This window comes from Streptomyces sp. NPDC107575 (assembly GCF_055657265.1).
The window spans coordinates 509,193-563,617 of record NZ_JBVKBG010000006.1 but is presented as its reverse complement, the minus strand read 5'-3'; the positions used below and the strand labels follow the sequence as shown (position 1 = coordinate 563,617).

56 protein-coding genes and 4 tRNA genes (2 of these 60 cut by a window edge) are annotated in these 54,425 nt (G+C 70.8%); 32 read left to right on the top strand and 28 right to left on the bottom strand.

From position 1 onward, the window contains the following. On the top strand, positions 1 to 542 hold the 3' portion of the coding sequence (locus ACZ7L4_RS32070; protein ID WP_472108056.1) for a sensor domain-containing protein. Its footprint begins 148 nt before the window's first position; 542 of the gene's 690 nt are visible here — the last part of the coding sequence; the start codon falls outside the window, past its left edge; the stop codon is at positions 540 to 542. On the opposite strand, the gene ACZ7L4_RS32065 is transcribed toward ACZ7L4_RS32070, so the two are convergent. Both ACZ7L4_RS32065 and ACZ7L4_RS32060 read right to left on the bottom strand, forming a co-directional pair. Continuing rightward, on the bottom strand, positions 519 to 2,465 hold the full coding sequence (locus ACZ7L4_RS32065; RefSeq protein WP_472108176.1) for a propionyl-CoA synthetase: 1,947 nt from the start codon (positions 2,463 to 2,465) through the stop codon (positions 519 to 521). The two genes, ACZ7L4_RS32070 and ACZ7L4_RS32065, sit on opposite strands and share 24 nt — an antisense overlap. Positions 2,466 to 2,498: 33 nt before the next feature. Beyond that, positions 2,499 to 2,840, bottom strand: coding sequence for a cupin domain-containing protein (locus ACZ7L4_RS32060; RefSeq protein ID WP_450811514.1), 342 nt, complete (start codon positions 2,838 to 2,840; stop codon positions 2,499 to 2,501). Between the two features lie 125 nt (positions 2,841 to 2,965). On the opposite strand from ACZ7L4_RS32060, the gene ACZ7L4_RS32055 reads away from it, so the two are divergent. The 5 genes from ACZ7L4_RS32055 (at position 2,966) to ACZ7L4_RS32035 (ending at position 5,622) form a co-directional block, all read left to right on the top strand. Next, complete coding sequence (locus ACZ7L4_RS32055) at positions 2,966 to 3,565, top strand: HhH-GPD-type base excision DNA repair protein (RefSeq protein WP_472108175.1); 600 nt, start codon at positions 2,966 to 2,968, stop codon at positions 3,563 to 3,565. Between the two features lie 206 nt (positions 3,566 to 3,771). Beyond that, entirely contained in the window at positions 3,772 to 4,113 is a 342-nt protein-coding gene (locus ACZ7L4_RS32050) for a hypothetical protein (protein ID WP_472108055.1), read from the top strand. 65 nt (positions 4,114 to 4,178) lie between these two features. Further along, a complete protein-coding gene (locus ACZ7L4_RS32045) occupies positions 4,179 to 4,316 on the top strand; it encodes a hypothetical protein (RefSeq protein WP_472108053.1) in 138 nt (45 codons plus the stop codon). Between the two features lie 243 nt (positions 4,317 to 4,559). Beyond that, positions 4,560 to 4,856, top strand: coding sequence for a type II toxin-antitoxin system VapB family antitoxin (locus ACZ7L4_RS32040; protein ID WP_003955420.1), 297 nt, complete (start codon positions 4,560 to 4,562; stop codon positions 4,854 to 4,856). A gap of 115 nt (positions 4,857 to 4,971) precedes the next feature. Next, positions 4,972 to 5,622 (top strand): LytR C-terminal domain-containing protein, encoded by a 651-nt coding sequence (locus ACZ7L4_RS32035; RefSeq protein WP_472108051.1) that lies wholly within the window; start codon positions 4,972 to 4,974, stop codon positions 5,620 to 5,622. Between the two features lie 77 nt (positions 5,623 to 5,699). Here ACZ7L4_RS32035 and upp read toward each other — a convergent pair whose 3' ends face one another. Continuing rightward, on the bottom strand, positions 5,700 to 6,335 hold the full coding sequence (upp, locus tag ACZ7L4_RS32030) for a uracil phosphoribosyltransferase (RefSeq protein WP_385758731.1): 636 nt from the start codon (positions 6,333 to 6,335) through the stop codon (positions 5,700 to 5,702). A gap of 127 nt (positions 6,336 to 6,462) precedes the next feature. Here upp and ACZ7L4_RS32025 point away from each other — a divergent pair, with 127 nt between their 5' ends. From ACZ7L4_RS32025 to ACZ7L4_RS32010, 4 genes are all read left to right on the top strand, one after another. Beyond that, positions 6,463 to 6,678 carry a hypothetical protein gene (locus ACZ7L4_RS32025; protein WP_450811510.1) on the top strand — a complete coding sequence of 72 codons (216 nt, stop codon included), beginning with the start codon at positions 6,463 to 6,465 and terminating at the stop codon, positions 6,676 to 6,678. A 206-nt stretch (positions 6,679 to 6,884) separates the two neighbouring features. Further along, positions 6,885 to 7,439 carry a tRNA adenosine deaminase-associated protein gene (locus ACZ7L4_RS32020; protein WP_472108049.1) on the top strand — a complete coding sequence of 185 codons (555 nt, stop codon included), beginning with the start codon at positions 6,885 to 6,887 and terminating at the stop codon, positions 7,437 to 7,439. A gap of 85 nt (positions 7,440 to 7,524) precedes the next feature. Continuing rightward, positions 7,525 to 7,983, top strand: coding sequence for a tRNA adenosine(34) deaminase TadA (gene tadA / locus ACZ7L4_RS32015; protein ID WP_472108173.1), 459 nt, complete (start codon positions 7,525 to 7,527; stop codon positions 7,981 to 7,983). 10 nt (positions 7,984 to 7,993) lie between these two features. Continuing rightward, positions 7,994 to 8,078: transfer RNA gene (locus tag ACZ7L4_RS32010), tRNA-Ser, on the top strand. Positions 8,079 to 8,133: 55 nt separating this feature from the next. Here the strand turns inward: ACZ7L4_RS32010 and ACZ7L4_RS32005 are convergent. Further along, positions 8,134 to 8,415 (bottom strand): hypothetical protein, encoded by a 282-nt coding sequence (locus tag ACZ7L4_RS32005; protein WP_472108047.1) that lies wholly within the window; start codon positions 8,413 to 8,415, stop codon positions 8,134 to 8,136. A gap of 444 nt (positions 8,416 to 8,859) precedes the next feature. Here ACZ7L4_RS32005 and ACZ7L4_RS32000 point away from each other — a divergent pair, with 444 nt between their 5' ends. The 5 genes from ACZ7L4_RS32000 (at position 8,860) to ACZ7L4_RS31980 (ending at position 12,406) form a co-directional block, all read left to right on the top strand. Beyond that, positions 8,860 to 9,033: a hypothetical protein gene (locus tag ACZ7L4_RS32000; RefSeq protein ID WP_385758742.1), complete on the top strand. Its 174-nt coding sequence runs from the start codon at positions 8,860 to 8,862 to the stop codon at positions 9,031 to 9,033. Between the two features lie 15 nt (positions 9,034 to 9,048). Continuing rightward, positions 9,049 to 9,342 (top strand): Dabb family protein, encoded by a 294-nt coding sequence (locus ACZ7L4_RS31995; protein WP_472108045.1) that lies wholly within the window; start codon positions 9,049 to 9,051, stop codon positions 9,340 to 9,342. Between the two features lie 189 nt (positions 9,343 to 9,531). Then, the gene (locus ACZ7L4_RS31990) at positions 9,532 to 10,356 is read left to right on the top strand and encodes an RNA polymerase sigma factor SigF (protein WP_472108044.1); all 825 of its coding nucleotides are present in this window, start codon (positions 9,532 to 9,534) and stop codon (positions 10,354 to 10,356) included. Positions 10,357 to 10,603: 247 nt separating this feature from the next. Next, complete coding sequence (locus ACZ7L4_RS31985) at positions 10,604 to 11,542, top strand: RNA polymerase sigma factor SigF (protein WP_385758749.1); 939 nt, start codon at positions 10,604 to 10,606, stop codon at positions 11,540 to 11,542. Between the two features lie 72 nt (positions 11,543 to 11,614). Next, on the top strand, positions 11,615 to 12,406 hold the full coding sequence (locus ACZ7L4_RS31980) for a hypothetical protein (protein ID WP_472108042.1): 792 nt from the start codon (positions 11,615 to 11,617) through the stop codon (positions 12,404 to 12,406). A gap of 33 nt (positions 12,407 to 12,439) precedes the next feature. On the opposite strand, the gene ACZ7L4_RS31975 is transcribed toward ACZ7L4_RS31980, so the two are convergent. After that, positions 12,440 to 12,646 carry a hypothetical protein gene (locus tag ACZ7L4_RS31975; protein WP_450811505.1) on the bottom strand — a complete coding sequence of 69 codons (207 nt, stop codon included), beginning with the start codon at positions 12,644 to 12,646 and terminating at the stop codon, positions 12,440 to 12,442. Between the two features lie 197 nt (positions 12,647 to 12,843). Here ACZ7L4_RS31975 and ACZ7L4_RS31970 point away from each other — a divergent pair, with 197 nt between their 5' ends. The 4 genes from ACZ7L4_RS31970 (at position 12,844) to ACZ7L4_RS31955 (ending at position 17,439) form a co-directional block, all read left to right on the top strand. Beyond that, positions 12,844 to 13,362, top strand: a complete 519-nt coding sequence (locus tag ACZ7L4_RS31970) for a MarR family winged helix-turn-helix transcriptional regulator (RefSeq protein ID WP_472108040.1) — start codon at positions 12,844 to 12,846, stop codon at positions 13,360 to 13,362. Positions 13,363 to 13,460: 98 nt separating this feature from the next. Next, a complete protein-coding gene (locus ACZ7L4_RS31965) occupies positions 13,461 to 15,911 on the top strand; it encodes an MFS transporter (RefSeq protein WP_472108038.1) in 2,451 nt (816 codons plus the stop codon). Between the two features lie 208 nt (positions 15,912 to 16,119). Further along, positions 16,120 to 16,938 (top strand): YceI family protein, encoded by an 819-nt coding sequence (locus ACZ7L4_RS31960; RefSeq protein WP_385758763.1) that lies wholly within the window; start codon positions 16,120 to 16,122, stop codon positions 16,936 to 16,938. A 39-nt stretch (positions 16,939 to 16,977) separates the two neighbouring features. Further along, positions 16,978 to 17,439, top strand: coding sequence for a PPOX class F420-dependent oxidoreductase (locus ACZ7L4_RS31955; protein ID WP_385758766.1), 462 nt, complete (start codon positions 16,978 to 16,980; stop codon positions 17,437 to 17,439). A gap of 47 nt (positions 17,440 to 17,486) precedes the next feature. Here ACZ7L4_RS31955 and ACZ7L4_RS31950 read toward each other — a convergent pair whose 3' ends face one another. The 11 genes from ACZ7L4_RS31950 to ACZ7L4_RS31900 form a co-directional block, all read right to left on the bottom strand. After that, positions 17,487 to 18,281: a TetR/AcrR family transcriptional regulator gene (locus tag ACZ7L4_RS31950; RefSeq protein ID WP_472108036.1), complete on the bottom strand. Its 795-nt coding sequence runs from the start codon at positions 18,279 to 18,281 to the stop codon at positions 17,487 to 17,489. A 77-nt stretch (positions 18,282 to 18,358) separates the two neighbouring features. Further along, a complete protein-coding gene (locus ACZ7L4_RS31945; RefSeq protein WP_472108034.1) occupies positions 18,359 to 19,873 on the bottom strand; it encodes an MFS transporter in 1,515 nt (504 codons plus the stop codon). A gap of 88 nt (positions 19,874 to 19,961) precedes the next feature. Next, on the bottom strand, positions 19,962 to 21,983 hold the full coding sequence (locus ACZ7L4_RS31940; protein WP_472108172.1) for an ArnT family glycosyltransferase: 2,022 nt from the start codon (positions 21,981 to 21,983) through the stop codon (positions 19,962 to 19,964). Between the two features lie 104 nt (positions 21,984 to 22,087). Continuing rightward, a complete protein-coding gene (locus ACZ7L4_RS31935) occupies positions 22,088 to 23,425 on the bottom strand; it encodes a bifunctional glycosyltransferase family 2/GtrA family protein (RefSeq protein WP_472108033.1) in 1,338 nt (445 codons plus the stop codon). Between the two features lie 226 nt (positions 23,426 to 23,651). Next, complete coding sequence (locus ACZ7L4_RS31930) at positions 23,652 to 25,145, bottom strand: HAMP domain-containing sensor histidine kinase (protein WP_472108171.1); 1,494 nt, start codon at positions 25,143 to 25,145, stop codon at positions 23,652 to 23,654. A 59-nt stretch (positions 25,146 to 25,204) separates the two neighbouring features. Next, positions 25,205 to 25,960 (bottom strand): response regulator transcription factor, encoded by a 756-nt coding sequence (locus ACZ7L4_RS31925; RefSeq protein WP_472108031.1) that lies wholly within the window; start codon positions 25,958 to 25,960, stop codon positions 25,205 to 25,207. Between the two features lie 102 nt (positions 25,961 to 26,062). Then, on the bottom strand, positions 26,063 to 26,950 hold the full coding sequence (locus ACZ7L4_RS31920) for an amidohydrolase family protein (protein WP_472108169.1): 888 nt from the start codon (positions 26,948 to 26,950) through the stop codon (positions 26,063 to 26,065). Positions 26,951 to 26,987: 37 nt separating this feature from the next. Continuing rightward, positions 26,988 to 27,356, bottom strand: a complete 369-nt coding sequence (locus ACZ7L4_RS31915; protein ID WP_356386306.1) for an antibiotic biosynthesis monooxygenase family protein — start codon at positions 27,354 to 27,356, stop codon at positions 26,988 to 26,990. A gap of 61 nt (positions 27,357 to 27,417) precedes the next feature. Next, positions 27,418 to 28,302 carry a DUF2797 domain-containing protein gene (locus ACZ7L4_RS31910; RefSeq protein WP_472108029.1) on the bottom strand — a complete coding sequence of 295 codons (885 nt, stop codon included), beginning with the start codon at positions 28,300 to 28,302 and terminating at the stop codon, positions 27,418 to 27,420. Positions 28,303 to 28,383: 81 nt separating this feature from the next. Beyond that, a tRNA-Arg gene (locus tag ACZ7L4_RS31905) sits at positions 28,384 to 28,456 on the bottom strand. A 207-nt stretch (positions 28,457 to 28,663) separates the two neighbouring features. Beyond that, positions 28,664 to 28,754, bottom strand: a tRNA-Ser gene (locus ACZ7L4_RS31900). A gap of 171 nt (positions 28,755 to 28,925) precedes the next feature. Here ACZ7L4_RS31900 and ACZ7L4_RS31895 point away from each other — a divergent pair. After that, positions 28,926 to 29,369: an SSI family serine proteinase inhibitor gene (locus tag ACZ7L4_RS31895; protein ID WP_472108027.1), complete on the top strand. Its 444-nt coding sequence runs from the start codon at positions 28,926 to 28,928 to the stop codon at positions 29,367 to 29,369. 194 nt (positions 29,370 to 29,563) lie between these two features. Continuing rightward, positions 29,564 to 34,081: a PAS domain-containing protein gene (locus tag ACZ7L4_RS31890; RefSeq protein ID WP_472108025.1), complete on the top strand. Its 4,518-nt coding sequence runs from the start codon at positions 29,564 to 29,566 to the stop codon at positions 34,079 to 34,081. Positions 34,082 to 34,158: 77 nt separating this feature from the next. On the opposite strand, the gene ACZ7L4_RS31885 is transcribed toward ACZ7L4_RS31890, so the two are convergent. The 8 genes from ACZ7L4_RS31885 to ACZ7L4_RS31850 form a co-directional block, all read right to left on the bottom strand. After that, complete coding sequence (locus ACZ7L4_RS31885; protein ID WP_472108024.1) at positions 34,159 to 35,811, bottom strand: long-chain fatty acid--CoA ligase; 1,653 nt, start codon at positions 35,809 to 35,811, stop codon at positions 34,159 to 34,161. Positions 35,812 to 35,932: 121 nt separating this feature from the next. Then, entirely contained in the window at positions 35,933 to 36,511 is a 579-nt protein-coding gene (locus ACZ7L4_RS31880; RefSeq protein ID WP_472108022.1) for a SigE family RNA polymerase sigma factor, read from the bottom strand. 178 nt (positions 36,512 to 36,689) lie between these two features. Beyond that, the gene (locus tag ACZ7L4_RS31875) at positions 36,690 to 37,856 is read right to left on the bottom strand and encodes a lipid-transfer protein (protein ID WP_472108021.1); all 1,167 of its coding nucleotides are present in this window, start codon (positions 37,854 to 37,856) and stop codon (positions 36,690 to 36,692) included. Next, positions 37,853 to 38,248, bottom strand: a complete 396-nt coding sequence (locus ACZ7L4_RS31870; protein ID WP_472108019.1) for a MaoC family dehydratase — start codon at positions 38,246 to 38,248, stop codon at positions 37,853 to 37,855. Before ACZ7L4_RS31870 ends, ACZ7L4_RS31875 begins: the two co-directional genes overlap by 4 nt. Then, the gene (locus ACZ7L4_RS31865) at positions 38,245 to 39,324 is read right to left on the bottom strand and encodes an acyl-CoA dehydrogenase family protein (RefSeq protein ID WP_472108018.1); all 1,080 of its coding nucleotides are present in this window, start codon (positions 39,322 to 39,324) and stop codon (positions 38,245 to 38,247) included. The genes ACZ7L4_RS31870 and ACZ7L4_RS31865 overlap by 4 nt, the downstream gene beginning before the upstream one ends. A 1-nt stretch (position 39,325) precedes the next feature. Next, positions 39,326 to 40,249, bottom strand: a complete 924-nt coding sequence (locus ACZ7L4_RS31860; RefSeq protein WP_472108168.1) for a bifunctional MaoC family dehydratase N-terminal/OB-fold nucleic acid binding domain-containing protein — start codon at positions 40,247 to 40,249, stop codon at positions 39,326 to 39,328. 26 nt (positions 40,250 to 40,275) lie between these two features. Continuing rightward, on the bottom strand, positions 40,276 to 41,472 hold the full coding sequence (locus ACZ7L4_RS31855) for an acyl-CoA dehydrogenase family protein (protein ID WP_472108016.1): 1,197 nt from the start codon (positions 41,470 to 41,472) through the stop codon (positions 40,276 to 40,278). 206 nt (positions 41,473 to 41,678) lie between these two features. Then, positions 41,679 to 41,984 carry a hypothetical protein gene (locus ACZ7L4_RS31850; RefSeq protein ID WP_472108014.1) on the bottom strand — a complete coding sequence of 102 codons (306 nt, stop codon included), beginning with the start codon at positions 41,982 to 41,984 and terminating at the stop codon, positions 41,679 to 41,681. A 372-nt stretch (positions 41,985 to 42,356) separates the two neighbouring features. Here ACZ7L4_RS31850 and ACZ7L4_RS31845 point away from each other — a divergent pair, with 372 nt between their 5' ends. Then, positions 42,357 to 43,250 carry a bifunctional DNA primase/polymerase gene (locus ACZ7L4_RS31845; protein WP_422475556.1) on the top strand — a complete coding sequence of 298 codons (894 nt, stop codon included), beginning with the start codon at positions 42,357 to 42,359 and terminating at the stop codon, positions 43,248 to 43,250. Positions 43,251 to 43,311: 61 nt separating this feature from the next. Here ACZ7L4_RS31845 and ACZ7L4_RS31840 read toward each other — a convergent pair. Continuing rightward, positions 43,312 to 43,440 (bottom strand) — tRNA-Ser (locus ACZ7L4_RS31840). Between the two features lie 400 nt (positions 43,441 to 43,840). Here ACZ7L4_RS31840 and ACZ7L4_RS31835 point away from each other — a divergent pair. Both ACZ7L4_RS31835 and ACZ7L4_RS31830 read left to right on the top strand, forming a co-directional pair. Continuing rightward, on the top strand, positions 43,841 to 44,575 hold the full coding sequence (locus ACZ7L4_RS31835; RefSeq protein ID WP_472108012.1) for an ANTAR domain-containing protein: 735 nt from the start codon (positions 43,841 to 43,843) through the stop codon (positions 44,573 to 44,575). A gap of 1 nt (position 44,576) precedes the next feature. After that, positions 44,577 to 45,335, top strand: a complete 759-nt coding sequence (locus ACZ7L4_RS31830) for a GAF and ANTAR domain-containing protein (RefSeq protein ID WP_472108011.1) — start codon at positions 44,577 to 44,579, stop codon at positions 45,333 to 45,335. Between the two features lie 517 nt (positions 45,336 to 45,852). Here the strand turns inward: ACZ7L4_RS31830 and ACZ7L4_RS31825 are convergent. The 3 genes from ACZ7L4_RS31825 to ACZ7L4_RS31815 all read right to left on the bottom strand — a co-directional run bounded on the left by ACZ7L4_RS31825 (position 45,853) and on the right by ACZ7L4_RS31815 (position 48,173). Next, complete coding sequence (locus ACZ7L4_RS31825; protein WP_472108009.1) at positions 45,853 to 46,332, bottom strand: NUDIX domain-containing protein; 480 nt, start codon at positions 46,330 to 46,332, stop codon at positions 45,853 to 45,855. A 19-nt stretch (positions 46,333 to 46,351) separates the two neighbouring features. After that, positions 46,352 to 47,575: a helix-turn-helix domain-containing protein gene (locus ACZ7L4_RS31820; RefSeq protein ID WP_472108007.1), complete on the bottom strand. Its 1,224-nt coding sequence runs from the start codon at positions 47,573 to 47,575 to the stop codon at positions 46,352 to 46,354. Between the two features lie 214 nt (positions 47,576 to 47,789). After that, positions 47,790 to 48,173, bottom strand: a complete 384-nt coding sequence (locus ACZ7L4_RS31815) for a GntR family transcriptional regulator (RefSeq protein ID WP_472108006.1) — start codon at positions 48,171 to 48,173, stop codon at positions 47,790 to 47,792. A gap of 1,027 nt (positions 48,174 to 49,200) precedes the next feature. Here ACZ7L4_RS31815 and ACZ7L4_RS31810 point away from each other — a divergent pair. The 8 genes from ACZ7L4_RS31810 to ACZ7L4_RS31775 all read left to right on the top strand — a co-directional run. Then, positions 49,201 to 49,467, top strand: coding sequence for a DUF6284 family protein (locus ACZ7L4_RS31810; protein ID WP_472108004.1), 267 nt, complete (start codon positions 49,201 to 49,203; stop codon positions 49,465 to 49,467). An 80-nt stretch (positions 49,468 to 49,547) separates the two neighbouring features. Beyond that, entirely contained in the window at positions 49,548 to 50,576 is a 1,029-nt protein-coding gene (locus ACZ7L4_RS31805) for a hypothetical protein (RefSeq protein WP_472108166.1), read from the top strand. Between the two features lie 34 nt (positions 50,577 to 50,610). Then, positions 50,611 to 50,853 carry a hypothetical protein gene (locus ACZ7L4_RS31800; RefSeq protein ID WP_472108003.1) on the top strand — a complete coding sequence of 81 codons (243 nt, stop codon included), beginning with the start codon at positions 50,611 to 50,613 and terminating at the stop codon, positions 50,851 to 50,853. Then, on the top strand, positions 50,846 to 52,519 hold the full coding sequence (locus ACZ7L4_RS31795; RefSeq protein WP_472108002.1) for a type IV secretory system conjugative DNA transfer family protein: 1,674 nt from the start codon (positions 50,846 to 50,848) through the stop codon (positions 52,517 to 52,519). Before ACZ7L4_RS31800 ends, ACZ7L4_RS31795 begins: the two co-directional genes overlap by 8 nt. A 148-nt stretch (positions 52,520 to 52,667) precedes the next feature. After that, on the top strand, positions 52,668 to 53,657 hold the full coding sequence (locus ACZ7L4_RS31790; RefSeq protein ID WP_472108001.1) for a C40 family peptidase: 990 nt from the start codon (positions 52,668 to 52,670) through the stop codon (positions 53,655 to 53,657). Positions 53,658 to 53,673: 16 nt separating this feature from the next. Further along, the gene (locus ACZ7L4_RS31785; protein ID WP_472107999.1) at positions 53,674 to 53,925 is read left to right on the top strand and encodes a hypothetical protein; all 252 of its coding nucleotides are present in this window, start codon (positions 53,674 to 53,676) and stop codon (positions 53,923 to 53,925) included. Positions 53,926 to 53,927: 2 nt separating this feature from the next. Beyond that, positions 53,928 to 54,296 (top strand): hypothetical protein, encoded by a 369-nt coding sequence (locus ACZ7L4_RS31780; RefSeq protein ID WP_472107997.1) that lies wholly within the window; start codon positions 53,928 to 53,930, stop codon positions 54,294 to 54,296. Between the two features lies 1 nt (position 54,297). Beyond that, on the top strand, positions 54,298 to 54,425 hold the 5' portion of the coding sequence (locus ACZ7L4_RS31775; protein WP_472107996.1) for a hypothetical protein. The gene runs 1,045 nt beyond the window's last position; only the first 128 of its 1,173 coding nucleotides appear in the window; it begins with the start codon at positions 54,298 to 54,300; the stop codon falls past the right edge of the window.

The window sequence follows — 54,425 nt, the reverse complement described above, 5'->3', positions numbered from 1 at the left end:
GGTTCGTCTTCGCCGTGACGATGTTCGCTCTGGGAGTGAGCACGCTCGTCATGTGGATCGGGTTGCCGGTCCTCGCGGCGGCGCTGGCCGGCGCGCGCGGTCTCGGCGCGGCCGAGCGGGGTCGGGCGCGGAGCCTGCTCGGGCTGGACGTGGCGGCGCCAGCGGCCCCCGCCCCCGGCCTGCGCGGGCGGCTCGCCGACGCCGCCGGATGGAAGGCGCTGCTCTTCCACACGGTGATGTTCCCGTGGCGGGTGCTGACCTTCGTCCTGTCCTTCACGTTCCTGGTCACCGGATGGGTCGTCGCGCTGTTCCCGACCTACTCCTGGGTCTTCCACCGCTACCTGGACTGGCCCGGCTACCGGATCTACGACTTCACGACCGACGCCGGCGTGCACCACGCGTACTACGTGGAGTCGCCCGCCCAGATCGCCGCGGTCTCGGCCATCGGGTTCGTGCTCGTCTTCCTGACGCCGCAGCTGGTGCGCGCGCTGACGAACCTCGACCGCGTCGCGATCCGCTCACTGCTCGGCGCGCGCCGCTGACCCCCGCGTGAGGACCGGGCGCAGCGCGTCCAGGACCGCTACGTCGTCCACCGTCGACGGCACTGGTTCGTCCAGGCCGTCGGCGATGCCGCGCATCGTCCTGCGCAGGATCTTCCCGGAGCGGGTCTTGGGGAGGGCCGCCACCACGGCGACCTCCTTCAGGGACGCGACGGCGCCGATCCGGTCCCGTACGAGCTGGACGAGTTCGGCCTCGACCACCTCGGGGTCCGACGCGACGCCCGCCTTCAGGACCACGAAGCCGCGCGGCACCTGGCCCTTGAGGGAGTCCGCGACGCCGATCACCGCGCACTCGGCGACATCGGGGTGCGAGGCGAGGACCTCCTCCATGCCGCCCGTGGACAGGCGGTGGCCCGCGACGTTGATGACGTCGTCGGTGCGGCCCATCACGAAGACGTAGCCGTCCTCGTCCACGTGCCCGCCGTCGCCGGTCAGGTAGTAGCCGTCGAAGGCCGAGAGGTACGAGGAGACGAAGCGCTCGTCGTCGTTCCAGAGCGTGGGGAGCGAACCGGGCGGCATCGGGAGGCGGACCACGATGGCGCCGTCCTCGCCGGGCGGCACCGGCTTCCCGTCGCCGTTCACGACGCGCACGTCCCATCCCGGCAGCGGGAACGTCGGGGATCCCGCCTTCACCGGCGCGGCCTCGATGCCCACCGGGTTCGCGACGATCGGCCAGCCCGTCTCGGTCTGCCACCAGTGGTCGATCACCGGGATGCCGAGCAGCTCGCTCGCCCAGTGGTACGTCTCCGGGTCGAGCCGCTCCCCGGCGAGGAACAGGTACTTCAGGCCGCTGAGGTCGTACGCGCGCGTGAACGCGCCCTCCGGGTCGACCTTCTTGATCGCCCGGAACGCCGTCGGCGCCGTGAACAGCGTCTTCACGCCGTGCTCCGCCGCCACCCGCCAGAACTGGCCCGCGTCCGGGGTGCCGACCGGCTTCCCCTCGTAGAGGACGGTCGTGGCGCCGGCGAGCAGCGGGGCGTACACGATGTACGAGTGGCCGACGACCCAGCCCACGTCGGACGCGGTGAACATGGTCTCGCCGGGGCCCACGTCGTACACGGCCTCCATGGACCAGCGCAGCGCCACCGCGTAGCCGCCGCAGTCGCGGACGACTCCCTTGGGCTTTCCGGTCGTTCCGGACGTGTAGAGGATGTACAGCGGGTCCGTCGCCGCCATCGGGACGCAGGGCGCGGGGTGCGCGTCCCGCATCGCCTCGGCCCAGTCCACGTCCCGGCCCGGCGTCAGTTCGGCCGGCCCCTCGGGGCGTTGCAGGACCACGCAGGCGTCCGGCTTGTGCGTCGACAGGTCCACCGCCTGGTCGAGGAGCGGCTTGTACGGGACGACCCGCGCGCCCTCGATGCCACAGGACGCCGACACGACGACCTTGGGTGCCGCGTCGTCGATCCGCACCGCCAGCTCGTTCGCCGCGAAACCGCCGAAGACGACCGAGTGGACGGCGCCGATCCGCGCGCAGGCGAGCATCGCGACGACGGCCTCCGGGACCATCGGCATATAGAGGACGACCCGGTCGCCGCGGGTGACGCCGAGCCCTGTCAGCACACCGGCGAACCGGGCGACCTGGTCGGTCAACTCCTCGTAGGTGTACGTGCGTTGGGTGCCGGTCACCGGCGAGTCGTACACGAGTGCGGGCTGCGCTCCGCGGCCCGCCGCCACATGACGGTCGAGCGCGTTGTGGCAGACGTTCAGCTCGCCGTCGGGGAACCAGCGGTGGAAGGGGGCCCGCGAGGAGTCCAGGGCCCTCGTCGGGGGCGTCTCCCAGTCGATCGCGCCGGCCGCCGTGAGCCAGAAGCCCTCGGGGTCCTCGGTGCTCGCTCGGAAGACTTCCTCGTACGACGGCATGCCCGCACTCCTTTGCGCAGAACCGGAACCGCGGAGCCCCGTCAGCGGAACTCCCGTGGCGACGGAATCACGATCAGGTCAGGCGGTGACCGCCGTCAACAGCACGGCGGCGTCCGTGAGCGCGACGAGGCCGTGCTTCTCCTGGGGGATGGCGTGCAGCTGGCCCTGCGAGAGCGTGACGTCCCCGGAGACCGCGGTGAGGCGGACGCGGCCGCGCAGCACCTGGAGGGTGGCCGCGGGCGGGGCGTTGTGCTCCTCCAGGTTGCTGCCCTCGGTCAGGGCGATCACGCTCTGCCGCAGCAGCGGGTCCTCCTTGATCAGGAGTTCCGCGCTGCGGCCGTGCTCGGCCTTGCGGGCCGCGGTCAGATGGTCGTCGGCGAGGGCCGCGAGATCGTACGGGGCGGGCGTCGTGGAAGTCATGACGTCAGGGTTACCTCGGACGGCGCCCCTATGCGACGCAGTCGCGCCCGATCGTGGCCGCGCCCGCCGGCGACCCCGGCGTGGCGACCCGGGCGGCGCGGCGCGATCATCGACGTATGAGCCGTATGGACGTGACCCTCCACCTCGCCCAGGAGCCCGCCGCCGACGAACTTCTCGGCCGCAGCCCGCTCGCCGCGCTCGTCGGGATGCTGCTCGACCAGCAGGTGCCCATGGAGTGGGCGTTCGCGGGCCCGCGCACGATCGCCGACCGGCTGGGCACCGACGACCTCGACGCGTACGAGATCGCCGCCCGGGACCCCGAGGCCTTCGCCGCGCTGCTCTCCGAGAAGCCGGCCGTGCACCGCTATCCCGGCTCCATGGCCAAGCGGGTGCAGCAGCTGTGCCAGTACCTCGTCGACCACTACGAGGGGGACGCGGCCGCCGTGTGGGAGGGCGTCGACACCGGCAAGGAGGTGCTGAAGCGCCTGAACGACCTGCCCGGCTTCGGGAAGCAGAAGGCCCAGATCTTCCTGGCCCTGCTCGGCAAGCAGTTCGGCGTGCGGCCGACGGGCTGGCGCGAGGCGGCGGGCGCGTACGGCGAGCCGAAGGCGTTCCGCTCGGTGGCCGACATCACGGGGCCCGAGTCCCTCACGAAGGTGCGGGCGCACAAGCAGGAGATGAAGGCGGCCGCCAAGGCGGAGAAGGCGGCGAAGGCTGCCAAGTAGCGGGGCCGGGTGGGCGGCTTCCACGGAGCCGTGGTGGGCGTCGCGGGGCTCTGCCCCGGCCCCGCGCCTCAATCGCCGACGGGGCTTGACTGCCTTCGCCAGCAGGGCTGATTGCCGTCAGCCGCATGCGAGTCCCGGTAGCCCATGAGGGCGGATCTGGGGCTTCGGGGATCACGTCGTCGGCGGTGGTGGGCAGATGACCGGGCATGAGCGTCGCCGAGTCCGCCGCTGCCCCGGGCCACCGTGTCCCGGGGCTTGTGCGCGCGCTCGTGGTGCTGCTCGCCCTGCTGATCGCGCCGCTCGCCGCCGCCCCCGCCGGGACCACCGCGCCGCCGCCCGTCGCCGCCTCCTCCTGCGAGCCGGGCGAAGGGACCAGGGACGCCTCCGAACAGGCCCTCCGGCTGCCTACGGGCCACCCCGTCCGGCTCCTCACCGCACCGCCCCCGTGCGTCCCGCCGCGCCCCCTCTCGGCCGCGCGCCCCGACACCACGACGCACCCCGCGCCGCCGTCCCGGCGCGCCCTGCGCACCGTCGTCCTGCGCTGCTGACGGGTCCGCCCCTCCCGGACCTGTTCGCACACACGTACGACTTCACAGAGGACGGCAGCACACACATGCCCAAGGACCCCTACGCGCTCCTGCGCGCCCTGATGCGCGCGGAGGCCGCACGCGGCGAGCGCGCCGCCACGGAGAAAACGCCCCCGCCCACCTCGCGGGACCGGCGGACGCCGGGCAAGAGGCGCGACCACTGAGGCCCGTTCCCCGCGCCCCGCACGGGACGCGGGGAACCGCGCGTCAACGGAGCGCGCGCGACTACCCCGGAAGAGCCACGGACACGCCTGCTTTCCGTCAACTCACCCGCGGCGCCACTCATTTCAGGCCCCTGTGGGTGACGCGACTGGACCCGGTTGGAACCGGTTCCGCACGGTATTTCCTGGCTGTGTACCGAGTCCCCATGGCTGCGCCCGGAGAGCCTTGCCCGGTAGGCTTTCCGTGTGATCTTCAAGCGCATCGGAAACGGCCGGCCGTACCCCGACCACGGCCGGGAAAGCACCCGGCAGTGGGCGGACGTCGCGCCGCGCCCGGTCCGCCTCGATCAGCTGGTGACGACCAAGGGCCAGCTCGATCTGGAGACCCTGCTCGCCGAGGACTCGACGTTCTACGGCGACCTCTTCGCGCACGTCGTGAAGTGGCAGGGCGATCTCTACCTGGAGGACGGCCTGCACCGCGCCGTGCGCGCCGCGCTCCAGCAGCGCCAGGTGCTGCACGCGCGCGTGCTCGAGCTCGGCTGACCGCCCCTCACGACTGACGCCGCCTCAGGACCGTATTGGCCCTTTTGGGTTGGACTGGGCGACTGACCGTGATCATTTAATAGGCATCGTCGCCGCACAGGATTACGCTGCGCCCATGAGCATGCTCACTCCACCCGGCATGGGCGGCAAGTACCGCATCACAGGGGACAAATACCCCCGCATGCGGCGCGGGCGCCCGCGCAACAGGATCGTGCTCGCGGTCGTCGCGTCCGTCGCCGCGATCGGGCTGATCGGCTGGGGCTCGTTCCAGCTGGTCGACGTCTTCACGGGGGGTGACAAGGCCAGCGCAGCGGGGGCGAAGTCCGGCGCGTGCGAGAAGAAGCCGAGCGCGTCGCCCTCCCCGGGCAAGGCGGCCCAGAAGCTGCCGAAGCCCTCCCAGATCACCGTGAACGTACTGAACGCCACGGCCCGCGGCGGCCTGGCCAAGAAGACCGCGGACGAGCTGAAGAAGCGCGGCTTCAAGATCGGTGACGTCGGGAACGCCACGAAGGCGTACGACAAGAAGGTCAAGGGCCCCGGCATACTGCTCGGCGCCTCGGCGGCCACCGAGGCCGCGCTGCCCGTGCTCGGCACGCAGCTGACCGGCGCCGAGCTGAAGGCGGACAAGCGCGAGAAGCCGGCCGAGGTCGACCTGATCATCGGCTCCGGCTTCAAGAAGCTCACGAAGAAGCCGGCCGCGGACAAGGCGCTGTCGGCGCTGAACCACCCGAAGCCGAAGCCGTCCGCCTCCGGCGCGGGCTGCTGATCGGGGCCCGGTGACCGGGCCCCGTAATACGAAAAGCCGCGGACGACACGTCCGCGGCTTTTCCGTTCAGCTGTCGGTTACTCCGCGACCCCGTACATCCGGTCGCCGGCGTCGCCGAGGCCCGGGACGATGTACCCGTTCTCGTTGAGCCGCTCGTCGACCGAGGCCGTCACGACGGTCACCGGCGTGCCCGCCAGCTCGCGCTCCATGATCTCGACGCCTTCGGGGGCGGCCAGCAGCACGACGGCCGTGACGTCGTCGGCGCCGCGCTTGATCAGCTCCTGGATCGCCGCGACGAGCGTGCCGCCCGTGGCCAGCATCGGGTCCAGGACGTACACCTGGCGCCCGGAGAGGTCGTCCGGCATCCGCGTCGCGTACGTCGCGGGCTGCAGCGTCTCCTCGTTGCGCACCATGCCGAGGAAGCCCACCTCGGCGGTCGGCAGGAGGCGCACCATGCCGTCGAGCATGCCGAGGCCCGCGCGCAGGATCGGCACCACCAGCGGGCGCGGGTGCGACAGCTTGACGCCGGTCGTCCGCGAGACGGGGGTGTCGATGTCGACCTGCTCGGTGCGCACGTCCCGGGTCGCCTCGTAGGCGAGCAGGGTGACCAGCTCGTCGGCCAGGCGCCGGAAGGTCGGGGAGTCGGTGCGCTGGTCGCGCAGCGTGGTGAGCTTGTGCGCCACCAAAGGGTGGTCGACGACGTGGATCCGCATGTCCTCAACAGTAACCGGGCCGCAGGGCCGCGGCTCCCCCGCGCGGTGGCATCAATGGCGGGTGCGGAGGGAAGGTGGAGGGGACTCGCCGACTGGCGCCGACTGGGCGGACTGGGGTGGTGTGGCGATGGCGGACGAGAAGCGCCGGGAGCGGCCCGAGCGGGAGCCGGAGGCTGCCGGAGCGGTGTCCGACGAGGAGAGCGACGCCGAGCGCAGGCGCAGGCGGGCCCTGTTCCTGCGGGAGCTGACCGAGGCGCGGGAGCTGCGCGCCAGGGTCCAGCCGCGCCGCGCCCGGGCCGCGCGGATGCGACAGCAGATGCGGATGCGCACGTTTCGCTGGTGACGGAGGCCGTGGATCCGCCCCGGATCGTCGCCTCGCGGGGCCTCGTGGGAGACGCGCCACGAACACAGCGCGCGGAAGACCTCTCTTGGAGCCGGACTTTCTGCCACGATTCCGAGTGGGCGGGGCTTGAACTGCACTCCCCGCCTCCAAGAACCCCGCCGGGGGGATTCCCGACCGGCACACCTGAGACCAGTGGGAGAGTCACGGTGTACTTCGCCGCACTGCTCGCGCGCACCGAAGACGGGTGGGAAGCGAGCGACACAGAGCTCGACGACGTGGAGACCCTGTCGGACCTGTCCGACCTGGCCCGCGAGGCGGCGGCCGAGGCCGGCGCCGAGGACGAGACGATCCTCGTCTTCATCGAACAAGAGGACGCCTGGTTCGGCGTCGTCCGGATCGACGGCGAGGAGGACCCTCGCATCTACGTCTCCGACGCGGCCGCTGCCGCCCGCAGCAGCTACGGCGAGATCCTGCTCACCGACGAACTGCTCGGCAAGGCTCCGGACGGTTCGGACGCCGTCGACGACCTGGACGCGCTGGATCTGGACGGGACGGAGGACGGCGAACCGGACGGCGAGGAGTCGTCCGACGACGAGGACGCGGGAGCCGAGGTGGTGCCGCCCGGCCCGCTCGGTGACAGCGGGGTCCTCGCCGACCTGGGCGTCGCCGAGAAGGATCTGCTCACCCTCGACGGGGCGGACGCGCTGAGCGAGATCGCCGACGCCCTGGGGGCATCGGAGGTCCTGGAGACGGTGCGCTGACCGCCGCGGGGATAGATTCCTCGCCGTGACACCCTCCGACGCCGCTCCCGTCCCCGATCCCGTACGAGACCCCTGGAAGCCGCCGATGCGGCAGGCCCTGGCCGAGGCCGGGCTCGCCGCGGCGGGCGGTGACGTGCCCGTCGGCGCCGTCGTGCTGGCGCCGGACGGGGCCACCGTGCTCGCGCGGGCGCACAACGAGCGGGAGCTGACGGGGGATCCGACGGCGCACGCGGAAGTGCTGGCGCTGCGGCGGGCGGCACAGCGGCGAGGGGAGTGGCGGCTTTCGGGCTGCACGCTCGTCGTCACCCTGGAGCCGTGCACCATGTGCGCGGGCGCGCTCGTGCAGTCCCGCGTCGACCGGGTCGTGTACGGGGCCCACGACGAGAAGGCGGGCGCGGCCGGTTCGTTGTGGGACGTGATCCGCGACCGGCGGCTCAACCACAGGCCCGAAGTGATCTCCGAAGTGCTCGCCGACGAGTGTGCGACACAGCTCACCCGTTTCTTCAGGGATACGGATTTCGGACCACGGCCCACCATGGGCTAGAGTTCCTCTCGGTAGCGTGTCCGAGCGGCCGAAGGAGCTCGCCTCGAAAGCGAGTGAGGGGAAACTCTCCGAGGGTTCAAATCCCTCCGCTACCGCCGTCCGAAGGGGCGGATCCGAATCGGATCCGCCCCTTCGCTTTGCCCGGCCCGCTCAACCGCCCTGCTGGTACTGGTCGCCTCCGAACCGGACCTCGGACAGCGCCTTCTTCACGGGGACCTTGGCCAGATACCCGGAGCCGAAGCAGATGTTCTGCAGCACGTACCAGAACTTCTCGGCACTGGTCATCTCGCAGAGCCCGTACTCGCTCAGGGCCTTCTTCGAAGGAATCTTCGCGAAGTAGGCGGCTCCGAACGAGATGCACCCGAGGATGTACCAGAAGCTCTCCGCACCCGTGGTGACTCCCCTTCCGAGGGCCTGGGTCTGGTTGGCCATGGGGATGTACCTCCCTGCACTCGTCGTGTGGGCGACCCCATGGTCCCCCCTTGGCACGGTGGGTGAAGGGACGGACACGGAAAAGCCCCGACACCTGTCGATAGGCGTCGGGGCTCTTCACGTGACGGTTGGGTCGGGGGGAGTGGTATCGGGGGGACAAACCACTCCCCCCGATGAGGACGGTCTCCCGTAGTCCGCGCCGCTTCGGGGGAAGTCGCGGCGTGGACCCCGCAGTCGGGGGCCGTCCCTGCCCTTCGGATTCCTGCCAGACCCTCCGGGCTCATCACCAATCCTGCCGCTTTGCGGGGGTGCGTGACGTCGGCAAAGGGCCCGTTACCGCAGGCCGTTGGTCCTTAAAGGTCGCGTCGGTGATCGTCCGCGTTAGACTCGCCGCCGGCCGCCAGGGGTCGAGCGGGGATTCAGACACGGGTACGGGGAGGCAACGTGGTGCAGTCGAAGAAGGTCGCGCTCTTCGTCGGGGTGGTCTTCGTGCTCTACGTGATCATCACTGACCCCTCCAAGGCCGCCGACTACGTCCAGATAGGGTTCGAAGGCGTATCGTCCGCCGCCCAGTCGATAGGCGACTTCATGACCTGGGTCGTCAACGGTGGGAAGTAGCCCCAGGGAGCATCCGTGATCCGCCATCTGGTCCTCTTCAAGCTCAACGACGGCGTGAGCCGTGACGAACCGCGCGTGACCGAGGGCGTCGAGGCCTTCCGCGCGCTGGGCGAGAAGATCCCCGAGCTGACGTTCTGGGAGTGCGACTGGAACATCACCGACCGGCCGATCGCCTACGACTTCGCGATCAACTCGGCCGTCGAGGACACCGACGCCCTGAAGCGGTACATCGAGCACCCCGCGCACCAGGAGGGCGTCGCGCTGTGGCGCGAGTTCGCCACGTGGGTGATCGCGGACTACGAGTTCTGAGCGAACTCTCCGCAGCGTCACACGTTCGAGGAGCCCCTCACCGGAACGGTGAGGGGCTCCTCGGCGTGCTCGACCCCCTCTCGTGCCCCCAACTGGGCCTTCAACACGGAGTTATGCGGTGCTTGCACACAGTGCACATGTCTTGTGATGCTATGACCGCTTTTGACCGATGAGTTGACGGAAACAGAGGTGGAGTTGACCGTGCCGGCCAGTACTGCGCCTCAAGAAGCACCGCCCGCGCCCGCGAAGAGCCGCGGCGCCGACGCCCGCGCCCTGACCCAGGTCCTCTTCGCCCAGATCAAGGACCTCCCGCCGGGCAGCCCCGAGCACTCCCGGGTGCGCGGCGCCCTGATCGAGGCGAACCTGCCGCTGGTCCGCTACGCCGCCGCCCGCTTCCGCAGCCGCAACGAGCCGATGGAGGACGTGGTCCAGGTCGGCACGATCGGACTCATCAACGCCATCGACCGGTTCGACCCGGACCGCGGCGTCCAGTTCCCGACCTTCGCGATGCCCACGGTCGTCGGCGAGATCAAGCGGTACTTCCGCGACAACGTCCGCACCGTGCACGTACCGCGTCGTCTCCACGAGCTGTGGGTGCAGGTCAACAGCGCCACCGAGGACCTCACGACCGCCTTCGGGCGCTCCCCCACGACCGCCGAGATCGCCGAGCGGCTGCGGATCGCCGAGGACGAGGTGCTCGCCTGCATCGAGGCGGGCCGCTCGTACCACGCGACGTCCCTGGAGGCGGCGCAGGAGGGCGACGGGATGCCGGGCCTGCTCGACCGGCTCGGCTACGAGGACCCGGAGCTGGACGGCGTCGAGCACCGCGATCTCGTACGGCATCTGCTCGTACAGCTGCCCGAGCGGGAGCAGCGGATCCTGCTGCTTCGTTACTACAGCAATCTGACGCAGTCCCAGATCAGCGCGGAGCTGGGCGTCTCACAGATGCACGTGTCAAGGCTCCTCGCCCGCAGCTTCGCTCGACTTCGGTCCGCAAACAGGATCGATGCCTAGCTCGAACGGGTAGACAAGGCTCGCGGGGCAATTCCCGCGAGAATCCGCACCACCTCGCGCCACACCCCCTGCTTCCTGCACCGATCCATCCCTTACATGTCGACATGTCACTACAGCGTGTTGCCGACATGTGACATTCTGCTGGAACGGCGTTTGGCGCAGCCCCTCGTCCGGTATTCAGGTGGAGGCTGCGCTCTTACCTGACGGGAGCGTCCGCCGCGACCGTCCGCGACCTCAAGGGGGTGGCATGTCCGCAGACCAGGGCAGCTCGAAGGTGCTCACGCTCACGCCCGGCGCGCCCGCCGCGACCGATGACCTGAGCGAGCAGACGCCTGCCGCGCTGATCGACGCTCCTGTTCCCGTTTCGGTGCCGACCCAGGCCGCCGAGAGCCCCGAGGTGCCCGTGGCGCCCCGGGCGAGCGGGGCCATCGACACCCGCACCCTGTCCCGCTCCCTGTTCCTGCGTCTTGCCACGCTCGACGAGCACAGCCCCGAGCGGGCGTACGTCCGCGACACCCTGATCGAGCTGAACCTGCCGCTGGTGCGGTACGCGGCGGCCCGCTTCCGCAGTCGCAACGAGCCGATGGAGGACATCGTCCAGGTCGGCACGATCGGTCTGATCAAGGCGATCGACCGTTTCGACTGCGAACGCGGCGTGGAGTTCCCGACGTTCGCGATGCCGACGGTGGTCGGCGAGATCAAGCGCTTCTTCCGGGACACCTCGTGGTCGGTGCGGGTGCCGCGCCGCCTCCAGGAGCTGCGCCTCGCCCTCACCAAGGCCAGCGACGAGCTCGCGCAGAAGCTGGACCGCTCGCCGACCGTCCCGGAGCTCGCCGCGGTGCTCGGCGTCTCCGAGGAGGACGTGGTCGACGGCCTCGCGGTGGGCAACGCGTACACCGCGTCCTCCCTGGACTCGCCCGCGCCCGAGGACGACGGCGGCGAGGGCTCCCTCGCGGACCGCCTGGGCTACGAGGACACGGCCCTGGAGGGCGTCGAGTACCGCGAGTCGCTCAAGCCGCTGCTCGCCAAGCTGCCGCCGCGCGAGCGCCAGATCATCATGCTCCGGTTCTTCGCGAACATGACGCAGTCGCAGATCGGCGAGGAGGTCGGCATCTCGCAGATGCACGTGTCCCGGCTGCTCACGCGGACGCTCTCGCAGCTGCGCGAGGGCCTGATCGCCGACTGACGGGCATCGGCTGATCCTTTCAACCGGGTCCGCGGGGTTCCGATTTGACGGAGCGTCAGACACACTGGCGCGATGCTGCGGACTTGGTTGCTCGGTCACAGGAAGCTCGCCGTCGGTGCCGCTTCGGTCGCCGCGGTGTGCGTGAGCGCGGGCGCCGTCGTCGCCCTCGACGGTGGCGACGGGCCCGATGCGTACGTGGCCGTGGGCGCGGCGGGAGCGGCGCCCACGAAGCCGGGCGAGCGGGTCGCGCCCACCGGCAAGGTGGAGCTCGTCCCCCTTGACTCCCCCGGGGCGGACGCCCCCGGCGCCCCGGACTCAGCGGGGAAGGGCTCGGCGGGCAAGGCCGGCGGCAGCGGGAGCGGTGCGGACGCGGGCGGGCTCCCCGCGGCGGACGACCTCCCCGCCGAGGCGCCCGGCGGAAGCGGCACACCGTCCGCCACCGAGAAGCCCTCCGGAAGCTCAGGCGGCTCCGGAAGCTCCGGCGAATCGGGCAGCGCCCGGGACTCCGGGAACACCGACAGCGGCCAGGGTGCCGCCCCCTCCCCGTCCCCCTCGGGACCCGCCGCGCTCAAGGTCGGCGAGCCGGAGTTCAAGAAGGCCGACAAGCGCTGGTGTCAGGACGTGACGCTGACCCTGCACAACTCCGGTGGCAGCGCGGTGCGTTCGGGCACCGCGACCTTCGAGACGCACGTGATGGGCGCGCTGGGCATCGACTGGGCGACGATCGACGTCAAGAAGAAGCTCCCCGTGCCCATCGGGGCCGGGGAGAAGAAGCGGAAGACGTGGACCGTGTGCGTCGACTCCTGGCGCGTCCCGCTCGGGATGCGCCTGGAGACGAAGGACGTCGACGTCGACTGGAAGTGAGTCGACTGGGAGTGAACGGGCCTCAGGAACGGACTACTTGAGGGCCAGCCAGGCCACGCCCGCCACCACGACGACCGCGAGCACGATGCCGATGATCAGGCCGACGCTCGGTCCGGACTTGGCGGCGGCCGCCTGCTGACGCGCCGGAGGCTGTTCGTCGACGAAGGCGCGGAACATCTGGGTGTTGCCCGCGGGGTCGTTGGTGCCCTGGGGGCCGGGGCCTTGGGGGTTGTTAGCCATGGAGCAGGACCCTAGCGAATCGCCGTGAACAGCGCCACAGTCCCAGCGCACGGCGCCTGAGCTGCGACTTTACTGATTTGCACTCGATCTTTGCCGCGATTTTATCCGCGATCACCCTCTTTCGTTTGCCTGTGGCAACCAACTGCTTCTATGGTTGCCCTAAGCAACAAATAAAGATCTTTTGGTCAGGAGGTGCCGTGGCCGCACAACGTCACTACGACGAGCTGGCGCGACAGATGAGCGCCTTCGGAGCCGTCAAGAGGGACATGGCGCGGATCATGCCGCACGACTGCCCGACCGGTTCGGCCGCCGTACTCACCCTGCTCAAGCGCTACGGAGACATGCGGATGAGCCGCATGGCCGAGCTGCTCGCCGTGGATGTGTCCGTGGCCAGCCGGCACGTGGCACACGTGGTGGACCGCGACTGGATCGAGCGTCGTCCCGACCCCGCCGACAAACGTTCGCGCATCCTCAGCCTCACCGAAAAGGGCTTGAAGCAGCTGGAGGTGCTCAACGAACTGAGCACCCAACTGCTCGCCGATCGGCTGAGCGACTGGTCCGACGACGAGGTCGATCAGTTGATCGCCCTCATGACGCGACTGCGCGACAGCTTCGGCGACTGCCGCACGACGGGGTCCCGAACGACGGTTCCGCAGGCCGCCGCTGAGCCGACCACCGAGTCGACCGCTCAGCTCACCACCCGTACACCCGCGTAAGACGTAAGAAAAGGAATCCCATGGCAACAACCACACCGTCCGGTGTGCGGGGCAGCCATCCCAAGCATTCAGGGGCCGCCCCCGAAGCGGGTGCCCCCATGTCGCACCGGCAGGTCATGGAGGCGCTGTCCGGGCTGCTGCTCGGCATGTTCGCCGCCATCGTCTCGTCGACGATCGTCACCAACGCCCTGCCGAAGATCATCGGCGATCTGGGCGGCGGCCAGTCCGCGTACACCTGGGTCGTCACGGCCTCGCTGCTCGCCATGACCGCCACCACGCCCCTGTGGGGCAAGATGGCGGACCTGTTCAGCAAGAAGGCCCTGGTCCAGATAGCCCTGATCGTCTACGTGGTGGGCTCGGTCGTCGCCGGCCTCGCGCAGAACCCGGGCATGCTGATCACCGCCCGTGCCATCCAGGGCATCGGCGCCGGTGGTCTGTCCGCCCTGGCGCAGATCATCATGGCCGCCATGATCTCCCCGCGTGAGCGCGGGCGTTACTCCGGCTACCTCGGCGCCACGTTCGCCGTCGCGACCGTCGGCGGTCCGCTGCTCGGCGGCGTCATCACCGACACCGACTGGCTCGGCTGGCGCTACTGCCTCTTCGTCGGTGTGCCCTTCGCGCTGATCGCCCTGATCGTGCTGCAGAAGACGCTGAAGCTGCCGGTGCTCAAGCGGAAGGTCAAGGTCGACTGGGCCGGCGCCTTCTTCATCACCGCCGCGGTCTGCCTGCTCCTCATCTGGGTCACCTTCGCCGACGACAAGTACGACTGGCTGTCGTGGCAGACGTACACGATGGTCGGCGGCGCGATCGTGCTCGCCCTGATCTTCACGCTCGTCGAGTCCAAGGCCAGCGAGCCGATCATCCCGCTGCGCCTCTTCAAGAACCGCACCATCACGCTGGCCTCGGTCGCCTCGCTGTTCGTCGGTGTCGCGATGTTCGCGGGCACCGTGTACTTCTCGCAGTACTTCCAGCTGGCGCGCGGCAAGACGCCCACGATGTCGGGCGTCATGACGATCCCGATGATCGGTGGACTCTTCATCTCCTCCACCGTCTCCGGCCAGATCATCACCCGGACCGGCAAGTGGAAGGCCTGGCTCGTCGCCGGCGGTCTCTTCCTGACCGCGGGCCTGGGCCTGCTCGGCACCATCGAGTACGACACCCCGTACTGGCGCGTCGCGATCTGGATGGCGCTGCTCGGTCTCGGCGTCGGCATGATGATGCAGAACCTCGTGCTGAGCACGCAGAACCAGGTCGCCCCCCAGGACCTCGGTTCCGCCTCCTCGATGGTGACCTTCTTCCGGTCCCTCGGCGGCACGATCGGCGTCTCGGCGCTCGGCTCCGTGATGACCACCCGCATCAGCCACCACGCCACCGACACCATCGGCCAGCTCAGCCCGCAGGAGCAGCAGGCGGCCGGCAAGGCGATGGGCGGAAGCTCGCTGCCGGACATGTCCGTGCTGCCCGGCCCCATCCGCAACTGGCTGGAGGCCGCGTACGGGGCCGGCATCGCCGACATCTTCCTGTACGCCGCACCGATCGCGTTCCTCGCGTTCCTCTTCACGATCTTCATCAAGGAGGTTCCCCTGCGTACCACCGGAGCCCTCGAGCAGGCCGCCCAGGGCGACTCGGCGCCCGCCGCCGCCCCGGCCGCCCAGGCCGCGGCCGCTTCCCCGGCCCCCACGCCGGAGCAGGTCCCGAGCCTGGTCGGTGCGGGTGCGCCCGCCGCCGACACCCAGACCCAGCGGCTGGCGACCGTCGCCTCCGCCGGTGGCGACGCGCCCGTCGGCGGCGGCACCCCGGTCCGCGGTTTCGTTCGCGGCGCCGAGTCCGCCCCGGTGCCGCGTGCCGCGGTCACCCTGATCTCCCTCGGCGGCCGTCAGCTGGGCCGCGCCGTGGCCCAGGGCGACGGTTCGTACGCGGTCGACGCCCCCGGCGCCGGCTCCTACGTCCTGATCGCCTCGGCCGACGGCTACCAGCCGCAGGCCTCCACCGTCCTGGTGGGCGAGGAAGCGGTCACGTACGACATCCTGCTCAGCGGGACCAGCGGCCTCACCGGTGTGGTGCGGGCCAGCGAGACCAAGGAACCGGTCTCCGGGGCGATGGTCATCGTCACCGACGTGCGCGGCGACGTGCTCGCCACGGGTCAGTCGGGCCCGGCCGGCGAGTTCACCTTCGCCGAGCTGGTTCCCGGCCCGGTCACCATCGCCGTGAACGCGCCGGGGCACCGCCCCACCGCGCTGCCCGTCGAGGTCACCGGCTCCGGTGTCACCCGCGTCGAGATCGACCTGCACTCCGGCTCCCAGGTGCAGGGCACCGTCCGGGCCGCGGGCCGCGCGCTGAACGACGCGCGGGTCACGCTGGTGGACGCCGCGGGCAACGTGGTCGCCACCGCCACCACCGGTGAGGACGGCGCGTACGCCTTCACCGACCTGGACGGCGGCGAGTACACCGTGATCGCGACCGGCTACCCGCCGGTGGCCACCGGCCTCAGCGTGAACGGCAGCGGCGTCGACGGCCACGACATCGAACTCGCCCACCCCGGCGAGTAACAGGCCCCGGGCCACCTGAAGGTGTGGTTCGCGCTTTGAGCGGACGCGGACCACACAGGCCCGGTTGTGAGAATGGGCCCCGGACCCGGCGGCGTCGCCAACGGCAGGGGACGGCCGAGACGCAGTGCCGACCGGGGCCCGTCCACGCAGGGGGAGCAATGACCAGCCGCCCTGCGTACGTATGAACTTGAGCTAGGAGAGCAAAAGCATGGGACTGAGCGCGCGGATCCGCACGCGGGACGGGTGGGCCCTGCCGCACGCCGTCGTCACGGTGACCGACATGACCGGTTCGCAGGTGCTGCGGGCCGAGGCCGATGACGAGGGCGCCGTGCACGACCCGGCCACCCTTGCGCCCGGTCCCTACACGGTGATCGTGACCGCCGTCGGCTACGCCCCCGCCGCCTCCACCGCGATGGTGACGGCGAGCGGCCGGGCCGACGTGGGCAGCATCGTGCTGCACCGGCAGGGCGGGGCCGAGCTGCCGCCGCCCGGGCCCTGGATGGTCGACCCGATGCACTCGACGATCGCGGCGACGGCGCAGCACCTGGGCATCACCTCGGTGCACGGCCGGTTCACCGACTTCTCGGCGCGCATCGACATAGCGCAGGACGTGGAGAAGTCGCGGGTCGAGGCCGTCATCAACGCGGCGTCCATCGACACCGGCAACGGCATGCGCGACGGCCACCTGAAGTCCCCGGACTTCCTGGACGTCGAGACGTACCCGGAGATCACCTACCGGTCGACCTCCATCGACCCCGCGGGCACCGACCGCTGGACCGTCCACGGCGAGCTGAGCCTGCACGGTGTGGCGCGCCAGGTCGACCTGGACCTCAGCTACCTGGGCACCGGCGCCGACCCGTGGGGCGGCACCCGCGCGGCGTTCAAGGCGACGGCCGAGCTGAAGCGCGAGGACTTCGCGATGAACTACAACCAGGTCGTGCAGGCCGGCATCGCGGCGATCGGCGCGACGCTGAAGGTCGAGCTCGACATCCAGGCCGTACAGGGCGACGCGCTGCCGCAGATGTGACGCCTGCGGGTGTCGGTGGCCGGGGTTAGGGTGCGAAGCATGGCTCCGAACATCGCGACCAACACCCGTGTCTCACTCGACGAGTTGCTCGATTTCGTGCGACCCCGGCATCGCGCCCTCCTCATCACCGCCCGCGCCGACGGGTCCCCGCAGGCCTCACCTCTGACCTGCGGGGTCGACGGCGACGGGCGGATTGTTGTTTCCACGTACCCGGAGCGGGCGAAGACGCGGAACGCGAAGCGGGATCCGCGGGTCAGCCTCGTCGTGCTCAGTGATGAGTGGAACGGGCCGTGGGTGCAGGTCGACGGGTCGGCGGAGGTCATCGACTCGCCGGACTCCGTCGAGGCGCTCGTCGAGTACTTCCGGTGCATTTCGGGGGAGCATCCGGACTGGGACGAGTATCGCGAGGCGATGGTGAAGCAGGGCAAGTCGATCATCCGGGTCACTCCGGAGAAGTGGGGGCCGGTCGCCACGGGTGGGTTCCCGGCGCGACTCGCTTGACCCGTACCGGCGTTGCGGTCTCGGGGCTCTGCCCCGGACCCCGCGCCTCAATCGCCGGCGGGGCTTGAATTGGCCACCAGGGATTCGATGCCGGCGATCTGGAGGTCCAGGGCGACCTGGAAGTCCATGTCGCGCATCGCGTTCACGTCGCCGCCCTCCTCCACCGCCTCCATCATCCGCTCGGCGTGCCGGAAGTCGTCCGCCATCTCCTCCGGGACGGAGAACGCGGCCATCGCCTTGTGGAAGTACTCGTCCTGGGTGAGCCCGACCTCGGCGCAGCGCTGCCGGAAGTGGCCCTCGACCGTGCCGTACCCGTAGACGAACTGGAAGACGGAGGCGACGGCCCCGCGCTGCTGGGCCAGCGAGAGGCCGGTGCGGGCGATCACCCGCTGCACCGCGCGCGAGAACAGCAGCGACTTCGGGCCGACGTTGAGGAAGTTGCCGACGAGCGGCGAGATCCACGGATGGCGCACCAGCAACGTGCGGTACGTGGCGGCCAGTTCGCGCAGCTGCGTCTGCCAGTCCGGCAGGTCCTCCGCGTCCGTGTCCGGGATCTCCAGCTCGCCGAAGGCCTGGTCGAGGGCGAGTTCGAGGAGGTCGTCCTTGGTGTCGACGTACCAGTAGACGGACATCGCGGTGACGCCCAGCTCGCCCGCCAGGCGCCGCATCGAGAACTTGGCGAGCCCCTCCGCGTCCAGGAGCCGCACCGTCGCCTCGGTGATCCGCTCCCGGTCGAGGCCGCTGGGCTGCTCGGCCCGCCGGCCGCGCGACGCTCTGGGCCTGGGCTCCGCGGCGCCATCCGTGTCCTCGAGCCAGACGCTCATCCGCGCTGCCTTCGCCATGGCGTTCCTTCCCAGGGTTTCCTCGTACGCGGGCGGGGCGGGCCTGCGCACAGGACCGCTCCCCGCCCGCACCGATGCTAAGCGGAAGTCACCGCCGCGGATTCTGCTCGCTCGGCCCTGCGCAGCAGGAGCGCCGCGAGGAGGCCGCCCGCGAGGACGGCGACCGCGCCGACCAGTTGGCTGGTCTCCAGGCCGGAGGCGAAGGCGTCGCTGATCCGGGCCTTCTCGCCCGCCGAGTCCGCCGCCGCGAGCGCCGCGGGGAAGGACGCCGCCGACACCGCGACGAGCGCGCCGAACCGGGCGTTGAGGACCGCGCCGAGGACCGCGACCCCGAGCCCGTTGCCGAACTCCGCGAGCGTGCCGTTGACCCCGGCGCCCACGCCCGCCTTCTCCGGCGGGATCGCGCTCATGATCGCGTTGGCCATGGCCGGCATGGCGAACGCGATGCCCGCGCCCATGACCACCAGGCCGAGCAGCATGCCGCCGTAGCCGTCCCCGCCGAGCAGGGCGATCGCCGCGAGCCCCGCAGCCATGCACGTCATGCCCGTCGCGATGACGAGCGGCGTGCCCATCTTCGGCAGGAGCCGCGCGCCGACGCCGGTCAGATTGAGCGCGACGACGGTGAGCGCGAGCGGCGCGGTGTGCAGGCCCGCCTCCAACGGCCCGTACCCGAGCACGAACTGGAGGTGCTGGGTGAGCAGGAACAGCGAGCCGCCCATGCCGAACGCGACGAGGATCGCGCCGGTCACCGCGCCCGTGAACTTCTGGTTGCGGAAGAAGTGCATGTCGAGCATCGGATACGGGATCCGCAGCTCCCACGTCACGAACGCGGCCAGGAAGAGGACACCGACCGCGGCCGAGGCCAGCGTGGGTGTGGACGTCCAGCCGTCGTCGGGGCCCGAGATGATCGCGTAGACGACGCCGGTCATGCCGATCGTCGAGAGCAGCGCGCCGAGCAGGTCGGGGCGGTCGCCCTGCGGGTTCTTCGACTCGGGGACCAGGGCGACGACCGCGATCAGGCCGATGACCGCGACCGGGATGTTGATGAGGAAGATCGAGCCCCACCAGAAGTGGTCGAGCATCACGCCGCCGAGCAGCGGGCCGACGGCGAAGCCCAGCGAGTTGACGGTGGCCCACAGGCCGATCGCCTTCACGCGCTCGGCGTCGTCGAAGATCTGCACGACGACCGCGAGCGTCGAGGTCATGAGCAGTGCGCCGCCGATGCCCATGCCGGCCCGCGCGGCGATCAACTGTCCTGTGCTCCCGGCGAGTCCGGCGACGAGCGAGCCCACGCCGAAGATCGCGAGGCCGGCCGCGAGCATCTTCTTGCGGCCGTAGCGGTCGGAGCTGCTGCCCGCAGTGAGCAGCAGGCCCGACTGGACGAGCGAGTAGGCGCTGATCACCCACTGGATGTCGGACGTCGAGGCGCCCAGTTCCCGGGTGAGGGAGGGGATCGCGACGTTCAGCACGGTGTTGTCGAGCAGCACGGTCAGCTGGGCGAGGCAGATGACGCCGAGGATGATCCAGCGCTGGGGGTGGCCGCCGGACGCGGACCGGGGTGCCTCGATGGCCGGGTCGGCCGTGGGCGCCATGGGTACTCCTCTACGGTGTACGGGATGAATGCGTCCCGTACACCGTAGAGGGTTGGCTGTACGCTGTACAACCGCTTTGTTGCCCGGACTACGAGGGGTCCGACAGGTCGTAGAACGTGCTGCTTCCGACGGTCACCTTCGTGAAGTTGGCCTCGACCCACTTGGCGATCTTCGACGCGGATCCGGAGTCGGAGCCGCCCATGCCGCCGCCGCTGGATCCGCTGCCGATGAAGTAGTGGATCTTCCCGTCCTCGACGTACTGCTTGAACTGGGCGAGCGTCGGGGACGGGTCCGTGCCGTTGAAGCCGCCGATCGCCATCACCGGTTCGCCGGTGGCCAGCTGGTAGCTCGCCTGGTTCTGCGAGCCGACCGTGGCGGCGGCCCAGGTGTAGTCGTCGGCGTTCTGCTGGAGGAGCTTCTTGGCCTTGCTGCTGACCTGGGCGCCGTTGAGGAGGCCGCCCATGCCGCCGCCACCGCCTCCGGCTCCGGCCTTGCCGCCGGCCTTGCTTCCGGCCTTCTGGTTCTGGCCGGGCATGCCGCCGCCGGGGAAGCCGCCCTTGGCGTTGCCGCCGCCCGTCGGGGGCTGCGGCATGTTCCCGCCCTGACCGGTCCGGCCGCCCTGGCCGCCCTGGCCGGTCTTGCCCTTCTGGCCCGGCATTCCGCCGCCGCCCGGGAAGCCGCCCTTGCCGCCGCCACCGCCCCCGCCAGGGCCGCCCATCATGCTCGACCCGGAGGGACCCGCCGTCACGATCGACCCGGTGTGCCCGGTGTTCAACGTAGAGATGGTGTACGCGGTGGGCGCCGCCAGCGAGGCCACCAGCCCCAACCCGGCCGCGGCGAGCGCCAGTCGACGGTTGAGCCGGCCCGCGAGCGCGAGGCCGAGCCCCGCCACGAGGCCGCCGATCAGCACGGCCCACCGCAGCCACGGCAGGTAGTCCGAGGTCCGGCCGAGCAGCACGTACGCCCACACCGCCGACGCCACGACCGCCGCGCCCAGCGTCACCGACCAGGCCACCCGCGTCCGCCGCTCCCACAGCGCGACCGCGCCCATGCCGATCACGGCCGCGAGATACGGGGCCAGGGCCACCGTGTAGTACTGGTGGAAGATGCCCGCCATGAAGCTGAAGACCAGGCCGGTCATCAGCAGCGAGCCGCCCCACGCGAGGAACGCGGCGCGCGTCAGGTCGGTCCGCCGGGCCTTCCACGTCAGGATCACGCCCGCGACGAAAAGGATCAGCGCGGCGGGGATCAGCCACGAGACCTGGCTGCCGATCTCGGAGTTGAACATCCGGGTGAGACCGGTCTCGCCCCACTGCCCGGTGCCGCCGCCCATGCCGCCGCCACCGCCGCCGACCGAACCGGTCTCGTCGCCGTTGATGCGGCCGAGGCCGTTGTAGCCGAAAGTCAGTTCAAGGAACGAGTTGTTCTGGGAGCCGCCGATGTACGGCCGCGAGGACGCGGGCCACAGCTCGACGATCGCCACCCACCAGCCGCCGGACACGATCATCGCAAGGGCGGACAGGGCGAGTTGCCCGAACCGCTTGCGCACCCGTACCGGCGCGAACACCGCGTAGAGGACCGCCAGCGGCGGCAGGACCAGGAACGCCTGCAGCGTCTTGGTGAGGAACGCGAGGCCGACGGCGACGCCCGTCCAGATCAGCCACTTGGTGCGGCCGTGCTCCATGGCGCGGAGCACGCAGTAGACCGTGACGGTCATCAGGAGCGCGAGCAGCGCGTCCGGGTTGTTGAAGCGGAACATCAGCGCGGCGACCGGGGTCGTCGCGAGCACCACCATGGCGATCAGGCCCGCCGCGGCGCTGAACCGGCGGCGTACCGCCCCGTACAGCACCCCCGCTGTGGCCACCGCCATCAGGACCTGCGGGGCGAGGATCGCCCACGAGTTGAGGCCGAAGAGGCGCACCGACAGGCCCATCGGCCACAGTGCGGCCGGCGGCTTGTCGACGGTGATCGCGTTCGCCGCGTCGGACGAGCCGAAGAAGAACGCCTTCCAGCTCTCGCTGCCCGCCTGGGCCGCCGCCGAGTAGAAGGAGTTGGCGTAGCCGGACGCGGAGAGGTTCCAGAAGTAGGCGGCCGCGATCACGAGGAGCATGCCGAGGAAGGCCGGGCGGGCCCAGCGCGGATCCGCGGGCCGCTCGGGCGTCGCCACCGAGGCGGTCTCGGTGGCGACGTCGTACGTAGGTCGGACGTCTGTGGTCATCGCTGGGTCCCGGTGTCGGTTTCGTGGCGCTGGTCGGGCCGCTGGTCGGATCGCTGGTCGTTGAACACCCACGCCCTGAAGAGCAGGAAGCGCAGGATCGTCGCGGCGAGGTTGGCCGCGATCAGGACGATCAGCTCGGTGGAGTGCGAGGGGTTGCCGGAGGCCGTGTCGAGGGCGGCGAGCGAGCCGCTGGTCAGGGCCCAGCCGATGCCGAAGACGACGATGCCCTGGGCCTGGTGGCGCACGGCCTTGTCCCGGCCGCGCACCCCGAAGGTGAGGCGCCGGTTGGCCGCCGTGTTGGCGATGGCCGAGACGAACAGGGCGGCCGCGTTGGCGAGCTGCGCCCCCGAGAACGTACGGAAGCCGGAGTACAGCAGCAGGAACAGCAGCGTCGACAGGGCGCCGACGACGCAGAAGCCGAGCAGCTGACGGGCCAGGCCCCTGGGCACGTCGGTGAGTTCACGGTCGCGCGGGTCGTCGCCGAAGGGGCGTACGAGCCGGTCGAGGGGGAGCGAGCCGGTGGCGAGCGCCCTGCCGACGCGCCAGACGCCCTTGAGGTCGTCGGTCGCGGTCTTGACGATGTGCACGGTCGAGTTCGGGTCGTCGACCCAGTCGACGGGCACCTCGTGGATGCGCAGCCCGGCGCGCTCCGCGAGCACCAGCATCTCGGTGTCGAAGAACCATCCGGTGTCCTCGACCAGCGGCAGCAGTACCTGCGCGACATCGCGCCGGATCGCCTTGAACCCGCACTGGGCGTCGGAGAAGCGGGCCTGCAGGGAGCCGCGCAGGATCAGGTTGTAGGTGCGGCTGATGAACTCGCGCTTCGTGCCGCGCACGACCCGGCTCGCGCGGGCGAGCCGGGAGCCGATCGCGAGGTCGGAGTGACCGGAGATCAGGGGCGCGACGAGGGGGAGGAGCGCGTTCAGATCGGTGGACAGATCCACGTCCATGTACGCGAGGACCGGCGCGTCGGACGCCGACCACACGGTGCGCAGGGCGCGCCCGCGGCCCTTCTGTTCGAGGCGGAAGTACGTGGCCTCCGGCAGTTCGGTGGCCAGTTCGTGGGCCACCTTGGGCGTGCTGTCGTTCGAGGCGTTGTCCGCGACGGTGATGCGGAAGGGGTAGGGGAAGGTGCGGACCAGGTGGTGGTGCAGCCTGCGCACGCACTCACCGAGGTCCTTCTCCTCGTTGTAGACGGGGATGACAACGTCCAGGACCGGCACATCGCCGCGGCCGGCAGGGAGGTGCTCCCGCGCCGGCAGCGTCCCGAACCTCGCGGAGACGGTGCTCGCGGAAGGGGTGGGTTCGATGCCCGGAGAAGAGTCGGTTCGCATACCACCGACATTCGCCAACTGCCCTGTTAGGGCTGTGTGGTGAGGCTTTGGGCGGGCTGTGAGAAATTCACGCCTCCTCGCCGGAGATCGAGGCGCAGGGCGACAACACTCAAGCCCCGCCGGAGATCGAGGCGCAGGGCGACAACACTCAAGCACCGCCGGAGATCGAGGCGCAGGGCGACAACACTCAAGCACCGCCGGAGATCGAGGCGCAGGGCGACAACATTCAAGCCCCGCCGGAGATCGAGGCGCGGGGTCCGGGGCGGAGCCCCGCGACGTCGGCACGGCCGACCGTCACGCCCGCATGGGCCGGCAGATGCACCGTAAAAGCCGTACGGCCAACCGCACTCTCGACCGACACAGACCCCTCATGCGCCGCCGCAACAGCCTGCACGATGGCAAGCCCAAGCCCCGTGGACCCCGCCTTCCGGGACCGCGAGGAGTCACCGCGCGCAAACCGTTCGAAGACGTGCGGCAGCAACTCCGCCGGGATGCCCGGCCCGTCGTCCTGGACGTCGAGGCAGACCCAGGGCCCGTGCCGGTGCACGCGAGCGGTGACCGTCGTACCCGGTGGCGTGTGCGTACGCGCGTTCGCGAGCAGGTTGACCAGGACCTGGTGCAGACGCGCGGAGTCGGCGAGCACGGTGGCCGGCTCGTCGGGCAGCTCCAGGCGCCAGTCGTGCCCCTGCCCCGCGGCACGGGCGTCGCTGAGCGCGTCGACGACCAGCGGCGACAGATCCGTCGGCTCGTACGACAGCGGTCTCCCCGCGTCGAGCCGGGCGAGCAGCAGCAGGTCCTCGACGAGCCCGGTCATCCGGTCCGCCTCGGACTCGATGCGGCCGAGCGCGTGCCGGGTGTCGGGCCCCGGCTCCTCGCGGCCGCGCCTGGTCAGCTCGGCGTAGCCGCGGATGGAGGCCAGCGGCGTACGCAGCTCATGGCTGGCGTCGGCGACGAACTGGCGCACCCGCGTCTCGCTCTGCTGGCGCGATTCGAGGGCGCCGTGCACATGGTCGAGCATCCGGTTGAGCGCGGCGCCGACCTGGCCGACCTCGGTCCTGGGGTCGGCCTCGGACTCCGGGACACGTTCGTAGAGGGTCACCTCGCCGCTGTGCAGCGGGAGTTCGGAGACCCGGGTCGCGGTCGCGGCGACGCGGCGGAGGGGCCGCAGATTGACGCCGACCATGATCGCCCCGGCGGCGCCGGCCGCCACGAGGGCCGCGCCGGCGACCAGCAGCTCGGTGACGATGAGCTTGTTGACGGTGGAGTCGACCTGGGCGGTGGGGCGGCCCACGTAGAAGTCGCCGTTGGATCCGGAGACGTACTGGACGCGGTAGCTGCCGAGGCCCGGCAGGTCGACGGTGTGCATGGACTTGTCGTCGCTCTGGGGGACGTCCTCCAGGGCGTCGAGCACGGACTGCGACAGGCCGTCGGTCCGCAGCTGCCTGCCGCCCTCGGGGTTCGTCGCCTCGACGCTGACCTTGCCGTCGGTGGCCTGGCCGCCGTCGACCTCGGCGCCGAGGGTCCCCGCGGGGGAGCCCAGGGTCACGAACGCCAGGTCGCCGAAGTCCTTCTGTCCCATGGGGCCCGCCCCGGGGAAATCGCCCTTCGGCCCGCTCGCCCGCATCGCTATGCCGCTCACCTGCTTGTCGAGCTCGTCGTACAGGTACGAGTGCAGCGAGACGGCGGACACGACACCGATCACGGACGCCACCACGGCCATCAGCGCGACGGCCGTGACGACGAGCCGGGTGCGGAGCGTCTGGGGCCGGCCCCTGCGCTTCACGACGCCGTGGTGGCGGCCATGGCCGGCTTGATCAGGTAACCGGCGCCGCGCCGGGTGTGGATCATCGGCTCGCGCCCGGCGTCGATCTTGCGCCGCAGGTAGGAGATGTAGAGCTCGACGACGTTCGCCTGCCCGCCGAAGTCGTAGCTCCACACGCGGTCCAGGATCTGCGCCTTGCTGAGCACGCGGCGCGGATTGCGCATGAGGAAGCGCAGCAGCTCGAACTCGGTGGCGGTGAGGTGGATGTTGTCCCCGCCCCGCGACACCTCGTGGCTGTCCTCGTCCAGCATCAGATCGCCGACGACGAGCACGGACTCGCTGCGCCGGTCGGCGGCGCCGGTCCTGCGGATCAGCCCACGAAGCCGCGCGACGACCTCCTCGAGGCTGAACGGCTTGGTGACGTAGTCGTCGCCGCCCGCCGTGAGCCCCGCGATCCGGTCCTCGACGGCGTCCTTCGCGGTCAGGAAGAGCACGGGGATCTCGGGCAGCTCGCGGCGCATCCGGCCGAGGACGCTGAGCCCGTCCATGTCCGGCAGCATCATGTCGAGCACGACGGCGTCGGGCCGGAACTCGCGTGCGGTCTGCACGGCTCCGGACCCGTCGCTCGCGGTGCGGATCTGCCAGCCCTCGTAGCGCAGGGCCATGGACAACAGCTCGGTGATGGACTGCTCGTCGTCCACGACAAGCACCCGGACGGGGCTTCCGTCCGGCCTCAGCAGTTCGGTACGCCCCTGGGGCGAGGTCGCGGTCATGGCACAAGCTTGCGATGCGCCTCTGAGAGCACCCTTTCCCGAACCTGTGAAAACTCTGAGAAACGCATAAGGGATCGGGGGCGGCCGAGGAGGGCCCGGGGGTCAGCCGAGCCCGAACAGCCCGGCTGCGTTCTCCCTGCACACGGCCCGTACCCAGTCGTCCCCGAGCCCGAGCCGCTCGATGGCCTCCAGCTGGTGGACGTACGGATACGGGATGTTCGGGAAGTCGCTGCCGAGGAGCACCCGGTCCCCGAGATCGGCGAGCCGCCCCAACTCGTCCCGGGGGAAGGGGGACTGCCGCTCGACGAAGTCGGTGAACGCCATGGTCGTGTCCAGCCGGACCTCCGCGTACCGCTCGGCGAGTTCGAGGAAGTCCGTGTACTCGGGCATCCCCATGTGCGCGACCACCAGCGGCAGCCTCGGATGCCGGGCGAGCAGCCGGGCGATCGGCTCGGGCCCGGTGTGCTTTCCGGGCGCGGGTCCCGAGCCGCAGTGCGTCACGATCGGCGTCCCGGCCTCGGCGAGCAGCCCCCACACGGGGTCGAGCAGCGGGTCGTTCGGGTCGTAGGCCCCCACCTGCACATGCGCCTTGAACACACGCGCCCCCGCATCCAGCGCCTCGCGCACGTACGTCTCGACGCCCGGCTCGGGGAAGAAGGTGGCGGTGTGCAGACAGTCGGGCGTGCGGGCGGCGAAGTCGGCCGCCCACTCGTTCAGCCAGCGCGCCATGCCCGCCTTGTGCGGGTACAGCATCGAGGTGAAGGCCTGGACCTTGAACTCCCGCAGCCTGGCCAGCCGCTCGCTCTCCTCCTCGCGGTACGTGATCGGCCACTCGGTCCCGACGAGCGGCCCGGCGGAGTCGAAGTACGCCCACACCTTGCGGAGCACGCGCTCGGGCATGAAGTGGGTGTGCACGTCGACGAGCCCGGGGAGCCGGTACCGGTCGAGGAAGTCGGCGACCTGTTCGGCCTCCGAGGTCGCCTCGCCCACGTCACTCACATCGCCCACGTCACTCACGTCACTCACGTCACTCACGCTCGAACTCCTGGCTGCGCTCGACCTTCGCGACGTGCACCGTGTACCGCTCGTACCACTCGGCGCGGCCCTGCTTCTGCACGGCGCGGTGCTCGCCGACGGAGCGCCACTGCTCGATGGCGGCGGAATCCCGGAAGTACGAGACGGTGATCCCGAGCCCACCGGGGTTGCGCGCGGACTCGTGCCCCAGGTACCCCGGGATCTCCTTGACGAGCTCGTCCATGCGGTCGGCCGCCTCCCCGTACCCGCGGTCCCCCGGGGTCCGCACGGAGCTGAACACCACGACGTAGTAGGGCGGTTCGAAGGCGGGCAACGGCCGGGGCGCCGCCGCCCCGTCAGCCACATCGGCGTGATCACTCATGTCCGTACGATCTCTCGTTCCCGTGCGCGAGGAAAGGGAATTGCCCGAACGGCAGGGTCTCTCAGAACAGCCCGCCCTGCACCGCCGGCACCTCCCGCACCTCGGGCCCCGCCCCACCGGGCCCCTCCGGCGCGCGCTCCAACGGCCACCCGGCCAGCACCCGTGCGTCCACGACCAGCCGCCGCCCGTCGTCCCCCTCCACCAGATGCAGATCGGGCCCGGCCGCGGCAACGACCTCCCCCGCCACGACGGCCCCTTCGCCGAGCCCGCTCACGACCGCATCGACACGATCGATCCCCGCGAGCCCAAAAACCTCCCCGTGATCCACCACCCGGCACGGCAGCCGCTCCAACGAATCCGGCCAGCCGTCGAGCCCCGCCGCGACACCGTGCGCCCGCACCAGCTCGGCGCCCCGCTCCTCGACCCCCGGCAGCCCGCCCCGCACGGCACGCTTTCGCTCGTACGGAATCCGGTCCGGCACCCCGAGCGCCACCCGCAGCAGCTCCTCGGCCCGCCGCGCCGCCATCAAGGGGCCCCGCCCCAACCACGTAAAGGCGACGGCTCCCTGCTCCAGCAGCCGATCGCTCCCCCTCCGGGTCCCCGTGATCCCCACCTTCACGAGCCCGTCCCCGAACCACGCCAAATACACGTGGTACGGCCTCGGGTCGTCGGCGATGGTGTCCGCGGCCACGGACCGCGCCCGGTCGATCCCGGCACACTCCGCGCACTGCGCCCGCGTCCCCCGCACCGGCACGGCGTCCCGCCCCGGACAGACGGTCCACCGCCCTCCCCGCCACACCCCGAGGCACCGCCGCTCCCCGCCGACCCGGAACGCGACGCTCTCCCCGAACCGCACCCCGCTCTCCCGCTCGCCCCCGCCGTCCCCGACCCACCCGAAGACCGGCCCGCCCCCACGCCACCGCATTCCGGTGCACCACCACGTCATACGAGCCAGGATGACGCACGGCACTGACAACACCCGCAAAACGCAAGAGGCCCCGGATTGCTCCGGGGCCTCTTGTCGGTGTGCACTCGGCAGGATTCGAACCTGCAACCTTCTGATCCGTAGTCAGATGCTCTATCCGTTAAGCTACGAGTGCTTGTCTTTTCTTTTTTTGTTGTCTCCGTTCCCGGCCTTTCGGCCCGTCCCGGCGACAAGAAGAACATTACATGACTGCCGCCGCCATGTGAAATCCGATTGCCCCACCCCCTCTGACCTGCACAAACGCACTCCTGGGTGGCGGGCGGTGACACCCGGGAAGCACCGAAGCCCCGGTCCTGGTGGACCGGGGCTTCGGATCTTGCTGCGGAGGCGGAGGGATTTGAACCCTCGATGGGGGGTAAACCCCAAACCGCATTAGCAGTGCGGCGCCATAGACCGGACTAGGCGACGCCTCCAGCACAGTCCCCTCTCGCGCGGACGCGATTGGGTGCGTGCAGATGATGACACAGCGGAGCGCCGCGTCACCAATCGCCCCCCACGGTACTAGGAGGGCAGGCCACAGGGCAAAGCCTGGGGTGTCGGGCCGCAACGTCGGGGTGGGTACGGGCGTTGAGCACGGCATGTTCATGCGCATCTCTTCCCGAATGCTCGGCTCCGTCGCGACCGTCGTCGGTCCGCTCGCCCTCCTCGCGGCCACCCCTGTCGCCGCGCACGCGGACGCGGGCGCCGGTCTCGGGCCCGGACTCGACCACCTGACCGTCACCGTCACCGACTCGGACAACGGCAGCGACGGGACGTACGAGCTGGACTGCTCGCCCGTCGGCGGGACGCACGCGGATCCCGCGGCGGCCTGCGGGCGGCTCGAGGAGCTGGAGGCAGAGGGCGTCGACCCGTTCGCCCCCGTGTCCGCCGACGCCCGCTGCACCATGCAGTACGGGGGCCCGGCCACCGCCCGCGTCACGGGGAACTGGCACGGGCGCGCCGTCGACTCCTCCTACGCGTTGAGCAACGGCTGCGAGATCTCGCGGTGGCAGCAGTTGGAGCCCGTGCTGCCTGCGACGGGACCGTGACCCTCGGTCCAATGGTCACAGGCTCGTGACTCGGCCCGCTCGGGATCCCCACATCCTCTACGTGGGCTCCGTCGCATCCGGCGCCTCTCGTCCAACCACTGCCCGTAGACTCCCTCCCGTGATACGCCGCGGACCACGAGGCAGGATGGTCCGCGCGGTCGGCAAGTCGCAGTAATCAGGGAGGAACCGTCGTCGTGAGCAGCAGGCCATCCCGAGGCGCTGCTCGCCTCGCAGCCATACTTGACGCGCTTCCGGACGGGCTGTTGCTCGTCAACACCAACGGAACCGTCGTCAACGCCAACTCCATCGCCCTGGAGTCCTTCGAGGCCCCGGGCACGGCACTTGTGGGGCGCGGCCTGCTCGACCTCCTGCCCGAGTTCGACTCGCGGTTGATCCCCGGCTCCATGCGCCGGCCGGACACCGTGACCGACGAACGCGGGCGGACCAAGCCGACGCGGATGACCGCGCGGCGCACCGACGCGAGCGAGTTCCCCGTCGAGGTGACCTCCGCGAACCTCTCCGACGGCGCGCGCGACGCGGTCGATCCGTACAGCACCGGCGGCGGCCAGGCGTACAGCGGCTCCGAGCTGCTCATGCTCGTCGTGCGGGACCTGTCGGGAGCCGTCGACACCGAGGCCGAACTGGCCCGTTCGCAGCGGCAGACCGAGATGATCCTGCGCGCCGCGTCCGAGGGCGTCGTCGGCACCGACACCGACGGGCGCATCGTGCTCGTCAACCCCGCCGCGGCGCAGATCCTCGGCTTCCGGGCGAGCGACCTGGGCGGCCAGGAGCTGCACCCGCTCATCCTGCACTCGCGTCCGGACGGCGAACCGTTCCCGTACGAGGAGTCCCCGCTCGCCGACACGCTCCGCTCCGGGCGCAAGCACCGGGTGCGCGGCCAGGTGCTGTGGGCCAAGGACGGCTCCAAGGTGCCCGTCGACATGACGACGGCCCCGGTGCGCGACGGGGACCAACTGGTCGGCGCCGTCATGACGTTCGCCGACCGCAGCTCCGTCGAGAAGCTGACCGTCGAGCACGCCGAGGAGATCGCCCGGCGCGACGAGGCCGCCGAGAAGGAGCGCGAGGAGCGCGCCGCGGAGCTGCAGCGGGTCACCGAGGAGGGCGCTGCCGAGCTGCAGCGCGTCACGGACGAGAGCGCCGCCGAGCTGGCGCGGGTGCGCGAGGAGCTGGGTTCCGAGCTCACCTCCGTGCGCGAGGAGCTGACCGGTGAACTCGCTGCGGTCCGCGAGCAGCACGCCGAGGAGCTGTCCGCCGAGAAGGAGCGGGGCGCCGCGCTCGCGGAGCGCGAGAAGGACCGTTACGAGGCGCTGGCCGCGCGGCACACGCAGCTGCTCGCCGTGCTCGGGCAGTCGCTGCGCGGGCCGTTGGACGAGCTGCGGCACGAGCTGAGCCAGCTCGCCGCCGACGACGCGGGCCAGCTGTGGCCCGAGGCCAACCAGGTGCTGCACCACCTGGCCGCCGGGTACTCGCGGATGACGACGCTCGTCGACAACGTGCTGGCCTACCAGACCTTGGACGAGGGCGGTTCGCTGCTCTCCCGTACGAACGTCATGTTCGACGCCGTCGTCGCCGCCGGTGTCGACGGGGCGGTCGAGCTGATCGGGCCCGGCCGCGTGCAGTTCGCCGTGCACGCGCCGCCGATCGAGGCGGAGGTGGACGCGGGGCGGCTCGCGACCGCGCTCGCGCACCTGATCGCCGACGTCGCCGGGATCGACGCGACCGGCAATGCCCGGACGCCCGCCACCTCCGGATACGTCGACTCGACCGTCGTCGTGGCCGCCGCGCAGCGGGGCGCCAACGTACGCATCGAGGTGCGCGGCCCCTACTCGGGCGGCGACCCGGTGCACGAGCCGATCGTGCACGGCATCGTGCGCGCGCACGGCGGCGTGCTGCAGACGCACGAGGTGCCGGGGATGAGCGGCAGCGCGTACGTCCTCGAAGTGCCGATCGGGACGGGGGCCGGGGCCGGAGTCGTTCCCGCCGCCGGTGTCGTTCCCGACGCCGCTCCCGGTGCCGGCGGTCTTCCCGAGCAGGAGGCCGGGCCCGCCGGGGCCGGCGACGGCGTGCCCGCCCAGGCCAGTGTCTCCGTCGAGGCCTCCGAGGCAGCGGAGTCGCAGGATGCCTCCGCCGAGGCGAACGCGAACCTTCCCGCACAGGCCACCGGTGGCGGCAGCAGGCGCCGCAGGGCGCGGCGGGCCGCGGGGCCCTCGACGGACGCGTTCCTGGAGAGCAGCGTGTCGGGTGCCGAGCAGTCGGCACCGGCCCCCTCCAGCGGTACGGGCCGCAGGCGCGGACGGCCCGCCCCGGAGGAGGCCGCCGCCCAGGGCGCCGTGGTGACCGCGGCCGAACACGAGACGAGTTCCCCCGCCTTGGGCGACACGGTGCCGCCGCAGGGCGTGCCCGCGCCGACCGGGCGCAGGGCCCGGCGCGCCGGTGGTCAGGAGCAGGCCGCCCTGCCCGCGCTGCCCTCCGGTGCCGCTCCCGACGGTCAGCAGGGCACCGAACCGGCTCAGGGCGAGCTGGAGTTGGCCGGTGCCGGTGCCGCGCAGCCCTCCGGGCGGCGGGGGCGGCGCGCGCTCGGCAGCGCGCAGCCGGCCCAGGACACGCAGAACGCACAGGCCGCACAGGGCGCTCCCGCAGGTGGGCAGCAGGCGAGGGCACCGCAGCAGGCGGGTCCGCGCGAGGTGTTCGCGCTGCCGCCCGCCGAGGCCGACCGCACGCCGCAGGCCCTGCCCGAGACCGAGGCGCAGCCCGAGGCGTCGGCCGATGTGCAGGCCGAAGCGCGGCCCGATGTGCAGCCCGAGGTGCAGCCCGCCCCCGGTGGCGTACCGCAGGACGCGCAGGCGGCCCCGCAGGAGAGCGGCGCGCTGCCGCAGCCCCTCCCGTTGCCGGACGAGGCGCACCAGCACGACACCGCCGAGGCGCACCCGGCAGCGGACCACACGCCGCCGCAGCCGCACCCGGCGCAGCCGACGCCCGCCATGGGCACGCCCACGGCCGGTGGCCCCGGCTCCGCGCTGCCGCCGGAGAACAAGCCGGGCGGCGAACCTGCGGAGAACGGGCCCAAGGAAGCGGCACCGGGCCAGGCCCAGGACCAGCCCAAGGACACGGCCGCGAACCAGGCCGAGCCCCAGCCGGCGCCGCAGCCGACACCCCAGCCGACACCGCAGCCGGGGGCCCAACCGGAGCCCCGGTCGGCCCCCCAGCCCGGCCCGCAGGCGGAGGCCCAGCCCGAGCCTCAGCCGCAGAGCGCCCCGGCCGACGAACCGGAGAGCGCGCCGGCGCCCCCGGCCGAGAGCACCCCGGCTCCCGCCGCCCAGCCGCTGCCCGCCGAGGCCCCGAAGCCGCAGGCTCAGGACCAGGCCCCGTCCGGTGACACGAGTTCGACGCAGGGGCGTGCCTTCAGCGTGCGGACGCTGGGGCAGGGCGTGCCGTTCGGGCGCCAGGTCGCCTCGCAGCAGCGCCGTCCGCAGCCCCCGGCTCCCCAGCCTCTTCCGCCGCAGGCCCCGCCGCGGCCGAGCACCGCGCCGCAACAGGCCCCTGCGCAGGGCCAGACGCAGGGTGGTTCGGGGACGTTCGGCGGCTCCGGCACGCTCGGCGGTTCCGGGCGGCGACGCAAGCTGTCCAACCGCCAGGAGAACCGTCAGGAAAGCCGCCAGGACGCCCGTAAGGAGCAGCCCGACACCGGCAGTACCGCGCAGCCCCCGGCGCAGAACACCCCCGCGCAGGCCGCCCCGGCGCCGGGCACCCCGCCCCAGGGCACCGCTCAGGGCACGCCTCCGCAGGGCACGCAGGCCCGGCCGCACCCGCAGCCGCTCCTCTCGCCGAACGCCTCCGAGGGCGGTGGCCGTGCCTATGCGATCGGCGCCCCCGAGCAGGACGGCGTCGAGGGCCCGGAGCCGCTGGACGGCCCCGGTGGCGCCGTCGAGGTCGCCAACCGGCCGCAGCCGATGCCGATGGACGACGAGTTGCCGCCCGAGCCGCTCGACAATCCGCGCCGACTCCTCGTCTGGCCCGCGCCGGACGTGGCGACGCAGCAGGCGCTGAGCGACCGCGGCTACCGCCCGGTGACCGTGCACTCCCGTGAGGAGGTCGACGCGCAGATCGCGGCGTTCCCCGCCGCGCTGTTCGTGGACCCGCTGACCGGGCCGATCACGCGGACCGCGCTGCAGTCGCTGCGTCAGGCGGCCGTCGCGGCCGAGGTGCCGGTCCTGGTGACCGCGGGCCTCGGTCAGGCCTCGCGCGACGCCGCGTACGGCGCCGACCCCGCCGTACTGCTGAAGGCGCTCGCCCCTCGGGACAGCGAGCAGCACCCGCCGCGGGTGTTGCTGATCGAGGAGCACGAGGAGATCGCGCTCGCCCTGACCGCGACCCTGGAGCGGCGCGGGATGCAGGTCGAGCGGGCCGCGAACGACGCGGACGCGGTGGCCATCGCCTCCGAGCTGCACCCGAACCTCGTCGTGATGGACCTGCTGCAGGTCCGTCGCCGCCAGGCCGGCATCATCGACTGGCTGCGCGCTAACGGGCAGTTGAACCGCACGCCGCTCGTCGTCTACACCGCAGCCGTCGACCACGCCGAACTGCCGCGGCTCGCGGCGGGGGAGTCGGTGCTGTTCCTGGCGGAGCGTTCGACGAGCTCCGAGGTGCAGGGCCGGATCGTGGACGTACTGGCGAAGATCGGCACGAACTGAGCCTCAACACACTGATCCTCAACTGACAAACGGGGGCGGCCCTTTCGGGCCGCCCCCGTTTCACGTGAAACAGGCCGTCACAGCGTGGTGATGTCCAGGTCTCCCTCGGCGTACTGCTTGCGCAGCACCTTCTTGTCGAACTTGCCGACGCTGGTCTTCGGGACCGCGGGGATGATCGTCCAGCGCTCCGGCAACTGCCACTTGGCGACCTTCTCGGCGAGGAACGAGCGCAGTGACTCGAAGTCGGCGGCGGCCCCCTCCTTCAACACGACGGTGGCGAGCGGCCGTTCGCCCCACTTGTCGTCGGGCACGGCGACGACCGCGGCCTCGGCGACGTCCGGGTGGGACATCAGCGCGTTCTCCAGGTCGACGCTGGAGATCCACTCGCCGCCGGACTTGATGACGTCCTTGGCGCGGTCGGTGAGCGTGAGGAAGCCGTCGGGGCTGATGGTGCCGACGTCGCCGGTCTTCAGCCAGCCGTCCTCGCTGAACTTGTCCTCGGGGCGCAGCGGTTCGTTGCCCGCACCCGCGTAGTACGCGCCCGCGATCCAGGGGCCGCGCACCTCCAGCTCGCCCGCGGACTCTCCGTCCCAGGGCAGTTCCTCGCCGCCGGGGCCGGTGAGCCGCCCCTCGACGCCGGCCGGGAAGCGGCCCTGCGTAAGCCGGTACGCGAACTCTTCCTCGCTGCCCGGCTCGGCGCTCGCCGGGGGACGGGCGACGGTGCCGAGCGGTGAGGTCTCCGTCATGCCCCAGGCGTGGCAGACCCGCATGCCCAGGTCGTCGAAGGCCTTCATCAGCGAGGGCGGACAGGCCGCGCCGCCGATGGTGACCTGCGTGAGCGTGGAGACGTCCCGCGGCTTGGCGGTCAGCTCGGCGAGCAGGCCCTGCCAGATGGTGGGGACGGCCGCGGCGTGCGTGGGGCGCTCGGACTCGATCATCTCGGCGAGCGGCGCGGGCTGCAGGAAGCGGTCCGGCATCAGCATGTTCACGCCGGTCATGAACGTGGCGTGCGGCAGACCCCAGGCGTTGACGTGGAACTGGGGGACGACGACGAGCGAGGTGTCGGCGTCCGTGAGGCCCATCGACTGCGTCATGTTGACCTGCATGGAGTGCAGGTAGATGGAGCGGTGCGAGTAGACGACACCCTTGGGGTCGCCCGTGGTGCCCGAGGTGTAGCACATGGCGGCGGCGCGGCGTTCGTCGAGCTCGGGCCAGTCGTACGTGGTCGGCCGGTCCGCGATCAGCTCCTCGTACTCGTGCACCCGCGCGGCGGCGCCGTCGAGCACGGAGCGGTCGCCGGGCCCGGACACCACGATGTGCTCGATCGTCGGAAGCTTCGAGAGCAGCGGGGCGATCATCGGGAGCAGCGAGCCGTTGACGATGACGACCTTGTCGGCGGCGTGGTTCACGATCCACGCCAACTGCTCGGCGGGCAGCCGCAGGTTGAGCGTGTGCAGGACCGCGCCCATGCACGGCACGGCGAAGTAGGCCTCGACGTGCTCCGCGTTGTTCCACATGAGCGTCGCGACCCGGTCGTCCTCGCGCACGCCGAGCTCGTCGCGCAGCGCGTTCGCGAGCTGGTGGGAACGCTCGGCGGATTCGCGGAAGCTGCGGCGGTGCGGCTCGCTCTCGCCGGTCCACGTGGTGATCTGGGACGAACCGTGCACCCGCGAGCCGTGTTGAAGAATGCGGGTCACGGTCAGCGGTACGTCCTGCATCGTGCTCAGCACGGCGTCCTCCCGGTGGGCGCTACGGAGCAGTAGGGTTCCGCTGATTCTCACTGCATACCGGCCGGTATGTCACTACTTCCCGGGATGATCGATCACCGAATCACCCAGGATTCACCGCTGGTCACGCCGTGTGCCGCAGTTCCGGGTCCTCGCGGAGCTTGCCGAGCGCCCGCGACACCGCGCTCTTCACCGTGCCGATGGAGACGCCGAGCACCTGGGCCGTCTGGGCCTCGCTCAGGTCCTCGTAGTAGCGCAGGACGACCATCGCCCGCTGCCGGGCGGGCAGCTTCGTGATGGCGCGCCACATCGCGTCGTGCAGTGCCTGCTGCTCGGCCGGGTCCCCGGTGGGCGTCTCCCGGTGCTCCGGCAGCTCGTCGCAGACGAACTCGTCGACCTTGCGCTTGCGCCACTGCGACGTCCGGGTGTTCAGCAGGGCCCTGCGCACATAGCCGTCGAGCGCCCGGTGGTCCTCGATCCGGTCCCACGCGACGTACGTCTTCGCGAGCGCGGTCTGCAACAGGTCCTCGGCGTCGCACGGGTTCGACGTCAACGACCGGGCGGTGCGCAGCAGCACGGGCTGGCGGGCCCGGACGTACGACGCGAAGGACGGGTACGTCGCGGGCGCCGGGCGCGGCGCGGGCTGGGTGCGCTGCGCGGCCTCGGGTGCGCTGCTGCGGACGAGCGCCAGGGTTGCGGTCATGGCTCCACGCTATGAGCGCCCCCTACTTCCGGGGATCGGCCGGAGGTCCCGAAGCGGCGTCCGCCTCAGGTTGTACGAGGGGTGCTGGCCCCACCTCCTGAAGGTGGAGTCAGGGGTGAGGTCCCCTGGGGGACGGCCCTGACTCTCGCGCGTCCGGGACCGGGCCGGACGCCCGGCGTCAGCCGTCCGCCCCCAGGATCAGGCCCGAGGTGGGGACCCCCGTGCCGGCCGTGACCAGCGTGGTCGCCGCGCCGGGTATCTGGTTCACCGCCGTGCCCCGCACCTGGCGCACGCCTTCCGCTATGCCGTTCATCCCGTGCAGATAGGCCTCGCCCAATTGTCCCCCATGGGTGTTGAGCGGCAGCCTCTCCTCCGCCACGAATCCGGCGGACTCGCCCGGCGCGCAGAACCCGAACTCCTCCAGCTGCATGAGCACGAACGGCGTGAAGTGGTCGTAGAGGATGCCCACGTCGATGTCGTCCGGCCCGAGGCCCGCCGTGCGCCACAGCTGCCGCGCCACGACGCTCATCTCGGGCAGCCCCGTCAGCTCGTCCCGGTAGAAGCTCGTCATCTGCTCCTGCGCCCGGCCCGCTCCTTGGGCCGCGGCCCGGATCACCGCGGGCGGGTTCGGCAGATCGCGGGCCCGCTCCACGCTGGTGACGACGATCGCCTGCCCGCCGTCCGTCTCCTGACAGCAGTCGAGCAGCCGCAGCGGGTCGACGATCCAGCGCGACTCCGCGTGGTCGGCGAGCGTGATCGGCTTCTCGTAGAAGTACGCCGCCGGGTTCGTCGCCGCGTACTTGCGGTCGGTGACCGCGACATGGCCGAAGGCCTCGGGGGTCAGCCCGTACGTGTGCAGATAGCGCTGCGCCGCCATCGCCACCCAGGACGCCGGGGTGAGCAGGCCGAACGGCAGGTTCCAGCCGAGCGCCGCGCCCTCCGCCGACGGCTCCCTGTGCTGCACGCCCGAGCCGAAGCGTCTGCCCGAGCGTTCGTTGAAGGCGCGGTAGCAGACCACGACGTCGGCCACGCCGCTCGCCACCGCGAGAGCCGCCTGCTGGACGGTGCCGCAGGCCGCGCCGCCCCCGTAGTGCACCCGGGAGAAGAAGGAGAGCTCCCCCATGCCCGCGGCCTGCGCCACGGTGATCTCCGGGTTGGTGTCCATGGTGAACGTGACCAGGCCGTCGACATCGGCCGGGGTGAGGCCCGCGTCGTCGAGCGCCGCGTGCACCGCCTCCACGGCGAGCTTCAGCTCGCTGCGTCCGGAGTCCTTGGAGAACTCCGTGGCCCCGATGCCGACGATCGCGGCCTGTCCGCCGAGCCGGTCCTTGCCGCGCACGCTCATGCCGCGCTCCCTTCGGGGACGGTGACCGTGACCGTGCCGGTGACGTGGCTGCCGATGCCGTTCTTCCCGACGACCTTCACCTGTGCCGTGTCCCCGTGCACCTCGGCGATCGTGCCGCTCAACACCATGGTGTCGCCCGGGTAGTTGGGCGCGCCGAGGCGTATCGCGACCTTGCGCAGGACGGCATCCGGTCCGAAGTGGTCGGTGATGTAGCGCCCCACAAGACCGTTCGTCGTCAGGATGTTCATGAAGATGTCGGGGGAGCCCTTCTGGTGCGCCAACTCCGCGTCGTGGTGCACGTCCTGGTAGTCGCGCGACGCGATGGCCCCGGAGACGATCAGCGTCCGGGTGATCGGAATCGTCAAGGGCTCCAGCTCTTCTCCGGCCTTCATACGGCCTCCCCTTCGTCGCCCGCGCCCGCTCCCGACGCGATCAGTTCGCCCAGCTCCTCCAGGAGTTCGGCGCCGCATCCCAGATAGCCGTCCAGCTGCCGGCCCCACAGGAAGTGCCGGTGCACCGGGTGGTCCAGGTCGGCGCCCATGCCGCCGTGCAGATGCTGGCCCGTGTGCACGACCCGCTTGCCCGCCTCCGATGCCCACCAGGCCGCGGTCAGCGCGTGGCTCTCGTGGTCGAGCCCGGCGTCGCGCCGCCAGGCCGCCTCGTAGGCGGTGACCCGGATCGCCTCGATGTCCATGTACGCCTCCGCGGCGCGGAGTTGGACGCCCTGCTTGGCGGCGAGCGGCTTGCCGAACTGCTCCCGCTCGTTCGTGTAGTCCACGGCCCGGGCCAGCGATCCCGCGCAGACCCCGGCCTGCAGCCCGGCGAACGCGGTCCGCGCGGCCGCGAGCACGTCCGCGCAGGCATCAGGACCGCCGATCCGCTCGGCCGCCACGCCGTCGAGCACGAGCCGCCCCGCCGACCAGGGCGCGGTCAGCTCGACCGGCTCGCACCCGGCGTCCTCCGCGCGGATCATCCACAGGCTGTGGACAGTGCTTCCGCTTTCGCCCCGCACCGCCACCAGTACGTGCGTCGCGTCCCGCAGCCACGGCACCCACGGCACGGCCCCGCTCAGCCGTGCCCGACCGTCCGGCAGGGCGTCCACCACGATCCCACCGCGCGCGGGAAACGCCCCCGTCGCCACGGCCGAACCGTCCCGGAGTCCCGGCAGCAGCCGCTCCCGCTGCTCGTCCGTGCCGTGCGCCGCCACCGCCAGGAGGCCGTACACACAGCTCGCGGCGAACGGCACCTGCGCCGTCGTCCTGCCCTGCTCCTCCAGCATCAGGGCGAGCCCGAGCAGCCCGGTCTCCTCCACGGCGCCCGGCAGGCCCGCCGCGCCCAGCTCCTTCCAGAGTTCGCCGTCCGTGCCGCCGCCGAGGCCCGCGAGCCGCTCCGGCGTGGACAGATCGCCGAAGATCCGCTCGGCGAGGTCCCGCGCCGCCTCCTGCTCCGGGGTGGGGGTGAAGTCCATGTCAGTCCCCCTCGACGACGCGGAAGACGGGCAGCTCCAACTCGTCGTCCACAGCGAGGAATTCGAGGCGTACGGGCATCCCGATGCGCACCTTGTCGCTCGGCACCCCCACGACGTTGCTCACCATGCGCACGCCCTCCGCCAGCTCGATGAGCCCCACCGCGTACGGAGGGTCGAAGGCGGGGAAGGGCGGGTGGTGCATGACCACGTAGCTGTAGACGGTGCCCTCGCCGCTCGCCTCGACGGTGTCCCACTCCTGCCCGCCGCAGGTGTTGCACCCCGGCAGCCAGGGGAAGCGCAGCGTCTCGCAGGCGCGGCAGCGCTGGACGAGCAGCCGGTGGTCGGCGACGCCCTCCCAGAACCCCGCGTTGTCCCGGTTGACGACGGGCCGCGGCCGCCGGCTCTTGTCCTTCTTCGCCGCCGCGCCGCTCGAACTCCGCTTGGCCGGTGTGTACTTCAGGATGCGGAACCGGTGCGTCCCCGCGAGCTCCTCGCCCACCCGGACGTTCATCCGCGTCGTGATGAAGTGCCCCGTGCCCAGCTTCGTCGTCTTCAGCGGCGAGATCGACTCGATCACCGAGTCGTAGGTGATCGCGTCACCGGGCCGCAGCGGCCGCAGATACTCCTGCTCGCAGTCGGTGGCGACGACCGAGGTGTACCCCGCGCCGTCGAGCAGCGCGAACAGCTCGTCATGGGCGGGCGAGCGCCCCTCGTAGCTGGTCAGGCCCGCCATCGTCCAGGCCTGCAGCATGGTCGGCGGCGCGATCGCGTCCGGCCCTGCGTAGGCGGGGTTCGTGTCGCCCATGGCCTCGCACCAGTGCCGGATCATCGGCGCGTTCACCGGGTCGAGGCCCGCGGCCTCGGTGGCCGCCACCCGCCCCTCGAAGGTCTTCAGCTTCTCGTACGCCAGGGGCTCGTGCCCCATGAACTCCTGCCCCGCAACTCCCGCGCTCACCGCTTCCCCCTCCGCATCCCGAGCCGCATCGTCGCCACGATCTCGCGCTGCACCTCGCTCACCCCGCCGCCGAACGTGTTGATCTGCGCCGCGCGGTTCATCCGCTCCAACTCGCCCTCGCCCACCCCCGCTTCACCACCGAGCGAACCGGGCGAACCGGCCCGCACCCACCCGGCGTCGCCCGCGATCTGCTGACATATTCGATACGTCTCGACCGCGGATTCCGTTCCCGCGAACTTCACGCCGCTGGCGTCCCCGGGGGCCAGCCGGCCCGCCCCGACATCCCCCACCAAACGCCAGTTGAGCAGGCGCGTTGCCGCCAGCCGGGCATGCGCTTCGGCGAGTTGAGAACGGACCCAGGGCGAGTCAACGCGGCGCTCGCCCGTCACCGGATCGGGGGTACGGGCGGCCTCGGCCACCCGTTCGTAGAAGTCCTCGGCCTGCATCCCGATCGCGGCGAGGGCGACCCGCTCGTGGTTGAGCTGGTTGGTGATCAGCCCCCAGCCCGCGTTCTCCTCGCCGACGAGGTTCGAGCCGGGGACCCGGATCCCGTCGTAGTACGTGGCCGTCGTGGTCAGGCCGCCGACGGTGTCGATCGGGGTCCACGAGAAACCGGGCGCGTCGGTCGGCACGAGGATGATCGAGATGCCCTTGTGCTTGGGCGCCTCCGGGTCGGTCCGGCAGGCGAGCCAGATCCAGTCGGCGTTCTGCGCGTTCGACGTGAACACCTTCTGCCCGTCGATCACCCAGGAAGCACCTTCATCGCTCCCTTCGTCGCGCACCGCGCGCGTGCGCAGGGACGCGAGGTCCGTGCCCGCCGACGGCTCGCTGTAGCCGATCGCGAAGACCAGGTCGCCCGTGAGGATCCGGGGCAGGAAGTAGGCCTTCTGTTCCTCGGTGCCGTACTTCATGAGGGTCGGGCCGACCGTGTTCAGCGTGACCATGGAGACCGGCGCGCCGGCCCGGTACGCCTCGTCGAAGAAGACGAACTGCTCGTCGGCGCCGCGGCCCTGGCCGCCGTACTCCGTGGGCCAGCCGAGCCCGAGGAGGCCCTCGGCCCCGATGGCGCGCAGCAGCCGGCGCTGAGCGGCCGGGTCGTCCGCAGCCGGTGGACCGCTCGGCATCAACGTTCGGAATCTCTCACGCAGTTGAGCGCGCAGCTCGCGCTGGCGCTCGGTGGGGGCGAGGTGCACGGCGGCTGCCCTCCAGGACTGGCCTCGTACCGACAAGGGTTTCTGACTGTCCGTCAGATACCGATGGGTGTCAAGAGATCAGCACGCCACCGCCCCGGCGCGATGCCACCGGGCCCGCACACACGCCTGCGCGGCGGCGCCGAAGCACCGCCGCGCAGACTGTCACGCACCCCACGGAAGACCCCCGCAGCGCAGGAGCCGGTGGCTCACCAGAGCTCGGTGAAGTTCACGTTGACGTTCGACTGGTCGATCGCCGTGAACCCGGAGCCGTTCACCTGAGCCTCGTTGTTCTGGTTCGAGGCGCCGTTGCCGACGGCCTGCTGCTGCGTGGTGGACGAGTTGCCGTAGTTGTCGTCACCGACACCACTGCCGTTGACCGTCGCCACCCCCGCGTTCGATCCGTTGTCCGCGAAGGAGCCGTTGTCGGCCATGGCCACTCCGGAGAAGAGTGCTGCCGCAAGGGGCAGAGCGGCGACGGCGGCGATGGCGCGGGCAGTACGGATGGAAGCCATGTCTGTTCCTCCAGGAGCAAGAAGTACGCTCCGGGCGCCCGGACGAGATCCGGACACCCGTCAAGTACGGGATGTACCAAGGCAGTTGGCCGACCGCCCCGGCGAAGTTCACGACGTCGCGAGATCAGAATTGCCCACCGAATCCCCGGCGAACCACCCCGGAAGCCGCGATTCGCTCGCAAGCGTGAGGACATGTCGATAAACCCTCTTCACCACCAGAAAACCCCAGCTCAGGCCGGAGTGCGCCACCTCGGGACTAGCCGTGACCAAGCAGCCCAAACGACGAAGCGTTTCAGCACATTTTTGGTAAATGCTTCCCTCGGATGACCGGCCCCACTTCCCTTCTTCGAACGTACGTACGAAAATGAAGCCATGGCCACCATGGACCGGCACCCGCCCCACTGCCCACCCCACCCGTCCCTCGCGACCCTGGCCCTCGCGCACGCCCTGTCCGCCGCCGAACGCGGGCTCGCCGTCATCCCCCTGGCCAGGACCAAGCTCCCGGCGCTGCCCTCGCCGCACCGCGGCGACCCGCCGACGGCCCCGCGCTGCCACGGCGAATGCGGCCTCCCGGGACACGGCGTGTACGACGCGTCGACCGATCCGCGCCGCATCCGCGCGCTCTTCGCGGCCGCGCCCAGGGCGACCGGCTACGGCATCGCGTGCGGCCTGGCCCCGCACCACCTCATCGGCGTCGACCTGGACACCAAGTCCGGCACCGACGCCTCCGCTTCCCTGCGTGAGCTGGCCTTACGGCATCTCTTCACGATCCCCGACACGGTGGTCGTGGCCACCCCGAGCGGCGGCCGGCACCTGTGGCTCTCCGGCCCGCCGGACGCCGTGGTGCCCAATTCCGCGGGCCGCCTCGCCCCCGGCATCGACATCCGGGGCGCGGGCGGCTACCTCGTGGGGCCCGGTTCGCGCACCGAGCACGGCGTCTACAGCACGGTCCCCGGCACCGGGCACCTGCCGCCCGCCCCCTGCCCACCGGCGCTCCTGCGGCTGCTCACGCCCCCGCCGCGCGCGCACCACCCCATGACGGGCCGCCCCGGTCAACACGGTCTGGGCCTCGTCCAGTTCGTCCTCAGCGCCCACGAGGGCCAGCGCAACACCCGCCTCTTCTGGGCGGCCTGCCGGGCGTACGAGAACGGCGTCGGCGACACCCTCGCGGACGCCCTGGCCGACGCGGCGGTGCACACGGGCCTGACCGAGCGGGAGGCCCGCTCCACGATCGCCTCGGCGGCCCGCCTCACGGCGGGACCGTAACGCCCCCCGAACACGAGTGAGCCCCCGACCCGGGTCCCGGTTCCGGGGGCTCACTCAACTGTGCGGTGGGTGTGGGATTTGAACCCACGGAGGCTCTCGCCTCGACGGTTTTCAAGACCGCCAAGGGTGCGGGGTATATGTGCTGGTCAAGGGCTACCTTGACACCTTGACGGCAGCTACTGGCCCACGCATGGCCCATACCTGCGCGAATCAATCATGAGAGGTGCGCCCGCCAATCGGGGAGACGACTGTGCTTCGCAGGTGGCGGGTCGGTCTGGAAGGGGGTGCCGCCCTCGGCCCAAACCCCGGCTTTGGTTTGCTGAATCCCTGCCTCCGCAGTGGCGCCTTCTCCGCCCTGCGGGGATAACCTGGACAGGTACCGTGAGTCGCCCGGGCCGGGTGGAACCGGCCATAGCGGCGGCTTCGGCGGGTAGTTCCCGGATCGAGGCGAGAGACAGCATTTCCGTCAGCGGGCATGAATCGGCTCTCTGGAGCCATCACCCCCAATCGCGTGTCTCTCGGTGCGTTCCCTCCGGGCCGGGACCCCGCTTGCTGCGGTGCGTCCGGGAGGCAACGGAAACGGACTGTGAATGTCTGCTACCCGGCACGACGTTCTGGCTGCCCAGGCCGTACTCGACCTGGCCTCCCGTCCGGACGGCTTCGATGTACTGGAACTGCTGCATGATCTGACCGCATACGTGGTCTCCCTGCTGGGCGTGCGCTCGGCCGGTATCACGATCCTCAACGAGTCCGGCGAGGTCGACTACGTGACCGCCTCCGACGAATTATGTCGACGGCTGGAGGAAGACCAGATCGAACTGGACGAGGGCCCCTGCCTGGACAGCGCCCGTACCGGAACCGCGCTGGAGCCGGTCCTGCTGCGCGCAGCCCATCCCAGCCACACCCGCTGGCCCCGTTTCACCGTCCGCGCCCTGCACGCCAACATCACCTGCGTCGCCGCGGTCCCTCTGCGCACCCCCCAGCATCAAGTGGGCGCCCTCAACCTGCTGAGCACGGGACACGTGCCCAGCAGGGAAGACCTGTCCCTCGCGCAGAGCCTGGCCGATGCGGTCGGGATCAGCCTGCATCACCGCCAGGCCCTGCTGGCCAAGGACGAGATCATCAGCCAACTGGAAACGGCCCTGCAGTCCCGAATCGTGATCGAACAGGCCAAGGGCATACTCGCCTCCCACCTGGGCATCGATGTGGACGAGGCCTTCACCCATCTACGCCAGCACGCCCGCTCACGGCAGCAGAAACTCACCGAGCTGGCCATTCAGATCACCCGCGGAGCAATCCCGGCCGAACTCGACTCGGCGACCTGACATGCCCCGCCCTGAGCGGGACGGCGCCGCGGACGGCGTCCCGCAGCCCCAGGATGCCCTGGGCGAATTCCTGGCCAGTGCACGCTTGGCCACCCGCAACGGAGACGGCCCGAACACCGCTATCCCACCCGGCACCGCCCGCCTGTTCGGCCTGGACGCCCTCACCCTGAACATGCTCACCGACGACAACCATCTCGAACTGTTGTGGTGCGACCCGGCCAAGGGCCTGGGCCCGGACCTGGATGCCCTGCAGTACTCGTTGGGCGACGGCCCCACCCGCGAAGCCGCACAGCTCGGCCACACCGTGACCGAACCGGACGTGTCCGCCACCGCCCCTGCCCGCTGGCCCCTGTTCACTCCCGCCGCCGCCAGCACCCCACTGTGCGCCGTCATCGCCGTACCGCTCCACCTGGGCGCCGCCACCATCGCTGTCCTCACCGGCTACCGCACAACCCCCGGGCCCCTGACAGCCGCCCAACTCCGCGGCCTGGACCGTCTCGGACACGCCCTGGTCAACCTGCTGCACACTGCATTGATCACCCCGGCCGATGACAGCACCATGGTCAATCCGCTGCGCCTGTACCGGGCCGAAGTCCACCAGGCCACCGGCTTCCTCGCCCACCAACTCGGCATCTCCATGAGCCAGGCCCTCCTCTACCTGAGGGCCCACGCCGCCGCCCACGACCAGAGCCTGGCCACCCTCGCCCAAGCTGTGCTCGCCCGCAGCCTGCCCCCCGACACTTTCGCCCCACCGCAATAGCGCCCCGGCGCCCACTCGCCATACCGGAACTCGGGGTGGCGAGCGGGCAGGTCATAGGCGCAGCGGGCACGGTCAGGCCTCGGCGTGATTGAACTGTCCACGGGTATAGGCCATCAGAGACATGGCGTAGTACCTTCGCGACGATAGGACGCTGAACAGGTCAGCGGCCGCCGTCAGGGCGGGGCACTGACGGCGGCCGCAAGCGCGGGGACGGCGCGGCCAACTCCCCTTCAAACCGTGCCTTTTCCTCGCGCGATACCGTCCTCGACGGGCCGAGGAGCGCGGGAGCACCTCGGCTGGAAGACCGCGAGGACGGGGGCCGGGTCGCTGTGAGTCGGCGCACGGCGGCCCGGACCACACTGGACCATGGTCTTCGCTGTGTGGCCCTGGGGCCGGGGGCCGATGGAAACCCGCAAACAGCCGCATGCATCGCAGCGGGGTCTCCACTACCACCCACCCTAGCCCCCACCACAGCGACGGCACCCCTGCGCGTAGGCCATATTTCCCTCCGAGGGACTCACTCAGGCGGCAGCCCATGCTCGAGGTACGCCACGCTGCCGGCGCCCCGCGCAGCCGCAGCGGCTCGGATACGGCGTGCGAGGCGAGGAATCGTGAGGCTGTCGACTGCGTCCAGGGGATGGAAGGCGTACGACTTGATCTCGGAGTCCTGCAAGACGATCTCGGCCTGGAGCCGCTCGGGCAGAACGCCGCCGTCGAAGAGGTAGAGCACCTTGTCGCCCTCGGCGGGGCTCGGCGCCCAGTCGACGACCAGAAGGCGTCCGACGGCCGGTTCGATGCCGAGCTCCTCCCGGACCTCGCGGACACACGCCTGGAAGGGCGACTCGCCCGTCTCGACGTAGCCACCGGGGATGTCTCGGTAGTCCTTGTACGTCGGCTCAAGGAGCATGACGCGGCCCTGGGCATCAAAGAAGAGCGCGCCCGAGGCCATGCGCGGGCGCGCCATCTTCGCTTCGTGTTCGTTCTCGGTCTCGCTCATCCGACCGAGCCTAACCAGATCAGATCACTCGAAGCCTCTCGGCCAGGTCAGCCACCGAACGCGTCGGCCGGCCACGGGTCCCGCGTACCCAGCCGAGCACGATCTCACGGCTCATGTAGTGATGGCGGACCTGCTCGGGAGCCATTTCCTCGGCGTCCAGGACCACGTCGAGCGCATCATCCGTGCGGTTCCAGGCCGTGAGCGCTCGTGCCACTTCGAGGTTGTGCCGCACCCGGCGCTCGACGGGGAGCCCGCTCGTGTCGACCTGCGGCCCCAGCTCCGCCGCCACCTGGAAGTCCCCCAGCTCCCCCGCGGTCGCCACCTTGTGGATCGCGACGTTGGTGGGCCCGAAGGCCGTCCACATGTGGTTGCCGTCAGCGCCCAGCCGCGTGGCCATCGCGTCGGCCTCACGTAGGAAGGCCTGCGTCGTCGCACGGTCCTCGGCACGAGCCGCTGCCATCGAGCCCGTAAGGAAGAGAGTTCCGTAGACGGACAGGTACGCAGGACTCGCCTCGCCCAGTCCCGGCTCAAGGAAGCCGGCCGCGTCGCTCACGAGCTGCACCGCCGTCTCGTATCGCCCGGTGGACAGGAGGCAGTGCGTGACCGATCGGAAGAGCGACCCGACGACGACGTTGTTTCCGCTCTGCTGGGCGGCAGCGAGTCCGCGATCCGCGGCCATCCAGGCGAGTTCGTTCTCCCCGAGCTTGCCGAGCACCATCGCGGCACCCTGGTAGGTCAGGGCGAGCAGTGCGTTGGCCTCTTCGCTCTCCTCGCCCGGGTACGTACGCGCTGCGAGCAGGGCATCCGAGAGGATCAGGGGGAGTTGGCGCGTCGCGAAGCCGTACTGGGAGGCCTGGTAGGCGTCCCAGACCTCGCCCACGTCGGACCTCAGGGCGGCCAACGACGGGGGTGCTCCATCCGCCGGCACCCCGAGGAGCGGGGTCAACTGGCGGTAGTCCATGAGCGCTTCGCGCAGGGCCGGGACCGTACGGCGTCCGCTGTCCGCCGACCACTCCAGCAGGGTCGGCTCGCCGATGAGGTCGCCGATGGACACGTCCAACGCGTGAGCCAGGGAACGGATCACGGAGAGTCGGTCCAGCTCGATGCGGTTGTTCTCCGCTTTGCCGAGCCAGTCCGCGGTGCGGCCGACGAGTCCGGCCAGCACGTCTTGGGAGATTCCGCGGCGATGGCGGTACCACGCGACCCGCTCGCCGATCGTCAGTTGCTGCGTCATTCCTCGCATGACTTCAGCCTCGTCTCGGTTCGCAGAGAGACCCCGGAAAGATTTTCCGGGGTCTACTCGTGAGCGGCTCATAGCGTCGTGGTTGTCGGGAGCCAGACACCCGCAACGACCACGAAGGAGCACGTCCATGTCTCTGGCGGCAGGTGAGCGGCATCAGTTGATGATGACGCTCGATGCGCCCTCCACGGAAGTAGGCCAAGGCGTTGGGCCAGGCCTACGTGCCCGGCGTCTCTCGAATGGAGTTCACGACGTCTTCAAGCTGCTTGACGCGCTCGACAAGGCCGGCGAGTTCGGTCGACATGCGCGCCACGTCGGCCTGAAGGTCGATGACGCTCTGGGCGGCCTCGCGGGGCCCCGGCTTACCTGCGGCGGGGTCGCGGACGTAAGTGCCGCTCCCCGGAACGCCTTCCGTCAGCCCCTCGGTATTGAGCTGCGAGTAGGCAGTCTGCACCGTCATGACGGCGACGCCGAGCTTCTGCGCGTGCCCCTTGGCTCCAGGGAGCTTGGCCCCAGGGCTGTACGTCCCTGCGGCGATCTCGGCCCGGAAGTGGGCCGCGATCTCCCGCGACGTGGGCTTCCTCTTCGGCTCTGACTCCATCCCGAAAGCGTACTTGACCTAGGTCGCTTGCGGCCCGAGGTGGAGTGCGCTTGACGACCAAAAGCAACCTAGGTAGCTTTCAGTCGTCGGACAAGCAACCTAGGTTGCTTGTCGGGTCGCTTAGGCGCGCGACATGGCCGTGCGCAAGCGCCTCGCCGGGCCCGCTTACACGCGGCCTGAGCGGCAGCACCGCCCTACAGCCAGTAGGGGAGCGGCAGAACAGCCCGTCGGCTGTCAGATCCGGTGCGAACAACTTGGACAGCGGTCCACGAGCGCGGAACCGAACTTCGCAGGCTCGTGAGTGCATTGGCACTGAGACACCGAATCCCGAGCGGGGGCGACTCCCTGCGATGACCGGTCGGTGGATAGGACGGCGGCGGCACGTTTTCCCACTGTCGCCACGGACGGACTAGGCGATCCCTCACGTTGGGCGTGAGAGCCGAAACGGACGATGTCACGGGATACACGGCCGCAGGGTCGAAGACGATCTGCGGCCGGACAACGCACGAGGGCGGGCCCGCCATGGGCCCGCCCTTCGTCATGCGGGCAGGGCACCGGCGTTACCTCGGTGGCCTGCCCGTTTGATGAGGAATCGGAGCGGTCTCCCCGGGTGGCACCCCGAGGAGACCGCGTACAGGCACCTATGTGGGAGGCACCTGTGATCACGAGTCTGACAGATGCGGAGCGGGCCGAGCTGGACCGGAAGGTTCACGAGGCGAACCAGCGCAGCCAGGCCGACGCCCGTGCGCGGGGCGGCCGTTGATGGCCGGCGCCGAGCACGAGCGCACGAAGCCGCCGCTGCCGGTGCGTCCGCCGCGGCCTCATCCGCATGCGGCCGTGACCGGCCGCTGATCCAACAGCCCTGATGGTCGTAGGCCGGGTTCGACTCCCGGCCAGGGCGCTCCGGTCGCCGTCGGCGGCCGCGCCGCCCACGTGGGCGGCCTTCGTCTCGTACGGCGCGAGCCCCCGGAGCGGCAACTCCGGGGGCTCTGTTGGGGCCGTACCTGTTCCTAGGGAGACACGACCCATGAAGCTCATCGTTGCTGTTCAGACGGCCGTTACCGATGATCTGGCCGACGCGGAACCCTCCTGGCAGGACCTGCACGCCATCGAGCTGGAGCGTCCGCTGATCGACGCCGAGGTCGACCTGCTCGACGTACAGATCAGCCTGTTGGACCGACCGGTGTCGGAGCTGGGGCAGCGTCGACTGCGCCGGGCCACGAACAAGGTCCTGGCCGAGCGTCGCAAGGCGTCCAACCGGGGCGTCGCGGTGCGTGCGGGTGACGTCGCGTGATCGGGACCTCTTCTGCGACGGTGTCGCCGCGCAAGCTGACCCGTGGTCAGGCAGGCGTGCTGACAGCGGCATTCGTGCCGATGGCCGCGACCGGCGGATTCGGCGCGATCGGCACGTTCTCCAACATCAGCCACATGTACGGCAAGGGCACCGCGGCCGGTGCGGTCGCGGCCGGTGAGGGTGCCACCGCGGTGCTCGCGCTGGTCCTGCTCGGGCTGACGATGCTGGGCCAGGCGTCCCCATGGCCGGTGCGCGCTGGTCTGTGGGCACTGCCGGCCGCGGCGTCGGCGATGTCGGCGATGGCCGCGCCGGATGCGGCCCGGATGGTCATCTACGCGCTGACGCCGATGGGCATGTCGGTGTCCGCCGAGGGCGCCGCGTTCCTGGCCCGCCGCATCGTCGTCCACCGTGACGGCCGTGACCCGGAAGCCGAACGCAAGTCGGCCGAGCTCGTGCAGGCCCTGGCGTACCACCGCGCGCGGGCCGCGAACCACCCCGACGAGAAGGTGCAGGCGGCTTCGGAGCGGGAGTCATGGAAGCTCGCGGAGAAGGTCGGCGTCGGTGACGTCACGCTCGGCGCGCGGCTGGTGAACGTACAGCGTGAGCGCGTGACCGAGGGTGCGGACGCGGCGCTGGCCGCCATGTTCGGCACGCCCGTCACACCGACCGTCACACCCCTGGAATCTGCCCCCGTGACGGCGGCGGCCCTGCCGCCCTCGGACAGTGCGGACGTCACGGAAGACACGCAGGTCAACGCCCTGCCGCCTGGTGACGACGGGGAGCGTGACGAGGGGCGTGACGCCCCCGTGACGACGGCCGACAAGCCGCCCGCCGAGGACGCCGAAGAGGCGTGGGGCGAGGAGGTTCATCTCCCCGCCGTCACGCTCGCTGACGTGGCGATGGTCGCGGGTGTGACGGTTCCCGAGCCCGGCGCGACGCTCACCGACGAGCAGCTCGTCGTGGTGCTGCGGTTCTTGCGGCACTCGTACAACCCGCCGCTGTCCTACCGGCAGGCCGCTGCCGAGTTCCGCGGCCAGGGCTTCAAGGGCGCCGAGGACCGCGTCCGGGAGGCCTGGACGGCGCTGATGGCGACGGAGAGCACCCCGTGACGCCACACAGTTCTAGATCAACGGGAGTTACTCGATGAACCCCAGCTCGACGCGGACTCCCCGAGAGGTGGAGTACCACTACGTGCTGACCATGAAGCTCGACAACGGCTCGCTCGTCTCGGCCGACGGAACCGTCCTCGTGCCGCCGGACGGAGACCGCGCGGGCATCCTCAACTACGCCCGCCAGGTGATCCGCAAGGACACCGGCATGGACGGCATCGTCACGTTCTTCACCTGCGGCCCCAGCAAGCTCCGGGAGGGATGCGCCCATGGGTGACTCCCCTGTCGGCCTCACCAAGGACCGGGAAGCCGAGCAGGTCAGCACGGCCCCGAAGAAGCAGAAACGGCCGATGCGGTCGCTGTCCGAGGAGGAAAAGTGGGTCGTGGGCGGCCTGGCCGTCATGGTGCCGGCCGCAGGCCTGCGCTACCGCGACGAGATCGAAGCCTGGGTCGCCGACAACAAGGTCTGGCTCATCGGCCTGACCGTGCTCTTCCTCGGCTCCTGCGTCGTCGCCATGGTCCGTGCGGCCCGCCGCAAGCGACCGCGCGACGAGAAGCAGCTCACCGCGCAGCCGACCGCCGTGTTCGGCTCGGAAGGGCTCGCCTCGCCCTCCCCTGCTCCTGTTCCGGCGCTGGGCGAGCCGGTGCCCGCTGATGAGGCGCCCGCGCTCGCCGCGGCGCTGAAGCTGGACTACTCGGGCGGCAAGCCCCGCACGGTCCGTCGTGGACCGGTCGAGCTGGGCGAGGAGTGGGTGATCGAGCTGCCGCCCGCCGGGGTGTACGGCGACGTGGCCACCAAGGCTCCCCGGATCGCTTCGTGGCTCGGCGTCCCGGACGACCAGTTCACGATGCGCCCCGGGGCCAGCTCGCGCGAGGTCGTCCTGCTCGTCCTGGACGAGCCGCTCTACAGCCGCGTTCCGGCGCTGCCGGATCCGGCCGAGGCTCTCGCGCGCGGCATGCTGCCGCTCGGCTACGAGATGAACGGCCAGGTAGTGGAGATCCCCTCGCCGGTCGGGAAGACGCAGATGCTGGTGGCGGGCTCGACGGGCGGCGGCAAGACCGAAGAGCTGAAGTGGCTCGCCTACGTCGCCCTGGTCCTCGGCTGGGATCTGATCATCGTGGACGCCAAGGGCGACGGGGACTTCGCGTACCTCGAAAAGGCCTGCCTGATATACGAGGAGGTTCCGGACCACCGGCGGATGATGGAGATCAACGCCTACGTGGAAAAGGAGCACCTGCGGCGGGCTGCCGCGAACTCGGAGTCCGTTCGCTCGGGCGCCGGGAAGGCGAAGCACCGCCCGCTGCTCTTCATTCTCGACGAGGTCAGCACCTACACGGACGAGGCCGACTCCAAGAAGGAGGGCGCCGAGTTCGAGACGAGCATGAAGACGCTGTCCCGCAAGGTCCGCTCGTCACAGATTCTGATCGTGCTGGCGACACAGAACCCGAAGGCCGAGGTCATCAACACGTCCATTCGCGGAAATCACCGCGTACGGATCGCCTTCGGCTGCGCGGACCGTGACCAGTCCGAAGTGATCCTCGGCGGCGGTACAGCCAAGGCCGGATACGACGCGTCCAAACTCCCTGGAATCGCGGGCGCCGCTGTTCTTCAGGTCATGGACAAGAACAGCGAGTTCCGTGGCTTCATGGTCAGTGACGAGGAGATCAACGCGGCCGTTGATGCGCGAGCCGATGAGCCGCGCGAGGACGAGCCGGAAAACGTCGCTCTCGTCCGCGAGGCCTACGGCGACGACGGCTTCCTTTCCACCACGGAATTCGCGTCCCGGCTGCGCGCCCTGGGCGTGAACATTCCCGAGGGCGACGACGCGGCCACCGGAAAGGCGGTCTCTGCCTGGCTGGCTGAGGCCTTCGGCCGGCCGATCCCGGCGACCCAGGAAGGCCGCGTGCGCGGCCGCCATCTGCGGGACATCGTCGCCCGCTAGCCACCGTGCAACCCACCGTGCGGGCACCGTGCGGCTCCTGTGCAACCACCGTGTGCCGCACGGTGCTTCACGGTGCCCGCACGGTGCTCTGCACGGACCCCTGCACGGTTCATGACCTGCATGAACACAGGAGAAGGGGGAGTGAGAGATGAAAGGGTCCGGGATCGGGATCCTGGTGGCCGGATCGTCCCTGATCGCCATCACCGCGATGAGCCTTCAGGGCAACCCCGCCGTACGCGGCAAGCAGACCGCCGTGGGCGACCGGGTCAAGCCCGGATCGGTGCCCGCCCAGTACGAGCGGATCATCAACGCGTGGGGCAACGAGTGCGACGCCATTTCGCCGCGCATTCTCGCCGCGCAGATCAAACAGGAATCCAACTTCAACCCCAAGGCCACCTCGCCGGTCGGCGCCAAGGGAATCGCCCAGTTCATGCCGGGCACCTGGCAGTCCTCCGGAATCGACGGCAATGAGGACGGAAAGCGCGACATCTGGGATCCCGAGGACGCGATCCCGTCGGCCGCCCGCTACATGTGCTCCGTCTCCGAGAACCTGAAGGGCGTTTCCGGAGACAAGACGCGCCTTGCGCTTGCCGGATACAACGCCGGTACCGGCGCCGTTCAGAAATACCGGGGAATCCCGCCGTACAAGGAGACCGAGAAATACGTCGCGACCATCATGAAGTCGGCCGCGAGCATGGGCCAGCCCGTCGCTAACCAGTCCCGCATCGCCGTCGACGCCGTGAACTACGCCTCCCGCCAGATCGGCAAGGACTACGTCTGGGGCGGAAACGGCGACCAGGACGGCGGCTTCGACTGCTCGGGCCTGACCAAGGCCGCTTTCGCGCAGGCCGGAGTAACGATTCCCCGCGTCGCCAACGACCAGTACTCCTACCTGGAACAGCAGGGCGCCCTCGTCGAGAAGGACGAACTCCAGCTCGGCGACCTCGTGTTCTTCAGCCAGAAGAAGAAGTCCGGCAAGGCCGGGCCTCGCGATATCGACCACGTCGGCATCTACATCGGCCGCGGGCACTTCCTCGACGCCCCGCGCACCGGAGCAAAGATCCGCATCGAGCCGATGTGGTGGGACACGTTCATGGGCGCCGGACGGGTCCACCCCGACAACGCCCAACAGGCCTGAGAGGGGAGGGCAATTGATGTGCTACGTGACCGACGAAGGCGCGGTCAATCTCGTTGAAGCAGCCCGGAATTCCGACACCCTCGCCGCGCTGTCCGCGCTGGTGATCCTGCTCCTGATCGTCGCCGGGCTCTCGTCCTGGTCGGCGCTACGCGCGGCCCGCGAGATGCGCAGGCTCCGCGCCGAATCCCCCGCACACCCGCACTACGAGGCCGGGCCGATGCCCGGCTCGCACGACTCCAGCAACCCGAACCCCAGTTGGGAGAACTGACCATGAGCAAGTACTCCGAGACCTTCCTGTGGGCCGCCGAGGGCTGCATCAAGAAGGCCGACGGCACCCAGGATTGCTCGAAGGGCGCCAAGACCGTCCTGAAGACCATCAAGGACACCGGCCCCGACCTCCAGCCGGTGGCCGGCCTGCTGCCGCTGTACCAGATCGTCGCCGGGGTGCTGCTCGGCGCAGCCCTGCTGGTCATCTTCGGCGGCGCGATCGTCACCGTGACCCGCGGCGGGTTCGCCGCCGGGTTCAAGAAGGACGGCGAGGCCCTGAAGAAGGCCGCGATCACGGTCGGCGGCCTGGTCCTGCTGGCCCTGGCCGTACTGTTCCTCGGCCCGGCCCTGACGACCGCGCTGGGAGGCTGACATGGCTGACCCATGCGCCGAGATCTACGGCCGAGCCAAGCAGTACTGCGAGCGCGGCGAGAGCGGGAAGCCGCCCAGCGACGGTGATTCGTCGCTGGGCGGCATGTTCGACCCGGTCAGCAGCGCCGC

What these genes read in the sequence shown, in the direction of transcription:
- ACZ7L4_RS32060 (WP_450811514.1), bottom strand. Translation starts at nt 2,840, where the DNA reads ATGACTTCCACGACGCCCGCCCCGTACGATCTCGCGGCCCTCGCCGAC.
- ACZ7L4_RS32055 (WP_472108175.1), top strand. Translation starts at nt 2,966, where the DNA reads ATGGACGTGACCCTCCACCTCGCCCAGGAGCCCGCCGCCGACGAACTT.
- ACZ7L4_RS32050 (WP_472108055.1), top strand. Translation starts at nt 3,772, where the DNA reads ATGAGCGTCGCCGAGTCCGCCGCTGCCCCGGGCCACCGTGTCCCGGGG.
- ACZ7L4_RS32045 (WP_472108053.1), top strand. Translation starts at nt 4,179, where the DNA reads ATGCCCAAGGACCCCTACGCGCTCCTGCGCGCCCTGATGCGCGCGGAG.
- ACZ7L4_RS32035 (WP_472108051.1), top strand. Translation starts at nt 4,972, where the DNA reads ATGAGCATGCTCACTCCACCCGGCATGGGCGGCAAGTACCGCATCACA.
- upp (WP_385758731.1), bottom strand. Translation starts at nt 6,335, where the DNA reads ATGCGGATCCACGTCGTCGACCACCCTTTGGTGGCGCACAAGCTCACC.
- ACZ7L4_RS32025 (WP_450811510.1), top strand. Translation starts at nt 6,463, where the DNA reads ATGGCGGACGAGAAGCGCCGGGAGCGGCCCGAGCGGGAGCCGGAGGCT.
- tadA (WP_472108173.1), top strand. Translation starts at nt 7,525, where the DNA reads ATGCGGCAGGCCCTGGCCGAGGCCGGGCTCGCCGCGGCGGGCGGTGAC.
- ACZ7L4_RS32005 (WP_472108047.1), bottom strand. Translation starts at nt 8,415, where the DNA reads ATGGCCAACCAGACCCAGGCCCTCGGAAGGGGAGTCACCACGGGTGCG.
- ACZ7L4_RS31985 (WP_385758749.1), top strand. Translation starts at nt 10,604, where the DNA reads ATGTCCGCAGACCAGGGCAGCTCGAAGGTGCTCACGCTCACGCCCGGC.
- ACZ7L4_RS31980 (WP_472108042.1), top strand. Translation starts at nt 11,615, where the DNA reads ATGCTGCGGACTTGGTTGCTCGGTCACAGGAAGCTCGCCGTCGGTGCC.
- ACZ7L4_RS31975 (WP_450811505.1), bottom strand. Translation starts at nt 12,646, where the DNA reads ATGGCTAACAACCCCCAAGGCCCCGGCCCCCAGGGCACCAACGACCCC.
- ACZ7L4_RS31965 (WP_472108038.1), top strand. Translation starts at nt 13,461, where the DNA reads ATGTCGCACCGGCAGGTCATGGAGGCGCTGTCCGGGCTGCTGCTCGGC.
- ACZ7L4_RS31960 (WP_385758763.1), top strand. Translation starts at nt 16,120, where the DNA reads ATGGGACTGAGCGCGCGGATCCGCACGCGGGACGGGTGGGCCCTGCCG.
- ACZ7L4_RS31955 (WP_385758766.1), top strand. Translation starts at nt 16,978, where the DNA reads ATGGCTCCGAACATCGCGACCAACACCCGTGTCTCACTCGACGAGTTG.
- ACZ7L4_RS31950 (WP_472108036.1), bottom strand. Translation starts at nt 18,281, where the DNA reads ATGGCGAAGGCAGCGCGGATGAGCGTCTGGCTCGAGGACACGGATGGC.
- ACZ7L4_RS31945 (WP_472108034.1), bottom strand. Translation starts at nt 19,873, where the DNA reads ATGGCGCCCACGGCCGACCCGGCCATCGAGGCACCCCGGTCCGCGTCC.
- ACZ7L4_RS31940 (WP_472108172.1), bottom strand. Translation starts at nt 21,983, where the DNA reads ATGCTCCTCGTGATCGCGGCCGCCTACTTCTGGAACCTCTCCGCGTCC.
- ACZ7L4_RS31935 (WP_472108033.1), bottom strand. Translation starts at nt 23,425, where the DNA reads ATGCGAACCGACTCTTCTCCGGGCATCGAACCCACCCCTTCCGCGAGC.
- ACZ7L4_RS31930 (WP_472108171.1), bottom strand. Translation starts at nt 25,145, where the DNA reads ATGGCCGTGGTGGCGTCCGTGATCGGTGTCGTGTCCGCCGTCTCGCTG.
- ACZ7L4_RS31925 (WP_472108031.1), bottom strand. Translation starts at nt 25,960, where the DNA reads ATGACCGCGACCTCGCCCCAGGGGCGTACCGAACTGCTGAGGCCGGAC.
- ACZ7L4_RS31915 (WP_356386306.1), bottom strand. Translation starts at nt 27,356, where the DNA reads ATGAGTGATCACGCCGATGTGGCTGACGGGGCGGCGGCGCCCCGGCCG.
- ACZ7L4_RS31910 (WP_472108029.1), bottom strand. Translation starts at nt 28,302, where the DNA reads ATGACGTGGTGGTGCACCGGAATGCGGTGGCGTGGGGGCGGGCCGGTC.
- ACZ7L4_RS31895 (WP_472108027.1), top strand. Translation starts at nt 28,926, where the DNA reads ATGCGCATCTCTTCCCGAATGCTCGGCTCCGTCGCGACCGTCGTCGGT.
- ACZ7L4_RS31880 (WP_472108022.1), bottom strand. Translation starts at nt 36,511, where the DNA reads ATGACCGCAACCCTGGCGCTCGTCCGCAGCAGCGCACCCGAGGCCGCG.
- ACZ7L4_RS31875 (WP_472108021.1), bottom strand. Translation starts at nt 37,856, where the DNA reads ATGAGCGTGCGCGGCAAGGACCGGCTCGGCGGACAGGCCGCGATCGTC.
- ACZ7L4_RS31870 (WP_472108019.1), bottom strand. Translation starts at nt 38,248, where the DNA reads ATGAAGGCCGGAGAAGAGCTGGAGCCCTTGACGATTCCGATCACCCGG.
- ACZ7L4_RS31865 (WP_472108018.1), bottom strand. Translation starts at nt 39,324, where the DNA reads ATGGACTTCACCCCCACCCCGGAGCAGGAGGCGGCGCGGGACCTCGCC.
- ACZ7L4_RS31860 (WP_472108168.1), bottom strand. Translation starts at nt 40,249, where the DNA reads ATGGGGCACGAGCCCCTGGCGTACGAGAAGCTGAAGACCTTCGAGGGG.
- ACZ7L4_RS31850 (WP_472108014.1), bottom strand. Translation starts at nt 41,984, where the DNA reads ATGGCTTCCATCCGTACTGCCCGCGCCATCGCCGCCGTCGCCGCTCTG.
- ACZ7L4_RS31845 (WP_422475556.1), top strand. Translation starts at nt 42,357, where the DNA reads ATGGCCACCATGGACCGGCACCCGCCCCACTGCCCACCCCACCCGTCC.
- ACZ7L4_RS31835 (WP_472108012.1), top strand. Translation starts at nt 43,841, where the DNA reads ATGTCTGCTACCCGGCACGACGTTCTGGCTGCCCAGGCCGTACTCGAC.
- ACZ7L4_RS31830 (WP_472108011.1), top strand. Translation starts at nt 44,577, where the DNA reads ATGCCCCGCCCTGAGCGGGACGGCGCCGCGGACGGCGTCCCGCAGCCC.
- ACZ7L4_RS31825 (WP_472108009.1), bottom strand. Translation starts at nt 46,332, where the DNA reads ATGAGCGAGACCGAGAACGAACACGAAGCGAAGATGGCGCGCCCGCGC.
- ACZ7L4_RS31820 (WP_472108007.1), bottom strand. Translation starts at nt 47,575, where the DNA reads ATGCGAGGAATGACGCAGCAACTGACGATCGGCGAGCGGGTCGCGTGG.
- ACZ7L4_RS31815 (WP_472108006.1), bottom strand. Translation starts at nt 48,173, where the DNA reads ATGGAGTCAGAGCCGAAGAGGAAGCCCACGTCGCGGGAGATCGCGGCC.
- ACZ7L4_RS31810 (WP_472108004.1), top strand. Translation starts at nt 49,201, where the DNA reads ATGAAGCTCATCGTTGCTGTTCAGACGGCCGTTACCGATGATCTGGCC.
- ACZ7L4_RS31805 (WP_472108166.1), top strand. Translation starts at nt 49,548, where the DNA reads ATGGCCGCGACCGGCGGATTCGGCGCGATCGGCACGTTCTCCAACATC.
- ACZ7L4_RS31800 (WP_472108003.1), top strand. Translation starts at nt 50,611, where the DNA reads ATGAACCCCAGCTCGACGCGGACTCCCCGAGAGGTGGAGTACCACTAC.
- ACZ7L4_RS31795 (WP_472108002.1), top strand. Translation starts at nt 50,846, where the DNA reads ATGGGTGACTCCCCTGTCGGCCTCACCAAGGACCGGGAAGCCGAGCAG.
- ACZ7L4_RS31790 (WP_472108001.1), top strand. Translation starts at nt 52,668, where the DNA reads ATGAAAGGGTCCGGGATCGGGATCCTGGTGGCCGGATCGTCCCTGATC.
- ACZ7L4_RS31785 (WP_472107999.1), top strand. Translation starts at nt 53,674, where the DNA reads ATGTGCTACGTGACCGACGAAGGCGCGGTCAATCTCGTTGAAGCAGCC.
- ACZ7L4_RS31780 (WP_472107997.1), top strand. Translation starts at nt 53,928, where the DNA reads ATGAGCAAGTACTCCGAGACCTTCCTGTGGGCCGCCGAGGGCTGCATC.